49 protein-coding genes and 1 riboswitch (2 of these 50 only partly in view) are annotated in these 57,671 nt (G+C 44.6%); of the genes, 8 read left to right on the top strand and 41 right to left on the bottom strand.

Annotated features, from left to right (window positions below):
• The 13 genes in view from OH461_RS10440 to OH461_RS10385 are tightly spaced (at most 19 nt apart) and all read right to left on the bottom strand, a layout consistent with a single transcriptional unit that may run on beyond the window.
• Positions 1-441, bottom strand: the 5' end (the start) of a protein-coding gene (locus OH461_RS10440) for a TadE/TadG family type IV pilus assembly protein (RefSeq protein WP_270020549.1). The gene continues 831 nt to the left of window position 1, outside the view; the window shows 441 of its 1,272 coding nt (coding positions 1-441); the start codon lies at positions 439-441; the stop codon falls past the left edge of the window.
• A 3-nt stretch (positions 442-444) separates the two neighbouring features.
• Entirely contained in the window at positions 445-996 is a 552-nt protein-coding gene (gene tadF, locus OH461_RS10435) for a tight adherence pilus pseudopilin TadF (protein WP_270020548.1), read from the bottom strand.
• Positions 971-1,456 carry a TadE/TadG family type IV pilus assembly protein gene (locus OH461_RS10430; RefSeq protein WP_270020547.1) on the bottom strand — a complete coding sequence of 162 codons (486 nt, stop codon included), beginning with the start codon at positions 1,454-1,456 and terminating at the stop codon, positions 971-973. The genes tadF and OH461_RS10430 overlap by 26 nt, the downstream gene beginning before the upstream one ends.
• A gap of 10 nt (positions 1,457-1,466) precedes the next feature.
• A complete protein-coding gene (locus OH461_RS10425) occupies positions 1,467-2,267 on the bottom strand; it encodes a secretion protein (RefSeq protein WP_270020546.1) in 801 nt (266 codons plus the stop codon).
• Positions 2,268-2,279: 12 nt separating this feature from the next.
• Positions 2,280-3,185 carry a type II secretion system F family protein gene (locus tag OH461_RS10420; RefSeq protein ID WP_270020545.1) on the bottom strand — a complete coding sequence of 302 codons (906 nt, stop codon included), beginning with the start codon at positions 3,183-3,185 and terminating at the stop codon, positions 2,280-2,282.
• Positions 3,185-4,105: a type II secretion system F family protein gene (locus tag OH461_RS10415; protein WP_270020544.1), complete on the bottom strand. Its 921-nt coding sequence runs from the start codon at positions 4,103-4,105 to the stop codon at positions 3,185-3,187. The genes OH461_RS10420 and OH461_RS10415 overlap by 1 nt, the downstream gene beginning before the upstream one ends.
• Positions 4,102-5,385 carry a CpaF family protein gene (locus OH461_RS10410; RefSeq protein WP_260259743.1) on the bottom strand — a complete coding sequence of 428 codons (1,284 nt, stop codon included), beginning with the start codon at positions 5,383-5,385 and terminating at the stop codon, positions 4,102-4,104. Before OH461_RS10410 ends, OH461_RS10415 begins: the two co-directional genes overlap by 4 nt.
• Before the next feature lie 3 nt (positions 5,386-5,388).
• Positions 5,389-6,624 carry an AAA family ATPase gene (locus OH461_RS10405; protein ID WP_270020543.1) on the bottom strand — a complete coding sequence of 412 codons (1,236 nt, stop codon included), beginning with the start codon at positions 6,622-6,624 and terminating at the stop codon, positions 5,389-5,391.
• A gap of 15 nt (positions 6,625-6,639) precedes the next feature.
• Positions 6,640-7,158, bottom strand: coding sequence for a hypothetical protein (locus OH461_RS10400; protein WP_270020542.1), 519 nt, complete (start codon positions 7,156-7,158; stop codon positions 6,640-6,642).
• Positions 7,155-8,474: a type II and III secretion system protein family protein gene (locus tag OH461_RS10395; RefSeq protein WP_270020541.1), complete on the bottom strand. Its 1,320-nt coding sequence runs from the start codon at positions 8,472-8,474 to the stop codon at positions 7,155-7,157. The genes OH461_RS10400 and OH461_RS10395 overlap by 4 nt, the downstream gene beginning before the upstream one ends.
• Positions 8,475-8,493: 19 nt before the next feature.
• Positions 8,494-9,297, bottom strand: a complete 804-nt coding sequence (gene cpaB / locus OH461_RS10390; RefSeq protein ID WP_270020540.1) for a Flp pilus assembly protein CpaB — start codon at positions 9,295-9,297, stop codon at positions 8,494-8,496.
• A gap of 8 nt (positions 9,298-9,305) precedes the next feature.
• Positions 9,306-9,728 carry a prepilin peptidase gene (locus tag OH461_RS20120; RefSeq protein ID WP_443088454.1) on the bottom strand — a complete coding sequence of 141 codons (423 nt, stop codon included), beginning with the start codon at positions 9,726-9,728 and terminating at the stop codon, positions 9,306-9,308.
• 14 nt (positions 9,729-9,742) lie between these two features.
• Positions 9,743-9,943, bottom strand: coding sequence for a Flp family type IVb pilin (locus OH461_RS10385; protein ID WP_270020539.1), 201 nt, complete (start codon positions 9,941-9,943; stop codon positions 9,743-9,745).
• Positions 9,944-10,659: 716 nt separating this feature from the next.
• On the opposite strand from OH461_RS10385, the gene OH461_RS10380 reads away from it, so the two are divergent.
• Positions 10,660-12,345, top strand: a complete 1,686-nt coding sequence (locus tag OH461_RS10380) for an AMP-binding protein (RefSeq protein ID WP_270020538.1) — start codon at positions 10,660-10,662, stop codon at positions 12,343-12,345.
• Positions 12,346-12,681: 336 nt separating this feature from the next.
• The gene (locus OH461_RS10375) at positions 12,682-13,578 is read left to right on the top strand and encodes a LysR substrate-binding domain-containing protein (RefSeq protein ID WP_270020537.1); all 897 of its coding nucleotides are present in this window, start codon (positions 12,682-12,684) and stop codon (positions 13,576-13,578) included.
• 103 nt (positions 13,579-13,681) lie between these two features.
• On the opposite strand, the gene fusA is transcribed toward OH461_RS10375, so the two are convergent.
• Both fusA and radA read right to left on the bottom strand, forming a co-directional pair.
• On the bottom strand, positions 13,682-15,772 hold the full coding sequence (fusA, locus tag OH461_RS10370; RefSeq protein ID WP_270020536.1) for an elongation factor G: 2,091 nt from the start codon (positions 15,770-15,772) through the stop codon (positions 13,682-13,684).
• 313 nt (positions 15,773-16,085) lie between these two features.
• Entirely contained in the window at positions 16,086-17,465 is a 1,380-nt protein-coding gene (gene radA / locus OH461_RS10365) for a DNA repair protein RadA (protein ID WP_270020535.1), read from the bottom strand.
• A 134-nt stretch (positions 17,466-17,599) separates the two neighbouring features.
• Between radA and OH461_RS10360 the strand changes: the two genes are divergently transcribed.
• Positions 17,600-19,945, top strand: coding sequence for a PilZ domain-containing protein (locus OH461_RS10360; protein ID WP_270020534.1), 2,346 nt, complete (start codon positions 17,600-17,602; stop codon positions 19,943-19,945).
• 79 nt (positions 19,946-20,024) lie between these two features.
• On the opposite strand, the gene serB is transcribed toward OH461_RS10360, so the two are convergent.
• Positions 20,025-21,005 (bottom strand): phosphoserine phosphatase, encoded by a 981-nt coding sequence (gene serB / locus OH461_RS10355; RefSeq protein WP_270020533.1) that lies wholly within the window; start codon positions 21,003-21,005, stop codon positions 20,025-20,027.
• 130 nt (positions 21,006-21,135) lie between these two features.
• Between serB and OH461_RS10350 the strand changes: the two genes are divergently transcribed.
• Complete coding sequence (locus tag OH461_RS10350; RefSeq protein WP_270020532.1) at positions 21,136-21,744, top strand: YtjB family periplasmic protein; 609 nt, start codon at positions 21,136-21,138, stop codon at positions 21,742-21,744.
• An 85-nt stretch (positions 21,745-21,829) separates the two neighbouring features.
• Here the strand turns inward: OH461_RS10350 and deoD are convergent, their stop codons facing one another.
• The 8 genes from deoD to OH461_RS10310 all read right to left on the bottom strand — a co-directional run bounded on the left by deoD (position 21,830) and on the right by OH461_RS10310 (position 31,515).
• The gene (deoD, locus tag OH461_RS10345) at positions 21,830-22,549 is read right to left on the bottom strand and encodes a purine-nucleoside phosphorylase (RefSeq protein ID WP_270020531.1); all 720 of its coding nucleotides are present in this window, start codon (positions 22,547-22,549) and stop codon (positions 21,830-21,832) included.
• Positions 22,550-22,617: 68 nt separating this feature from the next.
• Complete coding sequence (locus OH461_RS10340; protein WP_270020530.1) at positions 22,618-23,838, bottom strand: phosphopentomutase; 1,221 nt, start codon at positions 23,836-23,838, stop codon at positions 22,618-22,620.
• Between the two features lie 65 nt (positions 23,839-23,903).
• Positions 23,904-25,232, bottom strand: coding sequence for a thymidine phosphorylase (gene deoA, locus OH461_RS10335; protein WP_270020529.1), 1,329 nt, complete (start codon positions 25,230-25,232; stop codon positions 23,904-23,906).
• Between the two features lie 151 nt (positions 25,233-25,383).
• On the bottom strand, positions 25,384-26,160 hold the full coding sequence (gene deoC / locus OH461_RS10330; RefSeq protein ID WP_270020528.1) for a deoxyribose-phosphate aldolase: 777 nt from the start codon (positions 26,158-26,160) through the stop codon (positions 25,384-25,386).
• A 536-nt stretch (positions 26,161-26,696) separates the two neighbouring features.
• A complete protein-coding gene (locus tag OH461_RS10325) occupies positions 26,697-27,980 on the bottom strand; it encodes a NupC/NupG family nucleoside CNT transporter (RefSeq protein ID WP_270020527.1) in 1,284 nt (427 codons plus the stop codon).
• Positions 27,981-28,185: 205 nt separating this feature from the next.
• Positions 28,186-28,959, bottom strand: a complete 774-nt coding sequence (locus OH461_RS10320) for a TatD family hydrolase (protein ID WP_270020526.1) — start codon at positions 28,957-28,959, stop codon at positions 28,186-28,188.
• 162 nt (positions 28,960-29,121) lie between these two features.
• Positions 29,122-29,895 carry a peroxide stress protein YaaA gene (gene yaaA / locus OH461_RS10315; RefSeq protein WP_270020525.1) on the bottom strand — a complete coding sequence of 258 codons (774 nt, stop codon included), beginning with the start codon at positions 29,893-29,895 and terminating at the stop codon, positions 29,122-29,124.
• Positions 29,896-29,997: 102 nt separating this feature from the next.
• Positions 29,998-31,515, bottom strand: a complete 1,518-nt coding sequence (locus OH461_RS10310) for an alanine/glycine:cation symporter family protein (protein ID WP_270020571.1) — start codon at positions 31,513-31,515, stop codon at positions 29,998-30,000.
• 693 nt (positions 31,516-32,208) lie between these two features.
• On the opposite strand from OH461_RS10310, the gene OH461_RS10305 reads away from it, so the two are divergent.
• Complete coding sequence (locus OH461_RS10305; RefSeq protein WP_260259768.1) at positions 32,209-32,391, top strand: DUF3545 family protein; 183 nt, start codon at positions 32,209-32,211, stop codon at positions 32,389-32,391.
• 49 nt (positions 32,392-32,440) lie between these two features.
• Here the strand turns inward: OH461_RS10305 and OH461_RS10300 are convergent, their stop codons facing one another.
• The 3 genes from OH461_RS10300 to nfo form a co-directional block, all read right to left on the bottom strand.
• The gene (locus tag OH461_RS10300; protein ID WP_270020524.1) at positions 32,441-32,995 is read right to left on the bottom strand and encodes a hemerythrin domain-containing protein; all 555 of its coding nucleotides are present in this window, start codon (positions 32,993-32,995) and stop codon (positions 32,441-32,443) included.
• Positions 32,996-33,165: 170 nt separating this feature from the next.
• Complete coding sequence (ung, locus tag OH461_RS10295) at positions 33,166-33,849, bottom strand: uracil-DNA glycosylase (RefSeq protein WP_270020523.1); 684 nt, start codon at positions 33,847-33,849, stop codon at positions 33,166-33,168.
• A 77-nt stretch (positions 33,850-33,926) separates the two neighbouring features.
• Positions 33,927-34,802 (bottom strand): deoxyribonuclease IV, encoded by an 876-nt coding sequence (nfo, locus tag OH461_RS10290; RefSeq protein WP_270020522.1) that lies wholly within the window; start codon positions 34,800-34,802, stop codon positions 33,927-33,929.
• A gap of 336 nt (positions 34,803-35,138) precedes the next feature.
• On the opposite strand from nfo, the gene grcA reads away from it, so the two are divergent.
• On the top strand, positions 35,139-35,516 hold the full coding sequence (gene grcA, locus OH461_RS10285; protein ID WP_270020521.1) for an autonomous glycyl radical cofactor GrcA: 378 nt from the start codon (positions 35,139-35,141) through the stop codon (positions 35,514-35,516).
• A 240-nt stretch (positions 35,517-35,756) separates the two neighbouring features.
• A riboswitch (cyclic di-GMP riboswitch) is annotated at positions 35,757-35,846 on the top strand.
• A 91-nt stretch (positions 35,847-35,937) separates the two neighbouring features.
• Entirely contained in the window at positions 35,938-37,398 is a 1,461-nt protein-coding gene (gene gbpA, locus OH461_RS10280; protein WP_270020520.1) for an N-acetylglucosamine-binding protein GbpA, read from the top strand.
• A 69-nt stretch (positions 37,399-37,467) separates the two neighbouring features.
• On the opposite strand, the gene OH461_RS10275 is transcribed toward gbpA, so the two are convergent.
• From OH461_RS10275 to secA, 6 genes are all read right to left on the bottom strand, one after another.
• The gene (locus OH461_RS10275; RefSeq protein ID WP_270020519.1) at positions 37,468-38,250 is read right to left on the bottom strand and encodes a TSUP family transporter; all 783 of its coding nucleotides are present in this window, start codon (positions 38,248-38,250) and stop codon (positions 37,468-37,470) included.
• 155 nt (positions 38,251-38,405) lie between these two features.
• Positions 38,406-41,636: a carbamoyl-phosphate synthase large subunit gene (gene carB / locus OH461_RS10270; RefSeq protein WP_270020518.1), complete on the bottom strand. Its 3,231-nt coding sequence runs from the start codon at positions 41,634-41,636 to the stop codon at positions 38,406-38,408.
• A gap of 16 nt (positions 41,637-41,652) precedes the next feature.
• Positions 41,653-42,792 carry a glutamine-hydrolyzing carbamoyl-phosphate synthase small subunit gene (gene carA, locus OH461_RS10265; RefSeq protein WP_270020517.1) on the bottom strand — a complete coding sequence of 380 codons (1,140 nt, stop codon included), beginning with the start codon at positions 42,790-42,792 and terminating at the stop codon, positions 41,653-41,655.
• A 480-nt stretch (positions 42,793-43,272) separates the two neighbouring features.
• Positions 43,273-44,082: a 4-hydroxy-tetrahydrodipicolinate reductase gene (dapB, locus tag OH461_RS10260; RefSeq protein ID WP_270020516.1), complete on the bottom strand. Its 810-nt coding sequence runs from the start codon at positions 44,080-44,082 to the stop codon at positions 43,273-43,275.
• 127 nt (positions 44,083-44,209) lie between these two features.
• Positions 44,210-44,608, bottom strand: coding sequence for an 8-oxo-dGTP diphosphatase MutT (gene mutT, locus OH461_RS10255; protein ID WP_270020515.1), 399 nt, complete (start codon positions 44,606-44,608; stop codon positions 44,210-44,212).
• Positions 44,609-44,785: 177 nt separating this feature from the next.
• Complete coding sequence (secA, locus tag OH461_RS10250) at positions 44,786-47,512, bottom strand: preprotein translocase subunit SecA (protein ID WP_270020514.1); 2,727 nt, start codon at positions 47,510-47,512, stop codon at positions 44,786-44,788.
• Between the two features lie 322 nt (positions 47,513-47,834).
• On the opposite strand from secA, the gene OH461_RS10245 reads away from it, so the two are divergent.
• The gene (locus OH461_RS10245) at positions 47,835-48,290 is read left to right on the top strand and encodes a DUF721 domain-containing protein (protein ID WP_270020513.1); all 456 of its coding nucleotides are present in this window, start codon (positions 47,835-47,837) and stop codon (positions 48,288-48,290) included.
• A 74-nt stretch (positions 48,291-48,364) separates the two neighbouring features.
• On the opposite strand, the gene lpxC is transcribed toward OH461_RS10245, so the two are convergent.
• The 8 genes from lpxC to murD all read right to left on the bottom strand — a co-directional run.
• Positions 48,365-49,282, bottom strand: a complete 918-nt coding sequence (gene lpxC, locus OH461_RS10240) for a UDP-3-O-acyl-N-acetylglucosamine deacetylase (RefSeq protein ID WP_270020512.1) — start codon at positions 49,280-49,282, stop codon at positions 48,365-48,367.
• A 97-nt stretch (positions 49,283-49,379) separates the two neighbouring features.
• On the bottom strand, positions 49,380-50,606 hold the full coding sequence (ftsZ, locus tag OH461_RS10235; RefSeq protein WP_270020511.1) for a cell division protein FtsZ: 1,227 nt from the start codon (positions 50,604-50,606) through the stop codon (positions 49,380-49,382).
• A 30-nt stretch (positions 50,607-50,636) separates the two neighbouring features.
• Positions 50,637-51,899 carry a cell division protein FtsA gene (ftsA, locus tag OH461_RS10230; RefSeq protein ID WP_270020510.1) on the bottom strand — a complete coding sequence of 421 codons (1,263 nt, stop codon included), beginning with the start codon at positions 51,897-51,899 and terminating at the stop codon, positions 50,637-50,639.
• Positions 51,892-52,674 carry a cell division protein FtsQ/DivIB gene (locus tag OH461_RS10225; protein WP_270020509.1) on the bottom strand — a complete coding sequence of 261 codons (783 nt, stop codon included), beginning with the start codon at positions 52,672-52,674 and terminating at the stop codon, positions 51,892-51,894. Before OH461_RS10225 ends, ftsA begins: the two co-directional genes overlap by 8 nt.
• 172 nt (positions 52,675-52,846) lie before the next feature.
• Positions 52,847-54,307, bottom strand: coding sequence for a UDP-N-acetylmuramate--L-alanine ligase (murC, locus tag OH461_RS10220; RefSeq protein ID WP_270020508.1), 1,461 nt, complete (start codon positions 54,305-54,307; stop codon positions 52,847-52,849).
• A gap of 11 nt (positions 54,308-54,318) precedes the next feature.
• The gene (gene murG, locus OH461_RS10215) at positions 54,319-55,380 is read right to left on the bottom strand and encodes an undecaprenyldiphospho-muramoylpentapeptide beta-N-acetylglucosaminyltransferase (protein ID WP_270020507.1); all 1,062 of its coding nucleotides are present in this window, start codon (positions 55,378-55,380) and stop codon (positions 54,319-54,321) included.
• On the bottom strand, positions 55,367-56,569 hold the full coding sequence (gene ftsW, locus OH461_RS10210; protein ID WP_270020506.1) for a cell division protein FtsW: 1,203 nt from the start codon (positions 56,567-56,569) through the stop codon (positions 55,367-55,369). Before ftsW ends, murG begins: the two co-directional genes overlap by 14 nt.
• A gap of 13 nt (positions 56,570-56,582) precedes the next feature.
• Positions 56,583-57,671, bottom strand: the 3' portion of a protein-coding gene (gene murD, locus OH461_RS10205) for a UDP-N-acetylmuramoyl-L-alanine--D-glutamate ligase (protein WP_270020570.1). It continues 234 nt past the right edge of the window; the window shows 1,089 of its 1,323 coding nt (coding positions 235-1,323); its start codon lies off the right edge, out of view — the gene reads right to left on this strand; the stop codon is at positions 56,583-56,585.

The raw sequence follows: 57,671 nt of genomic DNA, 5'->3' as shown, positions 1-57,671 counted from the left end.
GGATACCGTGTAGTTTTCATCAAAGGACTTTAAGTCACCAGAAAACCAAGTGTCGTGTGCCGTAGTGGCTGCAACTCGAAACTCAAAGAAACGTGGCTCACCTGCGGCAAGGCCGCTGACACAATCCGGGATTTGGTCACAACTCAGTTTCTGAATAGACAAACTGTCGACTGAGTTCATGTTAGACATGTATTGCGCAATATAAGCATTGGCTATCGCCTGATTGACCGCGCTACCGTTACCCGAACCATCATCAACGTTGTCATCGTTGTGAGCCGCGACGGCTAGACTAGCCACTTCGAGGCCATCTTCTAATCTCGCTTTATCTTGCATCATCCTTGCGCCATCCGTCGCCAAGCTGAACAAACCAAACAATCCGGGGATCATGATGGTAAACAAAATAGCAGCATGGCCTTTCTGTTTTGAGATAGGAGACTTCATAACTCACCTTCCTATGATGACAGAGCTAGATGAAACGATGTTAAAGCCATTATCCAAAAGGTCTTCAACAAGGTTATCGGTGAAGTAACATAACGTTACTCGGTATAGGGTGGTCTGACGCCCCCAAGAGGTTTCGACTGTCAGCCCGTTTTCAATATCACCTAGCGTTTCATCAAGATTGCAGTCTCGACCACCTCTATTCATCGTCCTCAACGCGTTAGGGGTTGAGTCTGCTGCATACGTTTGTTCTTCTATCACCATGCCAAAGCGTTCTAACTCATATTGACTGGTGGTCCGTTCTAATGACCGGCTAATGACCGTAAATACGATGTCAGCGTCAGCGCCAGTTGTTACGTAATCTTCTCCATATAGTTGGGTTCGCTCTTTTACTAGGCTGGCTGCGGAGTATGACAAACGGTCTAATTTACCCTTCATCGATAACTTCACTAGCACATCCCCAGTGAACATAATCAGCACACCAAGCAGTAATCCCACAATTGCAAATTCAATCGTGAATACGCCAGCCTGATTAGATTTCGAATTGATCTCTTTCATACTCTTGTACCACGATAACTTCCCGACCAAAGATGGTATCTTGATCGAAGAAGTAGCTAAAAATTCCGCTAAAGTCGTAACTGATATAGTAAATAGCGATTGCTGAATTGGCAGGTGTACCGCACTCAGTGGTTTGCGTTCCACCTGCAGGCTCGCAGATTGCGTTGACTTGATTAAGCGCATTCATATCAGGAACATAGCGAACCGACGCTTTAAATTTGCTTTTGTCGACTAATCCACTCCACAAACTGTCGCTCTCATCCAATCGATTATAAAAATGATCTATGTAATCTTGCGTGTCCTTTTTCGCCGTTCGCGATGCTTCTGCAACGGCAAGATCGTTGACTGCGGAGACATAAGACATAAAGCTTAATTCTGCCCAAGCCGCAACCATCAACCAAAATGCAAAGAAGCCGAGCGCTAATTCAACACTTACTACACCCTTTTGCTTTTTTTTCATCCTTGCCTCCTTAAGGGGTTAAACCCTTAACCTCAGTAGATGGTGTTGGAGAGGAGGCGAGCAACTCATCTGCCGGTGTCACAGACACCAACCTTAGACCAATGTAGAGCTCTTCAATTTCTTGAGCGGTATAGCGGGAAACAAACAGCGATTTGAAACGCTCAAAGTCACCCGACTTTGCATAAGCCAAGGCAAGATTGGAGACTATGGTGGCATCACGATTTCCCGATTGGTAGATAGGCTCCAATCGCGATATCGCAAGGCCATAGTCTTGTAACAGGAGGTCAATAACGGCGAGGTTATTCTTAATGGTGACATCATCGAAAAGGTGTTTTCGCGCTAGATAGAAGTATCGCCAGGCATTATTGATATCTCTCTGAGACGCATAAGCCATCCCCAACAGGTTTTCTACCTCTGGGTAATTTTCTCTAGCCTCTAACGCTTCCAAACCAGCAACGATGGTTTTATCCATGTTGCCTTTCGCAAATTCGATCTGTGCTTTTAAGTATAGTCCGTTGGGTGAAAACTGAGAATTTTTAGATAAGGTCTGATAGTAAAAATCCGCAGAGTCCAAATCATCACTGTCTAAATACGCCTCAACCAGTTTTACGCGTACACGCTCGTCTTCAGTCTGCTTTAAGTGTTCTTTGTAGTAACTGATCAGCTTTGATTGATCACCCGCCTGCGTCAACACCGTTTCTTTGGCTGAAAAGCTGGCGGATTGGGCTTGTTTGGCCACACTCGACGGCGTCGAACTACAACCAACAAGCGCACTAAACAAAAATGATAACAGTAAGATTTTTTGGACCATTGTTCACCTTCCTTATGAACCGGCCATCATTCTCATGACGCCTGGTGCTGTAATCAAAATAACGATCGGTAGCATGATGAGTAGTATCAGCGGCACTGACATCTTAGCTGACAACTTACCGATTTTTTCCTCTACGCCGAGCATTTGAATCTCGCGGATATCCATCGCTAACGTAGTCAGAACACTGTAAATTGATGAGCCGTATTGCAAACTTTGGCTCAAGGTCATGACAAAACTACGAATCTCAGCCGTTGGAACTCGGTCATACAACTCCTCTAATGATTGCTCTAAACCAACTAACTTTGCCCGCTCATTGGTTTTATTCAGCATGTAAGCAATATCACGATCAAAACCGACCATCTCTTTCGCTAAATAGCCCATAGAAGACTCGATGGTCATACCGGTTTGCACACACACACCCATTAAATCGAGCAGATAAGGCAAACGATCCGAGAGTTTGCGCTGCAGCGCTTTCCGACGCATCGCCAAATACCAATCAGGCCCAAGCAAGCAAAGCACCACCCAAAGCGAGGCATAGAGTAGTATCTTGGTCATCGGTAGTACGATTTGAATGCCGTAAAAAACAATCAAACCCGCCCCGACAACCAACGCACCATATTTCAATGGAAACAACCACTTAGAAAACTTGGCATCATAGAAACCCGCCGCAATTAGCTTTTGTTGAACGTCCGTTTCAGACATGGAAACAAAGCTACCAATCATCTTGTTTACGTACTCTAGAAAGCTCTGCGCACGCTGTTTTTTACTGTAATTTAATCCATATTTTGCAAAGCGATTTTGGCGAATCGCCCTTAAATACAAACTGTAAAACACCACACAAACGCCGAGTACCACAAACCAAGTGGCTAGAATAATTTGCCCTGTCACGGTTGAAAAAAAAGCGATAACGGCTTCCATCAGCGCACTCCTTTCATCAAGCCCCAAACGATGGCTATCCCGATGGCTTCACTGATCAACATGTAATAAAGAATCGGGCGCCCGTCTTCGTGAAACATGACGAACTCATAGTTATCGGGGCTGAGAGCCTGCATAATCAGTAAGAAAATAAACGGGATTGCCGCCACTATCTTGGCGGACATACGCGCTTCCGCAGTCAAGGCGAACTTTTTCTTTTCAATCGAACGAGCATCAAACATCAATCGATTAAGGCGAGTAATAACGTCTTTGAGCTGACCGCCTCGATGCATATTGGCGCGCAAGGTAATCACAAAAAATTGGAATGAAGGGTATGGAAAACGTCGGCAAGATTTACGTAACACATCGTCAGCGCTCTCACCAAGTTGCAAACGCTCTCCCATTAACTTGAACTCTGCACCGACATCACCATCAAGTGATTTACCCACATACATGATGGCATGCATGATACTTTCCCCCGACGACACCGCACTTGATAGCATATTGAGCGCATCAGGAAAAGACTCTTCAAACATTTTCTCTTCACGCTTTTGCAGCCATAAATAACCAAACGTCAGTCCTATCACTTCAACAATCGCGACAACGATGAAAACATTACCACGGATGAATCTATCGTTGATTTCAAGTGCAAGAAAACCGAATACTGCCATTGCCAAGAGAATTTTAAAGTAGGAGAAACGACCTAATTGTTTTTGAACATTCACCCACTTTTCGCTGATCATTTGTCCATAAGTTCTGTCGGATAGCGACTTCAAGTCTACCGCTTGGCCACTCTCGCTGGACATATTGCTCACCAGCACAGTACGGTTAAACTCTTCCAAGTAGGTGTGCTTTTTCTTAGGCTCTAACACCCATATCAATAGCACCAATACCCCAAAACCAATCAGGACGAAATAGATCATTGCTGCCTACCTATTTGAAATAGAGAATCTAACTGTGCTTCTAAACCAAAGAAGCGTGCTTTTTCGACCAAAACTGAGCGCTTCATCAAGCCAGCAGTCACATAGTTACCACGCACTTGCTCAGTATTGGCTTCACTTAACTCCGGTTGAAAGCGGAATATTTCTTCCAATACAACACTATTACCCTCGATACCTATCACTTCAGTAATACTCATGACTTTACGGCTACCATCATGTAAGCGACTGATTTGAATAATGATATCGATTGCACTCACAATGGTGCGTCGAATGGCATCCAGCGGTAAATTGTTGGTTGCCATCATCACCATCGCTTCTACCCTTGCGAGCGCATCTCTTGGCGTGTTGGCGTGAAGAGTCGACATCGATCCATCATGACCCGTATTCATTGCCTGCAGCATCTCAAAGGCTTCACCACCACGACACTCACCAACAATGATGCGGTCAGGGCGCATACGTAACGCATTGATCACTAGGTCTCGCTGATGCACTGCACCAGTATTTTCAATACCCGCGGTTCGGGTTTCTAGACGCACAACATGGGGCTGTAATAGTCGCAGCTCGGCCGCATCCTCGATGGTGACGATGCGCTCTTTCTCTGAGATGTATTGCGATAACGCATTGAGCATGGTGGTTTTACCTGAACCAGTACCACCAGAAATCAAAATATTTAGACGGCAACGGGAAGCGATCATCATCATCTGCGCCATTTCCGGGCTCATTGCGCCAAACTCAACCAACTTGTTTAAATCGATCGCTTGTTTTTTAAATTTACGAATCGAGATAGAAGTACCATCAATGGCAATAGGTGGAATAACAATGTTGACCCGGCTGCCATCAGGCAAACGGGCATCACACATGGGCTGAGATTCGTCAACGCGGCGACCAACACGCCCAGCGATGCGCTTGGCAATTTCGAGTAGCTGTTGGCCATCGACAAATGTTACATCCGCCGGCTCAACCAAGCCGTTACGCTCAATAAAGACATGCTCATGACCATTGATCATGATATCGGTGATGGATTCATCGTCCATCAAGGGCTGCAGTGGCCCTAAACCTTGCAGTTCATCAACTAAATTTTTAACAAAGTCATTGCGCAGTACGGTGGGTACAGGCAATTGCTCTTTATCAATCAGCATAGTTAATGCTTGAGCCAACTGTTCAGAGAGCTGCTGAGCGTTGAGGCGATTGATCACCTCAGGGTCGAGAGCATCAAATATTTTCCCGCGTAGATCTTTGTATATCTCTCTGGCACCTTGCATAGGTTAGCCTCCCCAGCCGAATGGGAATGGCGAACTATTTTTCATCTCTTCACCAAAAATAAGTGCTGCAAGATTTTCCATTGCCTTCGCAGGTTGTCCGCGATAATCCGTCACTCGCTTTTTATCCAAAATGTGTGCATCGAGCTTTTTCATGTAAGGCACGACGATATCAACTGGACGGCGCAAAAACTCTTCCACTTCCTCACGGCTGACTGTGGCGCACGAATCTGGCAGGGAGTAGTTCAACACCACAATGATCCGCACTGGTGAAGATTTGGTTTCGGCGAGCTCTTTGATCTCTTTATGCTGACGAGCAGCCTCACGCAAAGAGGAAATCGTTGGCGAAATAACCAAGATAATGCAATCGGAAATATCGACTAACTCTTTAGAAGAAAAGACCATTTCCGCAGTAGAAGAGAGATCTTCTAAGACAAAGTTAACCTCTTCCGACACAAACGCAGCCACATTTTTGGTGTAATCTTTGAGGTCAACATTTTCAATGTCTTGTGAGGTTAAAGAGAGAACCGACAAGTTTTTGTTCTGCTTTTTAAGCAGACTTTGCGACGACGAAAAATCCAAGTTCGATGCCAGAGAACCGGAGCGAATTTCACGCTTCTCAAATTTTTCAATCCCGAGCATGATGTCGAGGTTACCGCCTTGATAGCAGTTATCCACCACCACACATGAGGCATTGCGCTTGTCTGATAGCACTCGACTCATTTCAGCACACAGTAGCGTTGTCCCTACTCCGCCTTTGCAACCGACAAAACTCACCTGCTTTGCTCTGCGCTTTTTGCTTAACCCTCGGTTACCTAATCGGTTGTCATTCACGCTAAGGACGAAGTCGATTAACTCATTCTTATTAATCGGCCAGAACAAGTAGTAAATGCCAAGGGCTTTGAGCTTTCGAATAGTCGAAATACAGTCTTCACTACCAATCACCACCACAGAAGCACCGTTAGGCATTAAGTGGCTTAAACGTTCTGCATCTTGAGCAATATCCTGACTTTTATTCAGCTCTAAGATAATCACTTCAATTGACTCAGAGCGCGTATTCTCTGACACCTTTTCATCAGATAAGGTATTAAATTCCGGCTGCTCTAAGCCTTCAAATCGATACGCTTCACTGATCAGTTTTTTGCATTCGTCCGTTTGCACAAAAGCAATCGAGTTAATGTTACGAGCTTCACCCGCAGCACCATCCTCGCGGCTTTTTAAGATATCGACTAAATCAAACATCGCCGCTCCCTCTGTTTATTTTTCTAACTCTTGACCAAGCAACATTTTTTCTGGATGGACCATACTCTGCCAACGGGCATTTTCTGCGTAACATCCATCGTGATAACTGCCAAACTGACCAATTGTGGTGTAGTCACACAGCTCCGTAACCACTTTGTATTTCACCGTACTGACCGAGATATCAAAGTGACTCTCCTGCTTAGACTCAGATTGATTAATCACGATCATGTCGGCACTGATCCCATCCTTTTGCAGCTGTTTGCTCAGCTTATCGGCCATGCGTTTACCAGCCTTACTCGACCACTCAATGGCGATTTTTTCATTTGCAATTACATTCCATTGTTGCTCAACATATTCATAAAGCTGTTCCCAAGCATGGCGCTCCTTTTTGGGCTTAATGGTTAAATGGTACGTGTTGGTGATAGGCACAATATGCAGGTGTGCACCGTCCCGCTCTTGAATGGTTTCAGCACAACCCACCAGCGAACCTAATACCACCAAACAGGTTAAACATGGTTTAATTAGTGATTTCATTGCTTAAACCCTCCTGTCGACAACACCTCATTAACCTTGGTTTCTGCTGCCTTTGGATAGCCTTTACCAATTTTGAAAAAGCGCTCTAAGTTCGAGGTTCTTTGCATGGTTGGCAATTGAACTTGAGACGGGTGAATCGGCTGAACTAGATTGACCGTCGCCACAATGACGAGCTCTGTTTTGGTTCGCTCTGTTGCGGTATTTCTAAACAGAGCGCCCAGTACAGGGATGTCACCAATGTAAGGAATGCGACGCAATGTCTCTCGGTCTTCTGTGCTCAGTAACCCACCTAAAATGAAGCTTTGACCATCTCCCAGTTCAACGGTGGTTCTTGCTCTACGGGTTCTAAGCGCTGGTAAATCGTAGTTGTCATTCTCATATTGATTATCCAGTGCACTTACTTCTGGCATCATGGATAACTTGATTTTTTCATCGCTAAGCACTTTTGCCATCAACTCAAGACGAACACCATATTCTCGATATTCGACATCTGTTGAACCATCAATCACAGTCACCACTGGTATCTCACCACCTGCTAAGAAGCTTGCCGTCTCACCTGAAATTACGGATAGATTTGGCTCGGCCAACACTTGGCCGACGTTATCATCGCCTATCGCGGTAATCACAGAAACAATGTCACTAGCACTGAAGTTGGTAATCTGGTCAACGAAAACACCGGGCGAAGTCGTACCAATTTGAATACCGAACTCTTCGAGAAAACTGTGGGTAACTTCTGCAATAGTCAGTTTGACGTTTACTTGCTTAGTGGTGACCACATCAATATTGTTCACTAAGCCTTGGAAGCGGTAGCGGCGCATGAACTGCATCTCATACATTTGATCTCCGAGATCCCAATTCACATTGGTAATTTCAACGTCCTTACCTAGTAACTCACCCGCTAAACGATAAATCTGCTCGCGAATTTCGTCTGACGAAACAGTACCGCTAAGCACCGCCTGTTCACCTAAGTTGTATATGCTGACATCACTTTTAGGGTATCTCAGCTGTATCTGTTGCTGGATGTGCACCAAACTCTTATTGACCACTAACTTACGTGAAATCAGGGTATTGCCTTCCTTATCAAACACCATAAATGAGGCGTTACCGATTTTACGTCCAAAGAAAACCACTTTGTTTTTGTCGATTACTTGATAATCGGCAATCTCGGGATCAGAGATAAAAACAGAACCAATCTCTGACTGTGTTTCAATGGCTTGCGCGTCACCTTCGGAAAGGTTAACGATGCGGGCGGCGTGTACTGAAATGCTAATGGGGACTAGTAGAAGGCATAGCAGTATTAGATATCCTTTTCTCATGTCTCCTCCATTGTTCTTGTTATTTAACCGTTACCTCATCGGCACGGAACTCGACAATTGCTCGATAGTCAGGCAGTACATCACCTGAGTTAGCTTGAAGCTCTGACGCTTCCTGTAATCCAAGCGACTTATGCACTTCAAGCTGAGTAATATTCTTGGCGATAGCCAATTTGGCGACTTGACGTTGTGACAACTCCAAAATAAGAGTCACCGTCGTGGCGGTATCTTGGTCGCGTGTTTCTTCTTTGGTTTCTTTACTCACTTTAAGTACTTTAACTGCGATGAGTACTGGGGAAATTGAAACGGATTGATAACCTGAAACTGTTTCATCATTGGCTAAGTTTTGTTGCTCAGAAGAGAGTGCAACCACATCAACCATAGTGCCATGAGTAATAAGTCCACCAACAATGTCAGTATCACTAACTTTGATTGCATAAGGGACTCGATTCGGTGCTAAAACCGTGTCGATGTAACCCAGTTCATCGGGTGAAATCATCGTCGCTGGAGATAATGTTTCCCCCTCAGCCATATCCTGAATCGCCACACCACCAGCAGGAAGCATCAGGGGTTGAGCGGTATCGATGCCCATTTTCAAAGCTTGTTCTTCTGGTACACGCTTAACTTCAAGACTTGACTTGGAAATGAGTTCTCCCCGTTTAATGGGAGACTTAATCACATACACAGAGGCAAGTTCGATCTCTTGCTCTGGCGTATCCGGCGTTGCCACATTTTGATTGTTCTTGGCAAAATAGTTGCTCGACAATCCATATAAACCCGCACCAATACAAACTAATGCAATTGGAACAAGAATTTTCAATTTCATACTACCTCCTAAATAGAGGCTACTGAGGTAATAAAGCAGCTCAAAGCAATTGGAATTCCATAAGGTACCGAGTTGAATTTATTTTTATCACTAAACTTTTTTGATATTAAAAATGCAATCACAGTAACAAAACCAGCAAAACCAATATAAATCATGGTACTAAGATAATATTGACTATCAATCATGGGAAAAAATGCGAGCAGGAGTTTACTGTCTCCTGCTCCCCAGATCCCAACCTTCCACACCAACAAAGAAACTGGCACTAAAATAACAAAATTGAACCATTCAAATGAACTTTTTGTTACCACAATGGAATAAATTGAAAGCAATAATATTAACAAACACAGCCAATTAGGTATTATCCTATAGCGCCAGTCAAAATAACAAACTGATATACTCAATACGAATAGAAACCCAATTAAAAAAATCACTGTCTTATCTAAAACTAATCCAAGTTATCCGCAATTGTTTCAATACCATCTTCAAGTGCCGCTTGGAGTGGATTGTTGTTACCCGTAAATACAGCAGCTACGATCGCAGCAATAGCGACTCCTACCAAAGCATATTCAATTGCTGTTACGCCATCTCTATCTTTAAAAAATGAGCGCACAAACACTTGTAATTCAACATATTTACGTAAGATCATAACTCTCTCCTTTTAATACAACCTTATTTTCGATGTGATCTATTTCAATAGATTCATAGTAAAACTAGTCAGCATGTTCGTTTTTCGCAATATGAGTATGAAAATGAACTCCTAATTAAAAATAAAATTAAAATAGTAGTAACACTTTTATTAATAAAGAGTTACGTCAATAATTCGTCGTTTTTGGCGTCATTTTGTTGTATATATTATTTACATCTATATTTATAACTAAACGAGATATAAATATTTTTCTAAAATTAATTAACCCTTTAGTTGTAGTTCATACCACTAAATATCTCGATACTTGCTCCATTTTTTATTTTTAGACTTTCCCAAAACTAAGGTCCCCCTTGCATCACCTACTTATAGGTTTTGGCAATGATTCTTTTGCAGGTTTCAAAGTTTGATGAACACTACTGACGGAGGATACTTGTTCGTCCAATTATGCCTTGTGCGTTTAAAGCGCACTTGCTATCTCTGACCGTACTTTACTTTCCAGAACCCACCCTGTTTGAAACCACACAACGTGATTTCAAGGACTTCCCACTCTTGAGATTTTCATGCTAAGGTTAACATTACATTAACAATAATAATCACCTTCAAAGGGTTACTCGTGTGTACTGGTTAGTTTGAGCTCTCTACCAACCTTACTGCTTATCAAAGCTTGCTCTTGAGTATCTAGAAGGGAATCTTTGCCATTAACATGGAGTTAGACAATGATTCAGCCGAACGAGTTGAGTAACGCTAAATGCACTCAGCCTCCCGCCAATGAAATGATTTTGAAATGGGCAGAGGAACGCCCAAATGAAATCTATCTAAAACAGATCATTAATCGTGAGTTTGTTGAATACACCTACGCTGAGGTCGCCGATAAAGCTTTAAGCTTAGTGACGGCTTTGCGCGGTTTAGGCTTGCAACCGGGCGATAGAATCGCGCTGGTTTCAAAAAACTGTGCCGAATGGTTTATTTGTGATTTAGCCATGATGCTAGGTGATTACATTAGCGTGCCTATCTTCCCTACTGCTGGCGCTGATACCATTGAATACTGTGTCACCCACAGTGAAAGTAAAGCTATTATCGGTGGTAAGTTAGATGACCCAGCGGCCACTCAGGAAGTGATAGATAAACTCGAAGGGCTAGTGAGTATCTCACTGCCTTATGATACAGCACCAAGCTGTCAGCACCAGTTCACGCCATTAGTCGACCATTCAGAACCTAGCGAAGAACGCCCACAGCATTACGATGATAAACTGATGTCCATTGTCTACACCTCGGGTACTTCTGGCCTACCAAAAGGGGCTATGCTGACTTACGGCGCATTTGCTTGGTCGGTACAACAGCTGATTAATCACATCGGTATCGAGAAGCAAGATCGCTTATTCTCTTATCTGCCATTAGCGCACATTACTGAACGAGTCTATATCTTCGGTTCTTCAATTATGGGCGGCGTTCAAACTGCGTTCCCTGAATCCTTAGATACCTTTATTGAAGATGTGAAGATGCAGCGCCCGACGCTCTTCATCTCAGTGCCTCGTTTATGGACCTTATTCCAACAGCGAATTCAAGACAAACTGCCGCAGAAAAAACTCAACTTCTTGCTCAAAATTCCATTTGTTAATTCATTAATTAAGAAAAAGCTCGCCGATGGCCTAGGCCTAGATCAAGCAAGGGTGCTTGGTTGTGGTAGTGCGCCGGTCTCACCTGCGCTACTTGAGTGGTATCGCAGTGTAGGGCTAAACATCACCGAAGCATGGGGCATGACTGAGTCATTTGCTTACAGCACACTCAACTACCCATTCCGCGCTGACAAAATTGGCTCTGTGGGTAATGCAGGCCCGGGGATCGAGCTCAAGATAGCCGAAGATGACGAGATTTTGGTTCGTGGCCAAGGTCTATTTTCTGGCTACTACAAGAATGACATAGCCACGCAAGAATCGTTTAATTCCGACGGCTGGTTACATACTGGAGATGTTGGCTCGTTAGATGTGGACGGCTACCTAACTATTCAAGGACGCAAGAAAGACAACTTTAAAACCGCCAAAGGTAAGTTTGTTGCTCCTGTGCCAATCGAGAAAAAACTCTTTGAGTACAGCCGTGTCGAGATGATGTGTTTGATTGGCTTAGGCCTACCAGCACCTATCCTGTTGGTTGTTCCTCACGATTTCCCGAACTTTGATCGGGAGCGTTATGCAAGAACCACCAAAAAAGTCGTGGCGAAGATGAACGCGCAACTAGAATCACACGAGCAGATCAAAGGGGTGTTGATGATCAAAGATCCTTGGAGTATTGAGAACGGTATTCTCACTCCAACGTTAAAGATCAAGCGTCATATTCTTGAACAAAAATATCATGAGATAGGCCATAACTGGCCGAAAGATCAATTGGTCGTTTGGGAAGAATAAACACCCGTCATCAATCTGAAAGGAGCGCATTGCGCTCCTTTTTAATAACCACTTATTATAGATAATCCAAATGCGCCCGACGGTTTGAGACACTATTCAGCAAGCCAATATCTTGTTGCATGTGAGAGCTCAACGCACTTGATGAAGGGCTTCTCCTACTGGTATTTTGGCTAGCTAACGTCCACTTTTTACTCTTTTTCTTGAAGTTAAACTCTAAGTCTATATTCCACTTTAAACTGATCACCATGGTGCACCTCCTCCTCTTTCTCTGTATTATGGAAACTAGCTGTTCAAAAACCGAACAACCATTTCTAACAAGGAATATAACTAGAGCTTATGGATAAGCGATTAAGACACCTCGCCGGACTTCGTTACTTTGAAGCCGCTGCAAGACTCAAAAGCTACAGCAAAGCAGCCGATGAGTTGTTTGTTAGCCAAGCAGCCGTTAGCCAAACCCTTCGACGTCTCGAAGATGAACTGAACTGTAAATTGTTCGTCCGAAAAGGCCGTAATATGGAACTCACCCAACGTGGTGAAACGCTGCGTTGCCACGTATCCAAAGGCTTTAACCAAATAGTGAGTGGCCTCAATATCATTCAGAATGAACCGATTGAAGGGCTACTCAAGGTCAATGCCCCGCCGTCTTTCTCATCTCGTTGGTTAATGCCGAGGTTATGGAAGTTCTCGGTAGCCTACCCCGACATTCCGATTCGTATAATTACTAGTTGCCACTCTCTCGATTTGGAACATGGCGAAGTCGATGTCGCTATCTGGCAAGGGGAAAAGGAAGTGGATGAAAGTGTATTGCACAAAGAACTGTTAATGCATGAAGCCATCTACCCTTTTTGCTCGCCTGAATTAGCCAAGTCGATGCAGTTGGAACACCCACAGCAACTATTAGACTGCTGGTTAATTCATTACGATTCTTCAAGCTTTCAGTGGAGCCAATGGTTTGAATCACAGCACCTCTCTATGAACAAAAATGCGGTACAGTGGATGGAGGTCAGTACGTTTGACTTGGCCATGAGTGCTGTCATTGCTGGCCATGGTGTCTGCTTAGCTAGTGACTGTTTGGCCAGTGATTTTGTTGAGAGAGGCATGTTGGTTAAACCGTTCGATTTAGGCCTAACACCGGGGCTGCAATTTAATCTATTTACCGCAACAGAATCACCAAGAAGAGTGCGAATTCAGGCGTTTACAGACTGGCTAAAACAAGAGATGAAAGACTCTTAACCCCCTCATCGAAATCACCCTCCAACATCCACTAGTCGATTACACAGATACAAAAAAGCCCCGCATAAGCGAGGCTTTTATCTTAAAGATTTAACTTAAAGAATTACTTCTTCTCGTTACGCTCTTTAACTTCAGCGATAACTTGATCAGCTACGTTTGCTGGACATGGTGCGTAGTGTGAGAACTCCATAGAGAACTGACCACGACCAGAAGTCATTGTACGTAGAGAACCGATGTAACCGAACATTTCTGATAGAGGTACATCACCCTTGATACGTACGCCAGTAGTACCAGCTTGTTGGTCTTTGATCATACCACGACGACGGTTAAGGTCACCGATTACGTCACCAACGTGATCGTCTGGAGTGAACACGTCAACTTTCATAATTGGCTCAAGAAGTTGCGCGCCAGCTTTAGGCATAGACTGACGGAATGCGCCTTTAGCAGCAATTTCGTAAGCGATAGCTGAAGAGTCAACTGCGTGGAAACCACCGTCGAATAGTTCAACTTCTACGTCTAGAGTAGGGAAGCCAGCTAGAACACCAGTTTCCATCATGCCGCCAAAGCCTTTCTCAACTGCAGGCCAGAATTCTTTAGGTACGTTACCACCAACAACTGTTGAAGAGAACGTGAAGCCTGAGTTTGGCTCACCTGGTTTGATACGGTAGTCGATTTTCGCGAACTGACCAGAACCACCAGACTGTTTCTTGTGCGTGTAGCTATCTTCAACTGGTTGAGTGATAGTTTCACGGTAAGCTACCTGTGGAGCACCTACTTCTAGCTCAACGCCGTAAGTACGCTTAAGGATGTCTACCTTGATGTCTAGGTGAAGTTCACCCATACCTTTCAGGATAGTTTCACCTGAATCTTCATCAGTCTCAACTTGGAAAGATGGATCTTCTGCAACCATTTTACCGATCGCGATACCCATTTTCTCAGAACCGCCTTTATCTTTAGGCTTAACAGCGATAGAGATTACTGGTTCTGGGAAGATCATTGGCTCAAGAGTAACTTCGTTCTTAGGATCACATAGAGTGTGACCAGTTTGAACGTTCTTCATACCAACAACAGCGATGATGTCACCAGCTTGTGCTGAATCGATCTCGTTACGGTCGTTTGCGTGCATCTCAACCATACGGCCGATACGCTCAGTCTTACCAGTAGCTGAGTTAAGGATTGTGTCACCCTTCTTCATCTTACCAGCGTAGATACGGATGAACGTTAGTGCACCGAAGCGGTCGTCCATGATCTTGAACGCAAGCGCTTTTAGTGATTCATCAGCAGATACTGTTGCAACTTCACCAGTTGCTTCACCTGTATCTTTATCTGTGATTGGCTGTGGATCAACTTCTGTTGGAGACGGTAGGTAGTCTACTACTGCGTCAAGAACAAGTTGGATACCTTTGTTCTTGTATGCAGAACCACAGTAAGTTGGGAAGAATGCTAGATCACGAGTACCTTTACGGATACAACGCTTGATCTCTTCCATTGATGGTTCTTCACCTTCTTCTAGGTAAGCCATCATTAGGTCTTCGTCTTGCTCTAGAGCAGTTTCGATTAGCATCTCACGGTATTCAGCAGCTTTCTCTACTAGATCAGCTGGAATATCTTGGATTTCGTAGTTTTCTGGAAGACCAGTTTCGTCCCAAACGTAAGCTTTTTGGCTTAGTACGTCTACAACACCAGTGAAGTCATCTTCGATACCGATAGGTAGAGTCATCACTAGAGGAGTCGCACCTAGAACGTTTTGTACTTGGTCACAAACTTTGTAGAAGTCAGCGCCCATACGGTCTAGTTTGTTAACGAAGATTAGACGAGATACTTTTGATTCGTCAGCGTAACGCCAGTTAGTTTCAGACTGAGGTTCAACACCACCAGAACCACAGAATACACCGATACCACCATCAAGTACTTTTAGAGAACGGTAAACTTCGATTGTGAAGTCAACGTGTCCAGGAGTATCGATGATGTTTAGGCGGTGATCGTTCCAGAAACAAGTAGTAGCAGCAGACTGGATTGTAATACCACGCTCAGCTTCCTGCTCCATGAAGTCAGTAGTTGATTCGCCGTCGTGCGTGTCACCCATCTTGTGGATTTTACCAGTTAGCTTAAGGATACGCTCCGTAGAGGTAGTTTTACCCGCGTCTACGTGAGCAAAAATACCAATGTTTCTGTATTTTGATAAATCAGTCATTGTCTTACTCTGTTAATAAGGTATAAAGTGCGCGCAGAGTATATCACAATCTGTCAAGACTGATACCCTTGCGTGCTGTTGTATTTAAAAAATATGTTAGAGGTGAATATTCTTCAGTAATAGGATAGGTAATACCTAACGATATAAGCAAATTGTCCCGTTAAATTTCAACACCAACAGATTGGCCGACATTATACGGCAAAGGTTTCCGTTTGTTGACCTACGAACATCAAAACCGACGAAAAAAACACGAATCATAACCAGAACGTTTAAACCATCACAGTTTGGTTCGTGCTAATCCATCTTATATGAGTTACAACTCATCAAATGCTTCAATTGCTTCCGACAGTTTTTTCACGCCATGAATCTGCATTCCAGGGATACCACCTTTAGGCATATTCGCTGCCGGTACAATCGCCTTTTTGAAGCCATGTTTGAACGCTTCGTTTAATCGCTCTTGACCACTTGGTACCGGTCGAATTTCACCTGCTAGCCCCACTTCACCAAACACCACTACATCTTTTGGCAGTGGACGGTCTCTAAAGCTTGATAGTAGCGCCATTACTAAGGCTAAATCCGCACTGGTTTCGGTTACCTTGACGCCGCCCACCACATTCACAAACACATCTTGGTCAGCCATTTGTAGGCAACCATGCTTATGTAATACTGCTAATAATAGAGATAAACGGTTTTGCTCAAGACCGACAGCCACTCGGCGCGGATTCGCCAATTGAGAGTAATCCACCAGCGCTTGAATCTCGACTAACAGTGGGCGAGTACCTTCCCACACCACCATCACCGAACTACCTGAGGTTTCTTCTTCACCTCGGGATAAGAAAATCGCAGAAGGGTTACTGACCTCTTTTAGCCCCTGCCCCGTCATGGCAAATACGCCTAGCTCATTGACTGCACCAAAGCGGTTTTTGTGACTACGGAGCGTTCTAAAACGGCTATCAGTGCCACCATCAAGCAGTACCGAACAGTCGATAATGTGCTCAAGCACCTTTGGCCCTGCTAACGTGCCATCTTTAGTCACGTGACCAACAATAAACACAGCGACATTGTTTTGCTTCGCGTAACGAGTCAGCGCTGTCGCGGATTCACGTACCTGAGCAACACTACCCGGTGATGATTGCACGTCTGCTACGTGCATGACCTGAATCGAGTCGATAACCATAATTTTTGGTTGTTCTTTTTCTGCCACTTGGCAGATTCGGTCGACATTCGTTTCAGAAAGCATTTTAAGATGGTCTTTTGGCAGGCCAAGACGCGAAGCGCGCATCGCGACTTGTTGTAAAGATTCTTCACCTGTCACATATAACGTCGGCATTTGCGATGACAACAAACACATAGTCTGCAGTAGCAAAGTGGATTTACCCGCGCCCGGGTTACCACCAATTAATATCGCCGCGCCGGGTACAATGCCGCCCCCAAGTACGCGGTCGAGCTCTTTAAAGCCACTGGTAAACCTAGGTACTTCTTGCAAGTCGATTTCGGATAGCGTCTGAACGGCGCTGTCATTACCAGAACCGGCATAACCAGACAAGCGCTCATTGCGTGCTACTGTGGGCGACGCCGCAAGACGAACTTCTGAAATCGTATTCCATGCACCACATGCGTTACACTGCCCCTGCCAACGAGGGAAGTCAGCACCGCAGTCATTACAAACATAAGCGCGTTTTGCTTTAGCCATATAACCTCAGTGTTTTTTTGTGATATTGGCAACCTATTAAGTCACCTTATAGGCTTGATTCGCCGTAACATATCACTAAAGATCTATTAATCAAGGCCGATATCTAATTCACAAGGACACTCTTACAAAAAAACATGCAGCAGTCGGAAATTCTCTCTATCGCAGAACGACTCATCCCAGTCTATGGAACGGATGATTTTGAATACCTTCTCTCTCAAATGACAGATGGGCAGCCTCCTTCATCTCGAATTTTAGTCAAGATTGAGTTGAAACGGGTCATGACCCCTTGTTTCCGCTCTATTGATTTACGCGGCCGTGTCCAAGGAGAGTGTCGTGAGTATGAACTGGATGGCATTACTCATTGGCTTGATGACGTTGCATTTAATATCTATCACAAGAATGTGCGCAAATTTGGCGGTTATACAGAAGGCGTCTATGAAGCCTTATCCAATACGCGTAACAGCTTTAAGGTAATGAATCAGTTAGGAAAGCCTCAAGGCAGTGACCTAACCAACCCTTCCAGCACCGCCTTTAGCGCAGAACCTCTCGTGATGGGTTACGATCTAAAGCGCAAAGAAAACCGCCTCAAAATCGCCACGCAAATTGAAATATCATTATCTAACGATCAACTGGTGCATGGCGTTACAGTCGACATTTCCCCTTCTGGCGCTAAGTTTAAAGTCCCTTCTGCATTTGATTACAAACTCGGTGAAGCAATCGACGTCACCTTCGTTGAACTCGCCAAGTCGCTCTCTATTCTTAATATCGACAAGCCAATTCAGTTCCGCATTGTGGGTATCGACGAGTCTTATGAAAATGATGCAGTGCGTTTTTTAAGAACCGTCAACATTGGCGATAGTTCGGTACTGGAAGAAATCATTAGCAACCGCTTAGAAAGCGACTCACAAAAAGCGCGGCACGATAACCAAGATAAGGTAATTCGAACTCGAACTCGCGGTTACGAACATAACTACCTAAAACACTCTTGTAACTTGCCGCTATTTTTTAGCGGTAATGAACTCAAACTGGTATTGATGACTGAAAACAATCAACCAGTTTGGCAATACTGGAATGATGAACGCAACCAATTGACGCTTGGTAATCTATTTAGCAAAGAGCGAATGGAGTACCTCACTAAGCCCGGCATGCGCGGCTGCAGCAATGTGCTTTACTCGTTTAAGCACGATCACATGGGCAAAGAAATCTACTTTTCGATGATGATGCCTGAAGCAACTCGTGAGCAACGCCACTTGTTCTGGCATGTTGGGGCGAAAAAAAGCAGCTGGCGCGCCTTCCGCTTATCTGTCTTTGAACTGTCCGAGGATGAACGTGAGCAGCTCGACGAGCTTCCGCCAGAATCTCGTGAGTTGATTCCCGGCCTGACTCATTTTGGCATTTTGCAGGAAATATCTGACTCTAGTACAGGTAAAGATTATCTACTCAGCGAAAAACCGCGCTTACCTAGCAGCTCTTTGAACCGTTTCCGCCATAAACGCAATGCGCCTCATACTCCATTAAGTCTTTACTTTGATGCTCAAAGCCGTCGTAAAGAGCCAAGATATCAATTCCGCTCTCCTCTGATTGTTTCGGGGCAAGGTCAGCAAGCGTCAGGGGTAACACTCGACATTTCAAAACAAGGCCTCTATCTAGCCTTAACCTCACCGCTTGATGTCAAAGCAGATGACATGTGTGAAGTAAACTTTAGTGAGTTGCAACTGTACGATAAATCTCTGCCCCTCGATGCCGTGCCATATAGAGTGATCCGAATCAGCCCGGGTGGCAAGCGGGTACAAATGGTGATGGAGAACAACAGCAAAAACCGTAAGACCATGGCCTTTTTTGGCCGACTGATTGAGCACAACCAAGCCAAATTAGTCGCAAAGCCTGAGATGCTCCCAAGCCAAGAAATGCTCGAAGGGCTACACAACATTTTGCTGGATAAGATCGTTAGCACACCACTCTTTATTGAGAAAAAAGGCGTCAACCTAAAGCCTAAAGTGATTGGGGTCAACTACCCTCTCTTGCCGCACTTAACCATCTTTGCCAAGCTAGGACAAAACCACAAGTTTTCATTAGACCCAATATATAAAGGTAGAACTTCTACCTTATTGGCTGAGCCAATGAAACGAATTGAAGGGGTTAAACCGCAATTCCATGAGTTGTATGTCTCCACGCTGAAATTCGGCACACGGATTCAATCGCTGGAAACCAAACTAGCCTGTGATTTTGAATCCACGCAAGAACGAATTCAGTTCATCAAGAAAACATTAATGATGGGCGAGTTCTATGCGCTGCGTATCTGTGGTGCACCAGTATTTGACCCATTAACTCAATTACTCAGAAAAGACATTGAAGAGCTGAGCCATATCAGCCTGCATCAGGCGAGAACGCTAGAAAAAGAGATTTGTAATATTGTCGGTTACGGTGAAATTATCGATATTACGGAAGAAGTTCTCATTCGACTTGAGCTCACTCAGTAACTCAGCAATCACTAAAAAAGCGAGCTAAATAGCTCGCTTTATTTTTACACTCACAAGTACGTACCCGAAAGTAAGCACTCTAAGGCAATGGTTTAAAGCTGATCTTCTGCTGCTTAACCAAATAACCCGACAAGATACACATTACCCCGCCTAACCCCGAATAACGCACGGCGGTTTGAGCTTGTTGCTCAACTTTTGGTTTAGCATGATAAGCAATACCCAAACCTGCAGCATTCATCATCACCAAGTCATTCGCACCATCACCGACCGCGACGGTATTGTGCACTTCGATTTGATGCTGCTCAGCCAGTTGCAACAAAATTTCAGCTTTGGTTTCAGCAGACACAACCTCACCGAGCACTTTACCGGTTAACTTACCATCCACTATCTCTAACTGGTTAGACTGAGCAAAATCTAAGTTCATCATTTGCTTCAAGTGATCAGAGAAATAAGTAAAGCCGCCAGAAGCGATGGCTGTCTTCCAACCAAATTTTTGCAGCGTCGTAATCAATTGTGGTAGATCAGGCATTAGAGGCAATTGAGCGCGAACCTCGCTCAAAATTGACTCATCTGCACCTTCCAATTTACCGACACGTTGGCGAAGGCTTTGTTCAAAATCCAGTTCGCCTTGCATTGCACGCTCTGTGACTTCCGACACTTCTTCACCCACACCGGCCAATTTAGCAATTTCATCAATACATTCGATCTGGATAGCCGTCGAGTCCATATCAAACACAATTAGCCCCGGCTTAGTGACATCCGGTACATCTTGCAATCGCGCATAGTCTAGCTCTAATGCTTGCAGGATCTCTTCATGTTGCGGAGTAAGCTCACCCGCCATCAGAGCAACCTCATAGCCGCCTACTTTCCAAGTATCTAGGAGTGGCGTGAACTCACCGACAAAAAAATCGATATCATCGAAGTGACGTGGGCTCAGGTACTCACCAAATACGATCCATTGCGCTTTACTGCGGTGCAAGTTAGTCGATAGACGGGTTTCAGGTAAGCGGTTAAGTAGTGTGGTATGACGCTGAATTGAAAGTGTATTAAACATATCCATGTCTAGAATTCCTTTGATTATTGCTATCACGTTACCCTATTGCAATTTGGTTGCGCAAGTCTCAATATGCTTACCGTAGTCTAAAATGTCTTTTTATTCTCTATTTAAGAGAAACCACGGTAGGTAATATATGGACTCTTCACTGTTTTCATTCCGCATGGCGATGCGAATCCTAGCGATCTTACTGCTTATCGCTGGAGGCGCTATTATTGCGGTCAACAGCGTTAAGATCACCAAAGGTAATGAACAGATTCAAGCGAACCAGTTGGAAGTACTGACCAAAATGTTGGTCTCGCAGGCTTCACTGTCTGCCGGTGATATGATTGCAAACCAAGATCAAGAACGTTTACTCAAACTGACCAATCAGCTCTCAACTGACAACTTAGTGTTTGATGCCACTATTTATGACGCAGAAGGCATTCGTTTAGCTTCGAGCGAAAAAGCAAAATCTGTACGTGAAATTCTTGGTTTAGATACCCCTCTTGAAACGGCACGCATTGGCCGACAACAGCTTGTTGAGCCAGTAATGCATGACAACGCCATTGTCGGCTTTATTCGCCTGACCTTTGAGACTGGGCGTTTAACCGCTTTTTCCGATCACTACTATCGTAAAAGTGATCGTTACATGTATGGCATGGTAGGCATGAGTTTCATTGCCGGCCTATTGCTGGCGTTTGTGATTCGTCGTAAACCCAAAAGCAAAGGTGAAAACCTGCTGTTAAAAGAGATGGCTCAATAACCCACTCTACAAAACAAATAAAAAGCCCCGCTCGGTATCTTGCGGGGCTTTTGCTATCTAACGCTTTAGATACTTTAACTATTGGTTACTCTTCGTCACCAAGTAGCACTGAATCTAACGCGATAAGCATCATTTCATTAAAGGTGGTAGCACGCTCATCTGATGTCGTTTGCTCACCCGTTTTAATATGGTCAGAAACCGTACAGATACTTAACGCTTTCGCACCGTACTCAGCTGCAACGCCGTAAATACCTGCCGCTTCCATTTCAACACCGACGATGCCGTATTTGTCCATGACTTCGAACATTTCAGGATCTGGCGTGTAGAACAGCTCAGCAGAGAATAGGTTACCGACTTTCACGTCAATGCCGCGCGCTTTAGCCGCTTGTTCTGCAGCGCGAACCATTTTGTAATCCGCGATGGCTGCAAAGTCATGGCCTTTAAAGCGAATGCGGTTTACTTTTGAATCCGTACACGCGCCCATACCAATCACAACATCACGAACTTTAATGTCTTCGTTTACTGCGCCGCAGCTACCCACACGGATAACTTTTTTAACACCAAAATCTTTAATAAGTTCAGTCACGTAGATAGAGCACGACGGGATACCCATACCGTGACCCATTACTGAAATCTTACGACCTTTGTAAGTACCTGTGTAACCGAACATATTACGAACATCACACACCTGAACCACGTCATCCAGAAATGTTTCCGCAATGTATTTTGCACGTAGCGGATCGCCCGGCATTAGAACGACATCAGCGAAATCGCCCATTTCAGCATTAATATGTGGAGTTGCCATACCATTTTCCTTTCTAAAAGTTAGGCCGAAAAAAGGCGTCTAGTAAGACGCCTAATTAGAGTATTAATTTACAGGAAGCTTTCGCCGTATTCCATCGCTGATGTATCAAAATAATTTGCTAGCGATTGGCCAATATCAGCAAATGTATTGCGACGACCAAGCGAACCTGCCGGTACTTTATGACCGTAAACAAGCACTGGGATGTGCTCACGCGTATGGTCAGTACCTTGCCATGTTGGGTCACAACCATGGTCAGCGGTTAGAATTAGCACATCGTCTTCTTCCATTAACTCAAGCACTTCGTTGATACGACCATCGAAGTACTCAAGCGCAGCCGCATAGCCTGCAACATCACGGCGGTGGCCGTAAGCAGAATCAAAGTCGACAAAGTTAGTAAATACAATCGTGTTATCGCCAGCTGCTTTGATTTGCTCAAGCGTCGCTTCAAACAGAGCTGGAATACCTGTCGCTTTCACTTTCTTGCTGATACCGCAACCTGCGTAGATGTCAGAGATCTTACCGATAGAAACCACGTCACCCTGTTTCTCATCAACCAGTTTTTGCAACACAGTTGCCGCTGGCGGCTCAACAGACAGGTCGCGACGGTTACCCGTACGCTCAAACTGACCTTTACCTGCACCAACAAATGGACGCGCGATAACACGACCGATGTTGTAGTCTTCTAGCTCTTCACGTGCGATTTGGCATAGGTCTAATAGACGCTCTAAGCCAAATGTCTCTTCGTGACACGCAATCTGGAATACAGAGTCCGCTGAAGTATAGAAGATTGGCAAGCCGCTCTTCATGTGCTCTTCACCTAGGTTGTCTAGGATTTCAGTACCTGATGAATGGCAGTTACCAAGGAAACCATCAAGGCCTGCACGCTCAAGAATGCGATCTGTTAACTCTTTCGGGAAGCTGTTTTCTTTATCAGTGAAGTAGCCCCAATTAAATAGAACAGGAACACCAGCAATTTCCCAGTGACCAGACGGAGTATCTTTACCAGAAGAGAGTTCAGCCGCATGGCCATACGCGCCAATCACTTCAGAATCTGGGTTTAGACCTAAGGCAAACTGACCCGTAGACTCTTTGTGCGCCATCGCTAAACCCAGCTTAGTTAGGTTTGGTAACTTTAATGCACCACTACGTTGATCGTTATCAGCAAGGCCCTGATCACATTGCTCAGCGATATGGCCTAGGGTATCTGAACCTACATCACCAAACTTATCTGCATCAGCTGTTGCGCCAATACCAAATGAGTCTAGTACTAAAATAAATGCTCTTTTCATTGCTTCTTCCTTAGGCCCACTCTAAATACTGCTGTTATGGGTGAGCAGGCCTTTTATATAATGCGTTAAACGTCTTCTGCGCGGATTTGGCGGTATACGTTTGGCGTTGGCGTGTATTCACCACCGATAACAATCGCTGCTTTCAGCGCTTTCGCCGCTTCTTGCCATTGTTCTTCGCTACGTGCGTGAATCATCGCTAGAGGCTTGCTTGCATCTGCGGTTTCACCCAAACGGATGAACTGATCAAAACCAACTGCGTAATCGATGCTATCAGTTGCTACGCGACGACCACCGCCCATTGAAACAACAGCCATACCAATTGCGCGAGTATCCATTGCAGAAACTACGCCTTCTTGCTCGGCGTAAACAGGCTTGATAATTTCCGCTTTTTCTAGGTAGTTATCGTAGTTCGCCATGAAGTCAGCTGGGCCACCAAGACCAGCAACCATCTTACCGAAGCACTCAGCCGCTTTACCGTTATCAAGTACTTCCATCAGCTTCGCGTTCGCTTCTTCTGTGTCTTTAGCTAGCTTAGCTAGTACCAACATTTCAGCACACGACGCTAACGTCACTTCCAATAGACGCGGGTTACGGTATTCGCCAATTAGGAACTGAACAGCCTCGCGAACTTCAACTGCGTTACCAGCTGATGATGCCAATACTTGGTTCATATCAGTTAGGATCGCCGTTGTCTTAGTGCCTGCACCATTCGCTACCGCTACGATAGATTTTGCTAGTTCTTCTGATGCTTCGTAAGTTGGCATAAATGCACCAGAACCTACTTTCACATCCATCACTAGAGATTCAAGACCCGCTGCAAGTTTCTTAGAAAGAATAGACGCAGTGATCAATGAGATGTTGTCGACTGTCGCTGTGATATCACGAGTCGCGTATACGCGTTTATCAGCCGGTGCTAAATCGCCTGTTTGACCGATAATAGCCACACCTGCGTCTTTCGTTACTTGGCCAAACACTTCGTTAGTAGGAGTAATGTTGTAACCAGGAATCGCTTCTAGCTTATCTAGCGTACCGCCAGTATGACCAAGACCACGACCTGAGATCATAGGAACAAAACCGCCACATGCCGCCACCATAGGGCCAAGCATTAATGAGGTTACATCACCGACACCACCCGTTGAGTGTTTGTCGACAATAGGGCCACCAAAATTCATGTGGCTCCAATCAATAACCATACCTGAATCACGCATTGCACAAGTCAGTGCGATACGCTCAGGCATCGTCATTTCATTAAAAAAGATAGTCATTGCGAAGGCAGCAATTTGGCCTTCAGAAACAGTGTTGTTTGCAACACCTTGAATGAAAAAGTTGATTTCTTCTGCGCTCAGCACTTCGCCGTCGCGTTTTTTACGAATGATTTCTTGAGGTAAGTACATTAGATCCTCCCATGCTAAAGCTAGCAATGGTTGTAAGGTAAAGAGGTAATGGGGAGCAGCGAATAACTGCTCCACCAAACAGACTTTGTTGTTAGTTTTACTCTAAATATTTGGCGTAGCGGCTAGGCCACAAGCCAAATATAACGAGTAATTAGTAAGCTGTTGGATCAGCTGTTTCGTCTGTCACTTCTAATGTATTAAGAAGGTTCGTCAGCAGGCTTGATGCACCGAAGCGGTAGTGACGAGCATCAACCCAGTTGTCACCTAAGATTTCATCAGCCATTGCTAGGTATGCTGCTGCGTCTTCTGCAGTGCGCACACCACCAGCTGGTTTGAAACCTACAGTTTCTGCAACGCCCATATCACGAATCACTTCTAGCATCATTCGTGCGTATTCTGGAGTTGCGTTTACTGGCACTTTACCAGTTGAAGTTTTAATGAAGTCCGCACCTGCTTCAATACAGATTTGAGATGCTTTCTTGATTAGCGCTTCTTCTTTTAGTTCACCTGTTTCGATAATCACTTTCAGTAGGATATCGCCACACGCTTCTTTACATTGCTTAACCAATTCGAAGCCAACTTTCTCATCACCTGCCATTAGAGCACGGTATGGGAATACTACGTCTACTTCGTCTGCGCCGTAAGCAACAGCCGCTTTAGTTTCAGCAACTGCGATCTCGATGTCATCGTTACCGTGTGGGAAGTTTGTTACTGTCGCGATACGAACGTCAGGTGTACCTTGCTCACGAAGTGTCTTCTTAGCAATAGGAATAAAGCGAGGGTAAATACAAATTGCAGCTGTGTTGCCTACTGCTGATTTCGCGTCATGACATAGTGAGATCACTTTTGCATCAGTGTCATCGTCATTTAGCGTTGTAAGATCCATTAGTTTTAGTGCACGTAGCGCTGCTGCTTTTAAATCGCTCATTTCTATCTCCGATCAATATTCAAAAATGTGGCTGCGACTCTCTCCAATAGTATAGGTTGAGAATCCAGCTATTAATGAACGGACTTGGTTCCTTGAAGACTCGAAGGCAAACAGCGAATTTGCCCCCAATTGCTATCCTTGTCACCGCACAGTACCAGTTTGGCCTATGGCACAACAATCTATGATTGCGGTGTCTTTAATATCACATCACAAACGAAAAGGCTTGTGAGATGTGCTCTTAGCGGCAAATCATTTGCTCACTAGGAGTGAAGTATTCATTAAGTGATTAAGAACTCGCCTCAATCACAATCCTATGATTACTACATTATAGAGATTCACCGCAAAACTGTAGTGCCTCGTAAAGCGCAAACGGTTTGTATCTCAAAAAACTTTGGTTGGCATTTATTCAATGATGACGGATTTCCAATCACGTCTTAGCCATTATTGCCCACCAAAAACGAAAAATGCCCCGCAGCAATTTCTTGCTACAGGGCATAAGGTAATACGGCGTCTATAAATTAAATACCAGCTTTAATTTAAAATGCTGCAAGGCTTAGGCAGAAGCCAGCAATTGTCGCAGCCATTAGGTTAGACAATGTACCAGCAAGTACTGCTTTAATACCCATGCGAGCGATGTCGCTGCGGCGGTTTGGAGCAAGGCTACCTAGACCACCTAGTAGAATCGCGATAGAAGAAAGGTTTGCGAAACCACATAGAGCGAACGAGATGATTGCTGTTGTCTTGTCAGACATTACTTTGCCTGTTTCAGCAACAACTTGAGCTGTTTCACCTAGGTAAGGTGTGAAGTTCAAGTATGCAACGAATTCGTTGATTACTAGTTTCTGACCGATGAATGAACCCGCAACGATTGCTTCGTCCCATGGAACACCGATTAGGAATGCTAGTGGAGAGAACGCGTAACCTAGGATTAGCTCTAGAGTTAGTTCAGGCATACCGAACCAACCACCGATGCCACCTAGCATACCGTTGATAAGAGCGATTAGACCTACGAATGCGATTAGCATTGCACCAACGTTTAGTGCTAGTTGTAGACCAGATGCTGCGCCGCCTGCTGCTGCGTCAATAACGTTAGCAGGTTTGTCGTCGCCACCGTCGATCGCTTCGTCGAAATCTTCATGAGGCTGTTCTGTCTCTGGGTGAAGAATTTTAGCGAATAGTAGACCACCCGGAGCTGCCATGAATGATGCTGCTACAAGGTACTCTAGAGGTACACCCATAGATGCGTAACCCGCTAGTACACCACCAGCTACTGACGCAAGACCACCACACATTACTGCGAATAGTTCAGACTGAGTCATCTTAGGAACAAACGGACGAACAACTAGAGGTGCTTCTGTTTGACCTACGAAGATGTTCGCAGCTGCAGACATTGATTCCGCACGAGAAGTACCCAGTGCTTTTTGTAGCGCGCCACCAAGGATCTTGATAACCCACTGCATTACACCAATGTAGTAAAGTACAGAGATAAGTGCAGAGAAGAAGATCAGTGTAGGAAGAACGCGGAAAGCGAAGATGAAACCACCGCCACCGAACACTTCGAACATCTTGTCAGAAACAAGACCACCGAATAGGAAAGATGAACCATCGTTACCGTAGTTGATAACGTTAGATACACCTTGTGAGAAACCGTTCAATAGATCACGGCCCCAAGGTACGTAAAGTACAAATGCACCTAATACGAATTGGATAGCGAATGCGCCACCCACAGTTCTCAAGTTGATAGCTTTGCGGTTCGATGAAAATGCGAATGCGATAGCAAGCAGCACAATCATACCGACTAGGCTCATAAACAGGCTCATAGTTTATGACTTCCTTATAAGTTATTTGTTGGCGTGTTACAAAATGGAGCTCAAAAAGCGGGGGCAATTATACTCATCCCACCTATGTTAAAGTAATGCGCCCCTCACACTTTCTTATAAGATTCAGTTGGCATTCACCCATTAATGTGATGATTATCACTAATTTTAATCACCACAATCATAATCGATACAACATACTTCGATTTCATTCACAAATATTCAGCGCCAAATTGCCATTTCGCCAAACGATCTCCGCAATCGTTTGCGCATCGTTATTCTGCAATTGAGCCAAAATATCCAAAATCAGAGGCAAACGTTTAGGGTGGTTAATTTGGCCTTGATATCCCATTAAAGGCATATCTGGAGCGTCAGTTTCGAGAACTAAACTATCAAGAGGAAGCTGGGCTACCGCTTGGCGAGTTTTATTGGCTCTTGGGTAGGTAATAACACCTCCAACACCAATATAAAATCCCAAATCAACAAACTGTTTGGCTTGCTGATAACTGCCAGAAAATCCATGCAAGATCCCCCCAGTTTGATGCCGCTGCTGCTTTAACAACTGTAACAATCTATTGTGCGTTTTTCGTGCATGGAGCACTAAAGGTAAGCGATGCTGATTAGCGAGCTTTATCTGCTCAATCAATAAGGTTTCTTGTAATTCGATTCCGACATCAACCATCCCATCTAAGCCGCACTCCCCCACAGCCACGCAATTAGGTGGTTTGGTCGCAAGCAAAGTATCGAGCTGCTCTAACTGAGAAACCGCTTGAGCATCCAAAAAATAAGGGTGGAAGCCTAACGCAATATAGACTTGTGGATTATCACGGGCTAATTGCTGCAATAACGGCCAATTGCTTAAGCCAATCGCAGGGATAAGGAAGCGCTCAACTCCAGCTTGATTCGCTGCCGCAAGTTGATTGGGAAAATCATCCTGAAAAGGGGGGAAGTCAAAGTGACAATGTGTATCGAACAGACGCATTAACAATCACCTAGTTAATCCGTTTTAGATTCAGCATCGTGACTGGGGTCTTTACGATAAGGCACGCAGCTGCGCTTTTGATCGGGTGTCAGTCCCATCGAACGACACCACGCATCATACTTTGCAATCCAGCGCTTTACTGCCTGCCACATACCTAAACCTCTATTGCTCTTCTCGCTTGAATACCAACTCAGTTGGTGAAGACTCTTCTTCAACGAAGTAATAACCCGCCACATCAAACTTAGTCAGATCCGCCACGCTTTCGATACGATTTTCAATAATGTAGCGTGCCATCATGCCACGAGCTTTCTTTGCGTAGAAACTGATCACCTTATAGGTGCCATTTTTACAATCTTTAAAGACTGGCGTAATCACCTGTGCGTCAAGGTTTTTAGGTTTTACCGCTTTGAAGTACTCGTTTGATGCCAAGTTAATCAGAACATTGTCGCCTTGTTCACTGATCGCCTGATTGAGCTTATCGGTAATAACATTGCCCCAAAACTGGTACAGGTTAGTGCCTTTGTCGTTGGCAAGCTTTGTCCCCATCTCTAATCGATAAGGCTGCATCAAATCTAATGGCTTTAATAAACCGTATAAGCCTGACAACATGCGTAAATGCTGCTGAGCATAGTCAAAATCATCCTCAGATAAGCTTGCGGCATCTAAACCAGTATAAACATCACCTTTAAAGGCCAAAATCGCTTGGCGCGCATTCTCTACAGTGAAAGTCTCACTCCACTCTTGAAAACGACCAACATTCAGGTCAGCGATTTTATCGCTCACTTTCATTAAGCTTGCGACATCGGCTGGCGTTAGCTTGCGGCATACTTCAATAAGCTGTTTAGAATATTCAACTAACTCTGGCTGAGTGAACTTCTCCGTCGCAAGAGGCGATTCATAATCGAGCGTCTTGGCTGGTGATACGACAATTAACATGACTTTACTCTATTGGTTATCTGTTTTTATTCAGTTTAGGGTACAAAAAAAGCCATGCATTGTCTGCATGGCTTTTCAAATCGTATTAATAGCTATCAGCGATTAACTCTTGTTGTTTTGATCCCAGATACCATCTTCAAGCTGAGACTTCAGCTCTGGGTAATCATTTGAATCAAACGTAGGGACTTTACCCGCATCTAACTGCTGGTTGTAGTCTTTCGCTAGCTTAATCACGATGCCAGATAGCAATAGAATCGCTATCAAGTTAACAATCGCCATTAGACCCATAGATACGTCTGCTAGTGCCCAAACAACAGGAAGAGACGCGACTGCACCAAACACAACCATACCTAGTACGAATATACGGAATAGGCCAAGACCTGCTTTATGGTTATGCTCTAGGAAAATCAGGTTTGTTTCTGCGTAAGAGTAGTTTGCAATGATTGAGGTAAAGGCGAAGAAGAAAATCGCTACCGCAACAAAGATACCACCCCAGCCACCAACTTGTGAGCTTAGTGCTGCTTGAGTCAGTTCAATACCGGTTACTTCACCGTGTGGTACATATTCACCAGACATTAGAATGATAGCAACAGTCGCTGAACAGATAACGATAGTATCCATAAATACGCCTAGCATCTGCACGTAACCTTGTGATGCAGGGTGTGGTGGGTACGGTGTCGCTGATGCTGCTGCGTTTGGCGCAGAACCCATACCCGCTTCGTTCGAGAACAAACCACGCTTAATACCGTTAATCATCGCTTGTGCGATAGCGTAACCTAGACCACCTGATGCTGCTTCTTGCAGGCCAAATGCACTCTTAACGATCAGCGAGATAACCGCTGGTAGTTTCTCGATGTTTGCAAACATAACAAACAGAGCAAGCGCAAGGTAAGCCAGTGCCATTAGCGGAACGATAAGCTCAGCCACTTTCGCAATACGTTTGATACCACCGAAGATAACAACCGCTGCAAGCATCATCACGCCACAGCCAATCATCAACGATTCTTTGATGATAACAATGTTACCTGAATCCGTGCTGTCCATTAGTGACATTAAGAATGCAGGAACGGAAATTTGAATTTCTGTTTTTGGTAGCTCGAATGCCGAAATAACCGCATTAGCGATTGAGTTCGCCTGTACCGCGTTGAAGACAAGACCGAAAGCAATGATTAGGAACACTGAGAACAGTACACCCATCCAACGCATACCTAGGCCTTTTTCCATGTAGTATGCTGGACCACCACGGTAGTTACCGTCGTCGTCTTTTGTTTTGTACAGCTGCGCTAGCGTACTTTCTGCAAACGACGTTGCCATACCTAGCATGGCGATTAGCCACATCCAGAAGATAGCGCCTGGGCCACCAGCAGTTAGTGCAACAGCAACGCCGGCCATGTTACCTGTGCCGACACGAGCAGCAAGACTAGTACAAAGTGCTTGGAAAGAAGAGATACCAGCAGTGTCAGCTTTACGGCTGTTCTTCAATACTGAGAACATGTGGCCGAAGTGGCGGAACTGAATAAAACCAAGTCGGAAAGTAAAGTACACGCCTACACCGACTAAAAGATAAACAAGAACAGAACCCCATAGTAATCCGTTCATTAAATTGATTAAGTCTGTCATAACATCCTCGTAGTGAGTTTCACCAATCACTGCATCCATGCCATCCATCTAGCTGCTCGACTAAGTGTCAAGATTGCTTAGTGTTTAGGTTTTATTTTTCGCAGCTCAGATATGTAAATTTCGCTTCATGCTTCCATTTTACGTATCAGCGTATTTTTTGACGGGCGGATAATGCAGTGAAGAATAGCAAAAATCAATATGCATTCAATTGCTTTTGATTGTTATTTTTCACTATAAAATCACCATCGATTAACACAAACCATCACACATCAAACACAAATAAAGCACATTAACATCAAATATTAACAACAAGCGCGATCTTGGTTCAAATTAAAAAACAGCATCCTATAAAATCAGGGCAATTCCTTATTCCTACTGGTTTTATCTCTAAAAATAGCCACTCATTTATGCGTCCTCTCAATGCAATTATCCAGCTTCACCCTATGACAGGGGATACTCACTATTGTTTATGCAATTTGGAACAGCCGATTAACATCAAAAATAGTCAAAATTAATCGATTAAGTGATGACAAACGGTTATTTTTTATACAACACATCATTCATAAACAGTGTGGTTATGCACAAAATACAATGAAAAATTCATCAAATCGCAACAAATGAGAAATCAATCATAGATAGCCTTGCTGCTCAGTGGTATTTAATCTTCAAACAACAAAGTAAACGAGGTTGCTTATGGAAGGCTTAAACTTTGAAGAGTTCTTGGATATGGACTTACCGCGCGGACGCGCATCTCGCTCTAAGCCAGTCAAACGTAAATGGCGTGAAATCGAAGCGATAAAAGATCGCCGCCGACTAGAAAAAGAGCTAAGAGATATGGACATCGGCTTAGACAACTTTGATGATTTAGATTTCTAAAAAAAGAGGCTTAACGCCTCTTTTTTAATTTCTAATCGTCAATACTAAGCTACACACACTCTAACTCAGTTTGACGTACTCGTTCAGCCAGTTGCGAGTATCGTTCAGCGATCGTTTCGCCAAATACAGGATCATCTTCATTACTTCCTGTATAAAGTTGCTCGACCGCTTGCCAATCTTGTACAGAGAAACGTTGGTGGATCATCGGTAAAATGCTCTTCTCTTCTAACTCCAAGTGTTGGCGCTGAGAATTCATAAACTGCTCTAACTGTTCAAGAAATATATGATGTGGCACAACCGCATCTTGCAAGATCATATCGACAATATTAAGGAAGGCATGAGTTTTACACTCGAGCAGTTTGTGCTCAAACTCTAAGTTTTCCATCTCTTGTTTATTGCCATAATGCTCAAGGTAATAGTGGTAAAGAATATCCTCTTTCGGATGATGTTCTTTCTCTGCATGCTCAGACAGATAGTCAACTATCTCTTTGATTAAGCTATAGTTAACGGACTTCTCTTGCTTAAGCAACTCAACTTTGCTTGCCAATATAGATAGCAGGCGAACAATATAACCATGTTCACGCTTGATTTGTTCAAGCATCATAGTGCTTCTCCTTAAACACACAATCTTTGTAAGTGTATAGCAAGATGGGTACTTAGGTTTGAATACCCTTCAAAGAATCGGATAAAGATATTTATATCAATGCCATTAAGTCTCTCACAAACCAAAAGAGGCACAAAAAGTGCCTCTTATATATAGTGAGAGCATTATCACTAGACTAAAAATGGCAAGCGCCAATCAATTGGAGTGAGATCTTGTTCAGCCAGTATTTGATTGGTTTTCGAGAAGTGTTGGCAACCGAAAAAGCCTCTACGAGCAGAGAGGGGGGATGGATGCGGTGCTTCTAACACGAAGTGTTTTTCACGATCGATAAACTGACCTTTCTTCTGAGCATGTGCGCCCCAAAGCAGGAAAACGACCCCAGAACGGTGCTGGTTAATTTCAGCAATCATTTTATCGGTAAATTTTTCCCAACCGGTTGTTTTTGCGTGAGAATGAGCTTGCCCTTGCTCTACGGTCAATACCGTGTTTAACAACAATACGCCCTGCTCTGCCCACGATCGAAGATAGCCATGTGACGGAATATCAAAACCATCGACATCTTGGGCAAGCTCTTTATACATATTAACTAATGAAGGCGGCGTCTTTACTCCGGGCAGAACAGAGAAACATAAACCATGCGCTTGATTCGGCCCGTGATAAGGATCTTGACCTAGAATGACAACCTTAACTTGATCAAACTCAGTGGCATTAAAGGCATTAAATACATCCTGCTCTGGAGGGTAAATCTCTTTACCCTGCTCACGCTGCTCAGCCACATACGCGAGAGTTTGTTGCATGTACTCTTGTTGTTTCTCGTTATCGATAATGGACTGCCAAGTCAAAGATTCGGCCATGAGTCATTCCTCTATATTAAGGGCAATATTCTGTCGTGACACATTGTCGCAAAAACTGCCCTCTATATATAGGCAAGTTAGTTTTCTAGTGATTGAATATGAGCGTTACGAATGAACTCGATCTCTTGCGGCCATAACTCAGGTTCGATCGTCTCTAATATAAGAGGGATACCATCAAAGCGCGCATCTTGAGCGATGTATTCAAAACACCCCCAACCAATCTCTCCTTTACCCAATGCATGGTGACGGTCGACTTTACCACCAAGCTCAATTTTCGAGTCATTGATGTGCATCGCTTTGAGGTATTTCATACCAACGACGCGATCAAACTCGGCAAAGGTTTCTTCACATGCTTCAAATGTTCGTAAGTCATAACCGGCGACAAAGGTGTGGCAAGTATCAATACACACGCCTACCCGAGATTTGTCTTCTACATGCTCAATGATCTCGGCAATATGCTCAAAGCGCCAACCAAGGTTTGTCCCTTGCCCTGCTGTATTTTCGATCACGGCAATCACATTCGGCACTGCTTGATGCGCTAAATTAATTGATTCTGCGATTTTTGCTAAGCACTCTTGCTCAGTAATCTTTTTAAGATGGCTGCCGGGGTGAAAATTAAGCAGCGTCAAACCCAATTGGTTACAACGCTCCATCTCGTCGATAAATGCAGCTCGCGATTTCTCTAACTTCTCTTGTTCAGGTGCACCTAAGTTAATCAGGTACGAGTCATGAGGTAAAATATGGTCTGCACTGAAACCAAGCATCTTACAGTTGGCTTTAAACGCACTGATGGTTTTCTCTTCTAATGGCTTTGCTACCCACTGTCGCTGATTTTTTGTAAACAACGCAAAAGCATTGGCGCCAATTTCCCTCGCTCTCATCGGCGCTTGATCAACACCACCAGCAGCTGAAACATGAGCGCCAATATACTTATTTCCGACATTTTTTTTCATTGTTCTTTAATCACTTTGTTCTTTCAGTATTGCTACCATATTACAAGCATTTAGCTCTTCAAGATGGCTATAAAAACATCATTTTGTAGTAAAATTACAACAAAACAACACATTTAACTATTTTTTATATATTAAAATAAATTGTAATCACCATGTTTTAAAAGGTTTTATTGATTTAACTCAACAAAATCCCCATCACAAAAATGAGGTTTTTGGTTGTTTTTTGACTTAAATCAATATTATAATCATGGATATTAGCTATATAATACTCAGCTCAACAAAATATTGAAAATTAACACCAATAACACCACAGAAAATGTGGCTTAGGAGATAGTGATGATCCAAGGTATTCAGATTACTAAAGCAGCTAACGACGATCTACTTAACTCAATCTGGCTTCTAGACGGCGAGAAGAACGAAGCACGTTGTGTTGCTGCGACTTCTGGTTACGAAGCAGACCAAGTTGTTGCAATCAACGAACTAGGTGAGTACGAAAGCCGTGAAGTAGCAATCGAAACAGCACCTCGCATTGAAGGTGGTCAACACCTAAACGTGAACGTTCTAAAACGTGAAACTCTAGAAGACGCAGTTGCACACCCAGAGAACTACCCTCAGCTAACTATCCGTGTATCTGGTTACGCTGTACGTTTCAACTCTCTAACTCCAGAGCAACAACGCGACGTTATCGCTCGTACTTTTACAGAGTCTCTATAATTTCCTTGCCCTTGGGCAGCAAATTACTCTTTCTAAAAAGCAGGCCATGTGCCTGCTTTTTTATTGCTTGTCACCTCAAGGTATTAGCAAATTCTATTATTTACCCAGCAAATACATAACTAGAGTTATAACTCGTAACAATCATTTGTTAAGCCAATGTCAGACTGAGAGTTTTATTCCACATCTCAATCAAACTCATATCTGCTTAACTGCAAACTAAGCTAAATTCCGCCTGCTCAATCACACTTTCGGCAAACCATTTGAAAAAATGGGACGCAAAGCCACCGATCTAACGATGTACTTAGCATCCATGATAGCGGAGCTGCCATTCAACTTATCGAATGAAATGATACCTGCCGAGGTGTGGCAATAATTTTGTCAGTCTCGTACCGGAAAAACCGGGCAATAAAAGGAATACGTGATGAGAACTCAACCAAGCAAAACGCTTTTGGCTCTTACACTCGCTTCTATCAGTAGCGGTGTAATGGCACATGGCTATGTGTCTGAATATCAGGATGGTATCGCCGCAGGGCGCGCTGCACTATGTAAATTCCCAACCTCTGATACCAATGAAAAGAACCGTAACTGTGGCGCAATACAATATGAGCCACAAAGCGTAGAAGGCCCAGATGGTTTCCCAGAAACAGGCCCTGTTGATGGCAAAATCGCCAGTGCTCAAACCGCACTTGCTGCTGCATTAGATGAACAAACCTCTGATCGTTGGGTCAAGCGACCAATACAATCTGGCAGCCAAACTTTCGAATGGACGTTTACCGCTAATCACGTGACCAAAGATTGGAAATACTACATTACCAAAGCAGATTGGAACCCAAATACCCTGCTTAGCCGCAACTCGTTCGATTTAACCCCTTTCTGTGTAGTTGATAGCAATATGGTTCAACCACCAAAACGAGTTAGCCACCAATGTCAGGTGCCTGAGCGTGAAGGTTACCAAGTGATTCTGGCGGTTTGGGATGTGGGTGATACTGCGGCCTCTTTCTACAACGTCATAGATGTTCAGTTTGATGGCCAAGGCCCGGTTCTGCCAGACTGGAATCAAGTCGGTCAAATATCACCAACCATGGATTTAAACATTGGTGATACCGTTTACACTCGTGTATTCGATCAATCAGGTGAAAACCTCAGCTACCGCACTGAACTGACGATCGATTCAACGGAACTGACTCAAGCTCAAAACTGGTCTCATGCTCTGGCGAGTAAAATCAACCAGCAACAAACTCTTATTCAAGCGGGTCAGTTCAGCGATGGTCAATTTACACCTGTATACGGTACTAACCCTCTACACGTAAAAGCTGACAGCAGTCTAAAGCGTATTGAGATAGGTTATAACATCGATATTCCAGCTCCGGACTATTCATTGACCGTAGATGGCCTACAAGCGGAATATATCATTAGTGACCAACCTACCGAGCTCTCTTTAACGTTAGCCGCCGCTGGTGATCAACAAGCAGAACTTACCGTGTACAACCACGGCCGAGAGCCTCTAGCAAGTTGGTCGGGGGAACTGCTAGATGGTCAATACTTGCCGTTAAGCCTAACGCTAAGTAAATCAGAGCAAGGCCACCATATGCTGGTAAGCCGAATTAAAGACAAGTCAGGTAACTTGATCGATCAGCAAAGCTACGATTTTCACTTAGTTAAACAGCAGACTCCGCCTCCATCAGATGATTACGATTTTGTTTTCCCTGATGGTCTAGACAGCTATAGCGAAGGCACTAAGGTACTCGCCACAGATGGTTCAGTATACCAATGTAAAGCTTTCCCTTACTCAGGCTACTGTGTGCAATGGAGCGAAAGTGCTAATCAGTTTGAGCCTGGAGTTGGCTCCCATTGGTCAATGGCGTGGGATAAACTCAACTAATTGCCTCCACTTGATGAACTAAAAAAGCGGAACTTAGGTTCCGCTTTTTCAACCCCAACACTTATCGCTCTAACTTAACCAAATCATTATCGACGCTTGGTGCTGTTCCCAAAGTAGTTTACTTGCCATCAACATAGACATCACGATAACGAGAGGCTTAATCCATTTCTGTCCCTTGGTGACCACCACTTTCGCGCCTAGCTGCGCACCAATAAAGCCACCAACCGCCATGACTAAACCAACCTCCCAGACCGGTAAGCCTGCAAAAATAAAGAAAATAAGTGCGGAGATATTTGAAGTAAAATTTAAGATCTTCGTTCTAGCCGTTGCATCGACCAGCGAAAACTGACCTATTGCCACAAAGCAAACGGTAAAAATCGAACCGGTACCGGGGCCAAAGAAACCATCGTAAAAACCGACACCACCACCGACACACAAAGCAAAAGCACCTTGAGACAACTTAGCTACTCCTTGCCGAGATTGGGTCGATGGCGCAAGTAGAAAATACCCTGAAATCGCGATTAATAGCAGCGGGATCAAACTCGTGAGCACACTGGCATCAATATACTGAACCGCTTCTGCGCCAATAGCTGAGCCAATAAAGGTACACACAATCGCCAAACGCATCTCTTTTAAGCTGACGATACCATTACGAACAAAGTACCAACTGGCAGAAAAACTGCCAAATGAGCTTTGCAGCTTATTCGTCGCCAACGCTTGCGTAGGGCTCATTCCTGAAGCGAGCAATGCAGGTAAGGTCAACAACCCACCACCACCAGCCATTGCGTCAATAAAGCCGGCCGCCGTTGCGACAAAAAAGAGCATCAGCAGTAATTCTAACGTGACTTCCATGTGTTATCTCTTTGTCTATTATGGCTTCAGTATGCCACGAAAGCGTGCTACAGATGATTGAAATATTAATGCTTTTAGACAACACACCAATTAGTAACGCGCAACAAAAAGCCCGCTCATCTGAGCGGGCTTTGATTTTTGATAAAACGCTTAGCTTATGCTTCGTTTTGCTTCACTTTCGCGTGCAACTCTTGCACTGAAGTGACCGATGCACATGCATCAGCAGTGTGAGACATACAAGTTGCGAACGCTGCGTTTAGCGTTGTGGTGTAGTTCACTTTCTCTGCCAGTGCGCCGCGACGCAGAACTTTCGAATCCTCAATCGCTTGGCGGCCAGCAGCCGTATTCACGATGTAGGTGTATTCGTTGTTCTTGATGCGGTCAAGAATGTGTGGACGACCTTCGTGTACCTTGTTCACTAGACGAGGGTTGATGCCCGCTTCACCTAGAATAACTGCTGTACCGTGCGTCGCATCTAGCTGGTAACCAAGCTTAGTGAGCTTAGACGCAAGGTCAACAACACGCTGTTTATCACCTTCACGTACAGACAGTAGCGCTCGGCCACCTTCTGGGTAAACCTTGCCACAACCTAGTTCTGCTTTCGCGTAAGCTTCAGCGAATGTTGCACCAACACCCATAACCTCACCTGTTGAGCGCATTTCTGGGCCTAACAGTGGGTCAACACCTGGGAACTTGTTGAACGGTAGAACCACTTCTTTCACTGAGTAGTAAGGAGGAATAATCTCTTTAGTGAAGCCTTGTGACTCTAGAGATTGACCTGCCATTACACGCGCAGCAATTTTCGCTAGTGGTGCGCCTGTTGCTTTTGATACGAATGGCACCGTACGTGCAGCACGTGGGTTAACTTCAATTAGGTAAACCTTGTTGTCTTTAACCGCGAACTGCGTATTCATAAGACCACGAACACCCAGTTCGAATGCTAGCTTCTCAACTTGCTCACGCATCACATCTTGGATTTCTTGGCTTAGCGTGTAAGCAGGTAGAGAACATGCTGAGTCACCTGAGTGAACACCCGCTTGCTCGATGTGCTCCATGATACCACCGATGACTACTCGCTCACCGTCGCAGATTGCATCGATGTCCACTTCAACAGCGTCATCTAGGAAGCTATCTAGAAGTACTGGAGACTCGTTCGATACGCTGACTGCTTCGTTGAAGTAGCGACGTAAATCTTGCTCGTCGTATACGATTTCCATCGCACGACCACCCAATACATAAGATGGGCGAACAACCAGTGGGAAGCCGATTTCACGAGATTTCTCAACCGCTTGCTCAAGAGTCGTTACTGTCGCGTTTTCAGGCTGTAGAAGACCTAGACGGTCAACAGCTACTTGGAAACGCTCACGGTCTTCTGCACGGTCAATTGCATCTGGGCTAGTACCGATGATAGGCACGCCAGCAGCTTCAAGTGCGCGAGCCAGTTTAAGTGGTGTTTGACCACCATACTGAACGATAACGCCTTTTGGCTTCTCAACGCGTACGATTGAAAGTACGTCTTCCAGAGTTACTGGTTCAAAGTACAGACGGTCTGATGTGTCGTAGTCAGTAGAAACAGTCTCAGGGTTACAGTTAACCATGATAGTTTCAAAGCCATCTTCACGCAGTGCTAGTGAAGCGTGTACACAACAGTAGTCAAATTCGATACCTTGGCCGATACGGTTTGGACCGCCGCCAAGAACCATGATCTTGTCTTTGTCTGTTGGCTGCGCTTCACACTCTTCATCGTAAGATGAGTACATGTAAGCCGTATCAGAAGAGAACTCAGCCGCACACGTATCAACACGCTTGTAAACAGGGTGAATGTCGTACTGGTCACGTAGACGACGGATTTCGCTTTCAGACACACCTAGGATTGTTGATAGGCGAGCATCAGAGAAACCTTTACGCTTCATCTTGCGTAGAACATCTTGTGAAAGGCCAGCGAAACCGCCCGCTTTTACTTCGTTTTCTAGGTTAACTAGCTCTTCAATTTGAACTAGGAACCAACGGTCGATTTGCGTTAGGTTAAATACGCCATCGACTGACATACCCGCACGGAATGCGTCTGCGATGTACCAAATACGCTCTGCGCCAGCTTCTTTAAGCTCATGACGAATCTTAGTTAGAGCATCTGGTGCATCTAGGTCAACCATCTCATCAAAGCCATTCACACCAACTTCTAGGCCGCGAAGTGCTTTTTGTAGAGATTCTTGTTGGTTACGACCAATCGCCATAACCTCACCAACTGACTTCATCTGTGTGGTTAGACGGTCGTTAGCGCCAGCAAACTTCTCGAAGTTAAAACGAGGAATCTTAGTTACTACGTAGTCGATGGTTGGTTCGAACGATGCTGGAGTCGCACCGCCTGTAATGTCATTTTGTAGCTCATCTAGAGTGAAGCCAACTGCCAGTTTCGCTGCAATCTTCGCGATTGGGAAACCTGTTGCTTTAGAGGCTAGAGCAGAAGAGCGAGATACACGCGGGTTCATCTCGATGATAACCATACGGCCATCTTTCGGATTGATACCAAACTGTACGTTTGAACCACCTGTTTCAACACCGATTTCACGCAGTACCGCTAGCGAAGCATTACGCATCAGCTGGTATTCTTTGTCTGTTAGCGTTTGAGCAGGTGCAACTGTGATTGAGTCACCGGTGTGGATACCCATTGGGTCAAAGTTTTCAATCGCACATACGATGATACAGTTGTCCGCTTTGTCGCGAACCACTTCCATCTCGTACTCTTTCCAACCGATAAGTGATTCATCGATAAGAAGTTCGTTGGTAGGCGAAAGGTCTAGACCGCGGCGACAAATCTCTTCAAACTCTTCTTTGTTATAAGCGATACCACCACCGGTACCACCCATAGTAAATGAAGGGCGAATGATACATGGGAAGCCAACCATATCGAGAACTTTGTAAGCCTCTTCCATTGTCTTCGCAGTGTCTGCACGTGGACACTCAAGGCCGATAGACTTCATCGCTTTATCGAAGCGAGAACGGTCTTCTGCTTTATCGATAGCGTCTGCTGTCGCACCAATCATCTCAACGCCGAACTCTTCAAGTACGCCGTGCTTCTCTAGATCAAGTGCACAGTTAAGCGCTGTTTGGCCACCCATTGTCGGTAGTACCGCATCTGGGCGCTCTTTTTCAATGATCTTACGAACAACTTCCCACTGGATTGGCTCGATGTAAGTTGCATCAGCCATGTCTGGGTCAGTCATAATAGTCGCAGGGTTTGAGTTCACTAGGATAACTCGGTAACCCTCTTCACGCAGTGCTTTACATGCTTGTGCACCAGAGTAGTCAAACTCACATGCCTGACCGATAACAATCGGACCAGCACCAAGAATTAGAATACTTTGAATGTCAGTACGTTTTGGCATTATCTACTACTCCGAATTAAGCGCTGTGTTGTTTAATTAGTTCGATAAAGTGGTCAAATAGCGGTGCCGCGTCGTGTGGACCTGGGCTTGCTTCTGGGTGACCTTGGAAACTGAATGCTGGCTTATCTGTACGGTGGATACCTTGTAGAGAGCCATCAAACAGTGATACGTGAGTTGCACGTAGATTTTCTGGTAGCGTCTTCTCATCCGCAGCAAAACCGTGGTTTTGTGAAGTAATCATTACTACGTTGCGGTCTAGGTCTTTTACAGGGTGGTTTGCACCGTGGTGACCAAACTTCATTTTCACCGTTTGAGCGCCAGATGCTAGAGCCAGAATTTGGTGACCTAGACAGATACCAAAGATTGGTAGACCTTTTTCAAGGAATACTTTGGTCGCTTCAATTGCGTAAGTACACGGTTCTGGGTCACCAGGGCCGTTTGATAGGAACACGCCATCAGGGTTAAGTGCTAGCACTTCTTCTGCTGAAGTTTCAGCAGGAACAACGGTTAGGCGGCAGCCTCGGTCAACAAGCATTCGCAAGATGTTGCGTTTTGCACCGAAGTCGTAGGCAACGACGTGATATGGCAATTCGCTGTCTGCTTTCGCTTCAGGAAGTCCACCCTCAAGCGTCCACGAACCTTGTTTCCATTGATACGTCTCTTTTGTTGTAACTTCTTTCGCAAGATCCATACCTTTCAAGCCAGGGAATTCTTTTGCTTTAGCCAGAGCTAACGCTTCGTCTAAGTTGTTGCCAGCAACGATACAACCGTTTTGTGCGCCTTTCTCACGCAAAATACGAGTTAGTTTACGAGTATCGATGTCTGCAATGCCGACGATGTTTTGCGACTTGAGGTAATCAGAAAGGGATTGTTCATTACGGAAGTTAGAAGCGATAAGAGGGAGATCGCGAATCACAAGGCCTTGTGCATGAATTGAAGAAGATTCTTCGTCTTCGGAAGTGGTTCCGGTATTGCCAATGTGAGGATAAGTAAGAGTAACGATTTGCTGTGAATAGGAAGGATCAGTAAGGATTTCTTGGTACCCCGTCATCGAGGTATTGAAAACGACTTCACCAACGGATGAACCATCTGCGCCAATGGACACACCGCGGAACACTGTCCCATCTTCTAGGACTAACAGTGCTAATTTACTCAAGACAACCTCCAGAATAAAAATGCATAAATAATAATTTAATTTGCAACTTTGCCTTCCATTTCGCCATAAAAAAGCGTTTTTGGTATATTTAGACAAATTGGCGGTATTTTAATGAGGCTTGTGACGAGTGTCAATAAACATTGAGAAATAAATTGAATTTATAGAGAGTAAGACAAAAAAGAACAGTAAAGATGCCAAAAACACAACTTTATGAAGTTTAAAAGTACGATTTAAGGCTAATTTAATTAAATCCAACCAATATCGACTTCCATCTCATGCCATTTTTTTGAACAACAAAAAGCAAACGTTCAGCAACCAGAGAAAACCACAACTTTTAAGGCACTAAAAACAAAAACAACAAAAACACCCCATAAACAACAACAAAAAACATCTAAACTTGCGCATAAGTACGGGATTATTATCTAGGCAATATTCGATAGATACAAAAAGCGCCAGCCTTGGCTGACGCATAAATATGTATTAGAGGTCGTTTAATCCGAGTACATCGGTCATGGTATAAAACCCTGGGTCTTTACTGTCTAACCACACGGCGGCTTTAACAGCACCATTGGCAAAGGTCATTCGATCAGTCGCTTTGTGGGTTATCTCAACACGTTCACCAATGTCAGCAAACATTGCGGTGTGCTCACCTACGATGTCGCCTGCACGAATGGTCGCAAAGCCGATTTCATCTTTAGTACGTTCACCGGTAATGCCCTCACGAGCGTAAACTGCTACATCATTTAGTTCGTTGCCCATTGCACCTGCAATTGCTTCGCCCATACCAATTGCTGTTCCTGATGGCGCATCCACTTTATGGCGATGGTGCGCTTCAACAATCTCGATATCGCAATAGTCACCCATCACTTTCGCTGCCTTCTCTAGCAACTTAAATACTAGGTTAACGCCAACAGAGTAGTTTGGAGCCATTACCACAGGAACGTGCTGGGCTATCTCATCAATTTGTGCTCGTTCTTGATCAGTAAATCCGGTCGTACCTATCACAATGCTTTTGCCGTGAGCTTTACACAGTTCAAGATTAGCTAACGTACTTGCAGGGGCAGTAAAATCGATGATGACATCAAAGTTGTCGATTTCCTTGGCTAAGTCGTCACTTAAAAACACATCAAACTTGCCTTCTCCACATAGCTCACCGACGTCGACACCAATCAATGAAGATTCTGGTCGCTCAGATCCTGCGCCAACTTGTGAATCAGAATTTAGATAGGTCGCTTTGACTAGGTTTCGGCCCATTCGGCCTGCCGCTCCTGCGATTGCAATTCTTACCATTGCGCGATTTCTCCGTTATTTACTGTCGTAAGTGAATGATCTTCACTCAGCCAAAAAGATCTTATGCCTCTAAGTTACCAATAAACCGTTGTAGTGGCTAGCATTTTGAGACATAGATCAACATTATTTACGTAAATAGTTGGATCACACGTTCTAGAATTGGCACGTTCGCTTCTGGAAATTGATAACCAGAAAGCTGCTCAATCTTCACCCACTCGCCTTGCTGACCTTCACGGCCATAAGGCTTACCTTCAAATGCCGTCACCGAGATAAAATCAAATTTAAGTGATTTGTCTGGATAGTCATATTCCAAATGTTCAAACAGCGACTGCTCAGTGACAGTAATCCCAATCTCTTCATTAAGTTCACGAGTCATTGCTTGTTCAATGGTTTCATCCGCTTCCACTTTGCCACCCGGAAACTCCCAAAAGCCGCCTTTATGTTTGTCATCTGGTCGCTTAGTAATAAAAATCTCTGACTTATCTTGATTAAAGATAATTGCCGCAACGATATGAATACGTTTCATCGCTCTCTCTTCCCTATCGCTTTTGTATAGTTAAAAAAAGAGCCGCTTAAGCGACTCTTCATATTCTCATTTTCTTTATGAGGCTAAGTTGTAATGGTTGAGAACAAGGAGGCAACGCGGAATTTACTAGTGTAAATGAGCATTGCCAACACAGTTATCAGCCTTTACAACGACGCATCAGTCGATTTTGCCGTGACACTGCTTATACTTCTTACCACTACCACATGGGCAAGGCTCATTACGGCCAACTTTACGCTCTTCACGTACTACCGTTTGTGGACCTTGTGGTTGCTCTTCACCATCTGCTAACTGATTTTCTGCTGATGCGTGTTGTGCTTGAGCACGGCGAGCCGCTTCTTCTGCTTGCGCACGACGCTGAGCTTCCATGCGTTCAACTTCTTCTTGCTGTTGAACGCGTACACGTGAAAGTAGCATGATCACATCAGATTTCAGCGCTTCTAGTAGACCTTCGAATAGTTCAAACGACTCACGTTTGTACTCTTGTTTCGGGTTCTTCTGAGCGTAGCCACGTAGATGGATACCTTGACGTAGGTGATCCATTGCTGCTAGGTGCTCTTTCCAAAGCGTATCTAGCGTTTGTAGCATTACCGATTTCTCGAAGTTACGTAGAACCTGTTCGCCTACGATCTCTTCTTTCTCTTTGTAAACGGCTACCGCTGTTTCAAGGATCTTCTCACGCAGTGCTTCTTCGTACAGCTTGTCATCTTCTTCAAGCCATTGCTTCACTGGCGCATCTAAGTCGAAATCGTTTTTCAGACGATCTTGCAGACCTTCTACATCCCACATCTCTTCTAGAGATTGTGGTGGAATGTATTCATCAACCAATGCGTTGATCACGTCTGCACGGTTTTGCTCGATCATTTCACTGATGTCTTCAGCAACCATCAGTTCATCGCGCAATTCGTAAACCACTTTACGTTGGTCATTGGCAACGTCATCGTACTCAAGAAGCTGTTTACGAATATCGAAGTTACGACCTTCCACTTTACGTTGCGCTTTTTCAATTGAACGAGACAGCATTTTCGATTCGATAGCTTCACCTTCATCCATACCACTTTGGATAATGCTTGCCATGCGATCTGAAGTGAAGATACGTAGTAGAGAGTCTTCCATTGATAGGTAGAAACGAGAAGAACCTGCATCACCTTGACGACCAGAACGACCACGTAGCTGGTTATCGATACGACGAGATTCGTGACGCTCTGTACCGATAATGTGCAGACCGCCCGCTTCTAGTACTTGGTCATGAATCACTTTCCATTCTGCTTTAATCTGGTCGATTTGAGCTTGAGATGGGTTATCCAGTTTTTCAACCTGAGCTTGCCAGCTACCACCTAACACGATATCGGTACCACGACCTGCCATGTTAGTTGCAATAGTAACCGCACCCGGCGTACCCGCTTCCGCAACAATTTCCGCTTCTTTTTCGTGGAATTTGGCGTTAAGTACGTTGTGCTTAATCTTGGCTTTCTTCAGTGCGTTTGATAGCAGTTCAGATTTTTCAATCGATACTGTACCTACCAGTGAAGGCTGACCTTTCGCTACACGCTCTTTGATATCTTCAATGATTGCGTCAAATTTTTCAGCTTCAGTACGGTAGACAACGTCCGCCATATCATCACGAATCATAGGTTTGTTGGTTGGGATAACCACCGTTTCTAGACCGTAAATAGATTGGAATTCGAATGCTTCTGTATCTGCTGTACCTGTCATGCCAGACAGTTTTTCATAAAGACGGAAGAAGTTCTGGAAAGTAATCGATGCCAGTGTTTGGTTTTCGTTTTGGATCTTAACGCCTTCTTTCGCTTCAACCGCTTGGTGAAGACCTTCAGACCAACGACGACCCGGCATTGTACGGCCAGTATGCTCATCAACGATGACAACTTCACCTTCTTCATTAACGATGTAATCAACGTTAATTTCAAACAGAACGTGAGCACGAAGCGCTGCGTTTACGTGGTGCAGTAGGCTAATGTTCGTTGGAGAGTAAAGTGTGTCACCCTCTTCCATTAGGCCATTCTTAACCATCAGTTCTTCAACAAACTCTTGGCCTGTTTCAGTTAGGTAGACTTGCTTAGATTTCTCATCAACTGTGTAGTGACCGTCACCGCGGTACTCTTCAGAGTCTTCTTGTTCTTGCTTCTCTAGATGAGGAATCAACGTATTGATACGAACATAAAGCTCTGAACTATCTTCTGCAGGACCAGAGATAATAAGTGGCGTACGCGCTTCATCGATTAAGATTGAGTCAACTTCATCGACTACAGCAAAGAAACGAGCGCGTTGAACGCGGTCTTCTTCACGGAAGGCCATGTTGTCACGTAGATAATCGAAGCCAAATTCGTTGTTCGTGCCGTATAGAATGTCTGCTTGGTAAGCTTCTTTCTTAGCTTGAGGAGGCATGTTTGGTACGTTGACACCAACAGTCATACCTAGGAATTCGAATAGTGGGCGGTTGGTTTCCGCATCACGAGAAGCAAGGTAGTCGTTCACTGTTACGATGTGAACACCTTTACCTGGAAGTGCGTTTAGATATGCAGGCAACGTTGCTGTTAGCGTTTTACCTTCACCAGTACGCATCTCTGCGATTTGGCCTGCGTTTAGAACCATACCACCAATAAGCTGAACATCGAAATGACGCATGCCGTACACACGTTTTGATGCTTCGCGAACAGTTGCAAATGCTTCTGGTAGGAGTTTGTCTAGTGTTTCACCCTGCTCTAGGCGCTGACGGAATTCCACCGTTTTCGCTTTCAGTTCTTCATCTGAAAGTGCTTCAAACGTTGGTTCGTAATTATTAATTTCTTTTACAATTTTTCTAAGGCGACGCAAAGTACGATCGTTGCGACTGCCAATTACCTTTGTCAGTAGCTTAGTTATCATTTTGTATGAATCTCTCTATCATTCGATCGGGCACGATCAATTCTTAATGCCTTCAGTCTCTATCAGTTTTGAACTAAGAATACTGAGATAAATCATTTATCCCAAGATATTGTGGTGAGAACTTAGATTTTCAAGGCTGTAGCTAGTTTAAGTGGCAAATAGTTTAAGGAATTTTATCACTAACGACCAATCTATAAGTGATTTGTTTGAAGCACTTGTGATTTTTTGTCATTGATTGGCGTAAGTTTATCCGTATTTGCCTCTATCACTTAGTAACGGCATTGACTAAAATAGGGCTAAGCATTCAATACTAGGCACAATTATGAGAGATCATCGCCCCACTTTGGGCAACGATATCATCGCCGAATCCCATTTTTCTAAGCTGCAGCAACACGCTCAAGAAATCATGACGATCAATAAGATCTTGAAAGAGATCTTACCTAAGTCAGCGGTCAACCATTGCCGCGCGGCAAACGTTCGTGATGGTCAATTAGTACTCGAAGTCGCCAGTGCTGCGATCAAAATGACGCTCAATTATGATCGATTGAATATTCTCAACCAACTAAGATCCAACGGATTTGCAGGGCTGATTGCTATCGACGTACAGATCAATCCTGAGTTGTATAAAGTAAACACCAACCCTCGACAAGCCGAAGCTAAAAAGCGCGACCCTATTTCAGAGACGGCAGCGGATTATTTAAAGATGATTGCGTCAGGTGCATCACCAAAAGTGAAAGCGCGTTTGGAAAGCCTAGCGAAACTGGCGAATAAAGAATAGTTTTTCAGTAGCAGCAAAATTCAGACATAAAAAAACCAGACGTTAAGTCTGGTTTTTTTGATTCTATTCGATACTTAAGCCATCACGAGACTGGGATCGGCAAACGCCACCGGAGACGTCTCTTCTTCTTCGAAAGTAACCCATTCCCACGCTTCTTGATCAGCAAGTACTGCACGAAGAAGTTGGTTATTTAGTCCATGGCCAGATTTGTATGCTCGGAATTCACCGATGATTGGGTGACCACACATGTACAAGTCACCAATCGCATCGAGTACTTTATGAGTTACGAATTCATTATCAAAACGAAGGCCTTCTTCGTTAAGAATTCGGTAATCATCCAGTACGATTGCACAGTCAAAGCTACCACCTAAACATAGGTTTTGAGATTGAAGATACTCGATGTCGCGCATGAAGCCAAAGGTACGAGCACGAGAGATCTCTTTTACAAAACCTTGCGAAGAGAAATCAAACAGCATGCGTTGCTCATCTGATTCGATCGCTGGGTGACTGAAGTCAATTTCAAAGTCCATACGGAAACCGTTAAATGGTACAAATTCTGCCCATTTATCTTCGTCTTCAAAACGAACTGGTTTCTTAATACGGATAAAACGTTTCGCTGCGTTTTGCTCTTCGATACCTGCTTGTTGTAGCAAGTAAACGAATGGGCTTGCACTGCCATCCATGATTGGAATTTCAGGTGCGTCGACTTCAACGATTACGTTGTCGATACCCATACCTGCTAGCGCCGCATTAAGGTGCTCAACAGTTGAAATTCTCACGCCTTGGTCGTTAATCAATGCAGTACAAAGCATTGTATCGCGAACTGATTCAGGATCCGCCGGAAAATCGACAGGTGGATTAAGGTCGGTACGACGATAAATAACACCTGTATTTGCGGCAGCTGGGCGAAGAGTCAAAGTTACTTTACGACCAGAGTGTAAGCCTACACCCGTCGTTTTCACTATTTCTTTCAGAGTACGTTGTCTGATCATCTACTTGCCTCAGTATTAGTGCTACAAATCACGGTCCGATGAGTTCATCGGCCGCGAATCGTACCACATTTTAGAACCATGTCAAATTTTGACGCAATTAGTCAGCTTGACGACGTAGAAACGCTGGAATATCTAAGTACCCATCTTTTTCTACTTTTGGCGCCGCACTTTGGCTACTGCCTGCTGTACTCGCTGACGAAGAAGTTGCCGGCTGAGAAGCCACTTGGGGTTTCTCTTGCAATGTTTGTGCCGGTTTCTCTTCTACTTTCACCGCTGCTGGTTGCTGTGCTGCCGGTTGTGACTGAGGTTGTGCCACAGGTGCAACTTTTGCTTTACCGCCTGCTACTAGCGTAATGTCAGGTTTCTTCTCATTGCCGATGCCAGTTGCAACTACTGTTACACGGATTTCATCAGCCATGTCTGGGTCTAGAGAAGTACCGATAACTACTGTTGCGTTATCCGAAGCGAAGGCTTTCACTGTGTTACCTACCGTTTCGAATTCATCTAGACGCATGTCCATGCCCGCTGTGATGTTTACAAGCACACCGCGCGCACCTGCTAGGTCGATGTCTTCTAGAAGTGGGCTAGAGATAGCCATCTCTGCCGCTTCTTCAGCTCGGTCTTCACCTTTAGCAACACCGCTGCCCATCATAGCGTGACCCATCTCCGACATTACTGTGCGTACGTCTGCAAAGTCGACGTTGATCATGCCAGGGCGAGTGATTAGCTCTGCAATACCTTGAACTGCGTTCTTAAGTACATCGTTCGCACTTGCAAAGGCTTCTAACAAAGTGATGCCGCGACCTAGTACTTTCAGTAGCTTCTCGTTCGGGATAGTGATCAGAGAGTCAACGTGTTTAGATAACTCTTCAATACCTTGCTCCGCAAACGCTAGACGCTTTTTACCTTCAAAGCTAAATGGCTTAGTTACAACAGCTACAGTAAGAATACCTAGCTCTTTAGCCACTTCAGCAATTACAGGGGCAGCACCAGTACCAGTACCGCCACCCATACCCGCTGCGATAAATACCATATCGGCACCAGCGAGTTCTTCTTTAATTCTATCTCGATCTTCGAGAGCAGCGTCACGTCCTACTTGAGGATTTGCACCTGCACCTAGACCTTTTGTCATATCACCGCCAATTTGGATGACGCTGTTGACGCTTGTCTTACGCAGTGCTTGCGCATCAGTATTGATACTGATGAATTCCACACCTTCAATGGATTCGCGTACCATGTGCTCAACGGCATTACCGCCGCCGCCACCAACACCAACGACCTTAATTACTGCGTCGTCAGACATTTCCATCATCGGTTCAAACATGTGTTATCTCCGTTTTTCCTGCTGCTCAGGTTAAAACTCTTTTTGTATCCAATTACGAAAGCGACTAAATAGCGACGTTACTGGTTGGCGCTTTGGCTCGCTGTACTCAGTGTCGTCATTAATTTGACTGTCTCTTGCGTAATGAAGTAAACCAACTGCCGTAGAATGATACGGCTCTTTTACGTAATCTGTTAAGCCGCTTACCTCTAAAGGTTTGCCAACTCTAACTTGGTTGCGGAATACACGCTCCGCACACTCTACCAAACCTTCAATTTGCGATGCGCCACCTGTTAGTACCACACCGGCTGCTAGATGATGCTTGATGCCCTCTTCACGCAGCTTTTCTTGAACGGTATCGATAGTTTGGTTAACAAGACCCATTAATTCAGTATATCGCGGCTCAATCACTTCAGACAAAGTTTGTCTTTGTAAACTTCTTGATGGACGCCCGCCCACACTTGGGACATTAACCGTGTCATCCTTGCTGACCAGCTCGCTAAGAGCACAGCCATATTTTACTTTTATCTCTTCAGCATCGTTTACCGGAGTACCAAATGCAAAAGCAATATCACTGGTTACGGCATTTCCCGCATAAGCAAATACTTCTGTATGACGAAGTGCACCACCAGTCCAGATAGAAACATCCATCGTGCCGGCACCAATATCGACTACACAAACACCGAGCTCACGTTCATCTTCTGTGATGACGGCGTTGCTTGCTGCTAAGCCAGAATAAACCAAATGTTCGACCGTTAAGCCACAACGCTCAACCGCCTTAATAATGTTTCGTGCCATATCACTATGACAAGAAATTAGGTGTACGCTTACTTCCATGCGAACACCTGATAGACCGAGAGGGTTTTTAATGCCCTCTTGGTAATCGATCGTAAATTCTTGAGGAATCACATGCAAAATACGCTGTTCTTCACCAATTTTAATCGACTTGGCAGTATGAATCGCACGATCCATATCTTCTTGAGAGACCTCTTCGTCCGAAATGGTTCCCATGCCTTTTTCTATACGGCTCGCAATATGGCGACCCGATAAGGAAATAAATACATTGCGAATTTGGCATTCAGCCATCAATTCTGCTTGGTCAACGGCACGTTGAACAGACTTCACTACCGATTCAAAATCGTTAACGCCGCCTTTATCCATGCCTCGAGACGGGCTAGTGCCTGCACCGATAATATTGATTTGACCATCAGGCAATACCTCACCTACCAGAGCAGATACGGTTGCAGTGCCTATATCAAGACCAACAATAATGTTGTCATCAGCGGTCTTAGTCATCTGTAGTCTCTTGTTCTAACTCTTGTTCAGGGAACCAACCAACGGCGGCTCCCGTATCATACCTGAGGTCAATGTAGCTGACTTTTTGAGCCTCGCTACCCAAATTATTGTAAAGAGAGATGAATCGCTCAATGCGTTCTTCTAATGACTCTTTGCCTAATTCTAAGCGGATACCATTGTCGAGGATAATTTGCCACGCTCGACGTTCATTCAGCACTAGTGAGGTTATCGTTAATCCTAAAGATTGAAATTGAGAACTCACTTTTCGCCAAACTTGAAGAACTTCTTCACTTGTCCCTTCTGGGCCATACAGTTTGACATGCTCACCTTTTAACTTACCGATATCACCATTAAATACATGACCGCTTTCATTTAGCATGGCATTGCCATTCCAAATTGCTATCGCGTGATGCTCGGTAAGAAAAACTTTTATGGTATCTGGCCACTGCTTACGAATAGCAGCATTGGAAACCCAAGGGATCGACTCAATCTTATCTTGTAGGACATCCACATCTTGTGACATGAATGTGCCGACATACTCTAACTGGGAGAATGCTCGTTGCACATCGAGTGCAGAGACATACTCCAGATCACCTTGTAGCACCAGTTTAGACAAGGGAAGACGTTGGTCATCCCACATCCAAGAGACGGTAGAGTAAAGTACATAACCAATTAGGACAATCACCACCATAAGAAAACTAGCGCCAACAGCGTGTTTCTTGATTTGTGGGATTTCGAAAAAAGAACGGCCTTCGTTAAAGCTACTTATAATCAAAGTCCGTTGTCCTTGCCATTAGCTCGCAATGTTTATCCCTATCTCTTGGTATAGAGGCCAAAACTCTTACTTTAACCCTCGGATTATACTGGGGTGATTCAAAGTATCAAACCTTGAAAGTAAGAAAACTATGCTTTAAACGTAAGAAATGCGCTAAATCTTCAAAAACTGATTATTCCGCTGACATCTTCTCTATATTCAATTCAAAGCTCGCAAGCTGCTTGGCCACCTTCCCTACGTCACCCGCACCTTGGGTTAAAACGAGGTCACCATCTTGCAAAACGTTCGCCAATACTGACGGTAAGCTTTGTGTATCAGGCACGAAGATCGGATCAATTTTACCGCGGCTGCGAATGGTACGACAAAGCGAGCGTCCATCTGCCCCTGCAATTGGCTTTTCGCCTGCGGCATACACATCAAGCATGATCAGCACATCGACTTGCTCAAGTACATTGGCAAAATCATCATAAAGATCACGAGTTCGGCTATAACGATGCGGCTGGAAGATCATGACTAAACGTTTTTCTTCCCAACCACTTCGTGCAGCTTGAATCGTAACATCTACTTCTGTTGGGTGATGACCATAGTCATCCACCAGCATTGCTTTACCATTGCCGGTTTCAAATTCACCAAGATGATCGAAACGACGACCTGTACCTTGAGTTCCTGCCATTGCGCTGAGAATCGCTTCATCAGAAATATCATCTTCCGTCGCAACGGCGATAGCCGCAGAGGCATTCAATGCATTATGACGACCTGGAATGTTCAGAGTAATTTCAAGGTCTGCACGGCCTTGACGAACCACAGTAAACTTACCTTGTTGGCCTTCTTGGCGGTAGTTCTCAATACGTACATCAGCATCTTCAGAGAAACCATAAGTAATCACTTGGCGGCTTACACGAGGAATTAACTCGCGAACCACTGGATCATCAATGCACAAAATCGCTTGGCCGTAGAATGGCAAATTGTGCAAGAAATCGATAAAGGTTTGTTTTAGCGTTTCGAAATCACCGCCGTAAGTGTCCATATGATCGGCTTCGATATTCGTTACGATGCTAACCATAGGTTGAAGGTGTAAGAACGAAGCGTCACTCTCATCCGCTTCTGCAATGAGAATTCGGCTTGAACCTAGACGTGCGTTAGTACCGGCACTTTTAACTAAACCACCGTTTACAAACGTTGGATCTAGGCCTGCTTCAGAATAGATTTGCGTCACAAGTGCTGTTGTGGTGGTTTTTCCGTGTGTACCCGCCACTGCAATGCCATGACGGAAGCGCATTAGCTCAGCCAACATCTCCGCACGACGAACCACAGGAATACGCGCTTCACGAGCTGCGATGATTTCTGGGTTTTCTTCATTGATGGCGGTTGATACCACAACCACGCTCGCTTGAGCTACGTTTTCAGCTTGGTGACCGATAAAGACCGTCGCGCCTTTTTCCGTTAAACGCTCTGTCACAGGATTTTCTGCAATGTCAGAGCCAGTAATTTGATAGCCTTCGTTTAGCAGAACCTCCGCAATTCCGCTCATGCCTGCACCACCAATACCGATGAAGTGAATGCATTTAACGCGGCGCATCTCAGGCACCATGGCACGAATTTGTGCTAAATCTTGAGTGTGTTGAATAGTCATTGTGTATCTCGTTATTTGGTTAGCGCAACGATCGCTTCTGCGACTACTTTATCTGCGTCTAACTTGGCAGCACTTCTCGCGTTATTAGCCATTGCCAGTAATTGTGCTCGATCCAATGTTCGGATCTGCTCTACTAGCTTTTCGACTGTTAGCTCTGGCTGTTCAATCATTTTTGCTGCGCCACACTCAACCAAATGGTCAGCATTAAGCGCTTGCTGTCTGTCTTTGTGCATAAATGGGATAAATATTGCCCCAACACCAGCGGCTGAGACTTCCGATACGGTTAAGGCACCGGAGCGGCAAACCAATAAGTCTGCCCATTGGTAGGCTTGAGCTACATCGTCGATGAATTCTACTGTCTCTGCCTGTGCAACATGTTGATCTTGATAGGCGTTTTCAACTTCTTGTTGGCTATTTTTACCCGCTTGATGACGAATTTCATAACCCTCACCGAGTTGAGCCATCACCTTTGGCATAGTTTGATTAAGAATTCTTGCCCCTTGGCTACCGCCCATCACCAAGATTCGAATAGGCCCTTGGCGCGTTGCTAAACGAGCATCCGGCGTATCAATAGCGACCACATCTTCACGGACTGGGTTTCCGACTACCTGAGCCGTTGGGAAAGCCCCCGGAAATGCTTGAAACACTTTCTTAGCGATTTTAGATAGCCACTGGTTGGTCAACCCTGCAACCGCATTTTGCTCATGCAAAACCACAGGGATACCCAATAACCACGCCGCGATACCACCGGGGCCGCTGACATAACCGCCCATACCAAGCACAGCGTCTGGCTGCCACGCTTTCATGTGAGCACGAGCTTGCTTGATAGCATTAAGAATTTGAAAAGGTGCTTTAAGAAGACGGGCGATACCTTGACCGCGCAGACCTTTTACTTTGATAAAGTCGATTTCAATACCATGTTTTGGCACTAAATCGGCTTCCATGCGATCCGCTGTACCTAACCAACGAATCTCCCAACCTTGCTGCTGAAGTTGTTTCGCAACGGCTAAACCGGGGAATACATGTCCACCAGTACCACCCGCCATTACCATTAATCTTTTATTCTTTTTCATCGACTACTTTTTCTATTTCAGCTTGTTGTTGCGTAGATTTAAGACGGCATTCGTGATCAATTCTTAATAGAATCGAAACGGCAACTGACATGACGATTAAACTCGAACCACCATAACTAATTAGAGGCAGGGTTAAACCTTTTGTCGGCACGATGCCCGCGGCAGCGCCCACATTTACCAAGGTTTGAAAGGCAAACCAAATACCAATGCCAAAAGCGAGATAACCGCCAAAGAATTCATCACTTTCAAACGCGCGTCGGCCAATAAATACCGCTTTCAGCACCAAGCTAAAAATCAGCATTAACACCAGAACAACACCAATAAACCCGAGTTCTTCAGCCAGTACGGCAAACACAAAGTCAGTGTGCGCTTCCGGTAAATAAGCCAGTTTTTGAATGGAGTTACCTAGCCCCTGACCAAACCAGTCACCGCGGCCAAATGCCATTAAAGACTGAGTAAGCTGATAGCCACTACCGAATGGGTTTTCCCATGGGTCTAAGAATGAGGTCACACGCTTAATACGATATGGCTCAGCGAGGATCAACCCGATCACCGCACCAATACCGACCACAACCAACGCGAGAAATTGTGACAACTTCGCTCCAGCAATAAACAACATGCCGAACAAAGTCACCAACATTACAATCACAGTACCCAAGTCTGGTTGAAACAGCAGCAATACCGCTAACGTACCAAACACTAAGATGGGCTTAAAGAAGCCCCCGAAAAAGGTCGCCCTTACTTCATCTTGTTTTCGCACCAGATAACCGGACATAAAAATAAACAAGGAGAGCTTAGCGACCTCGGCCGGCTGTAAGTTAAACAGACCAAGAGGAATCCAACGTGAAGCGCCGTTTACCGATTTACCCGCGACCAAAACAACAAACAACAAGAATATGGATAGGCCTAGCAACCACATACTGTATTGCGACCAGCGTTTCAGCGGAATCTGTAAAATCACCGCGGCAGTAGATAAAGCTAACAGCAAAAACACCGCATGACGGAACATAAAGTGGAATGGCTGACCTGTCAGTCGAGAACTGATTGGGAATGACGCTGAGGTTACCATCACCAGCCCCGTCAACATCAGGCCGAGCGAAATCCACACCAACTGCCTATCAAAGAGGGCTTGTGGCGCTGAGTGAGTAAACCATGTTTTGACGTTTGAAATCGTACCTTGCAGCGACATTATTGAGCGTATTTTACTGTGCGTATTTCTGAGCTAGCTGGATAAATGCATCCCCTCTAGCCATAAAGTTACTGTATTGGTCAAAGCTCGCACACGCAGGAGAGAGCATAACCATATCACCATGCTCAAGCTGTGGCGCTAACCAAGCCATAATCTCGTCCATTGTATCGAACTGTTTTGCAGACGAGTGCAAAGCCACAAATTTATCGCCATCTGCACCAAAACAACACAACTGAACATTTAAACTGTTAAGTGCCGGGGCTAATTCTGAAAAATCGGCGCCTTTTCCGTTACCACCAACCAGTAAATAGAGTTTACCCGCTAGCGATAAACCAGACAGTGCAGCAAGCGTACTCGCTACATTCGTTGCCTTTGAATCATTGACCCACTTGATGCCATGATTATCGGCAACCACTTGGCACCTATGTGTCAGACCGCTGTAAGACTTCATCGCATCAAGGCCAGATTTTACATCTACCCCGGCTTCAATCAGCAATGCAATCACGACTAAGGCATTCGCCACGTTATGGCGGCCAACTAAACTCAACTCTGCCACTGGCATGATAGCTTGGCCTTGGTAACTTAACCACTCAGAGCCTGCTTCAATTACAACTGATGCGTCGGCTTGGTTTTCCAAAGCAAACGTCACGATGTTAGCTGCATCATTATCTGGATAAGTGGCTTTATCGTCCGCATTCACCACACATACTTTTGCATGTTCAAAAATACGCAGTTTAGCTTGGCGGTAGTCTGCCATGCCTTGGTAGCGATCCATGTGGTCTTCTGACAAGTTCAGAAAGGTCGCAGCAACAGGTGCAAGGCTAGAAGTGGTTTCAAGTTGGAAACTGGAAAGCTCAAGAACATACAGATCCGCGGGTTGCTCAAATAAATCTAAAGCCGGCACACCAATATTGCCGCCAACACCAACATTAATACCTGCCGCTTTTGCCACGACACCCGTTAGGTCCGTCACGGTACTTTTGCCATTTGAGCCAGTAATGGCAATCACTGGCTTATCGACATGCCATGCAAACAGCTCAATATCACCCACAACTGGAATACCCGCTGCAAGCACTTGCTGAATCTCTGGAGTAGCTAAAGC

Source organism: Vibrio sp. LaRot3 (assembly GCF_027587025.1).
Classification (GTDB): Bacteria; Pseudomonadota; Gammaproteobacteria; order Enterobacterales; family Vibrionaceae; genus Vibrio.
This window is presented reverse-complemented; position numbering and strand designations above follow the sequence as displayed.

Bases quoted from the DNA above. Each gene is read 5' to 3' on its own strand.
- tadF (WP_270020548.1), bottom strand. From the start codon at position 996: ATGAAAGAGATCAATTCGAAATCTAATCAGGCTGGCGTATTCACGATT.
- OH461_RS10430 (WP_270020547.1), bottom strand. From the start codon at position 1,456: ATGAAAAAAAAGCAAAAGGGTGTAGTAAGTGTTGAATTAGCGCTCGGC.
- OH461_RS10425 (WP_270020546.1), bottom strand. From the start codon at position 2,267: ATGGTCCAAAAAATCTTACTGTTATCATTTTTGTTTAGTGCGCTTGTT.
- OH461_RS10420 (WP_270020545.1), bottom strand. From the start codon at position 3,185: ATGGAAGCCGTTATCGCTTTTTTTTCAACCGTGACAGGGCAAATTATT.
- OH461_RS10415 (WP_270020544.1), bottom strand. From the start codon at position 4,105: ATGATCTATTTCGTCCTGATTGGTTTTGGGGTATTGGTGCTATTGATA.
- OH461_RS10410 (WP_260259743.1), bottom strand. From the start codon at position 5,385: ATGCAAGGTGCCAGAGAGATATACAAAGATCTACGCGGGAAAATATTT.
- OH461_RS10405 (WP_270020543.1), bottom strand. From the start codon at position 6,624: ATGTTTGATTTAGTCGATATCTTAAAAAGCCGCGAGGATGGTGCTGCG.
- OH461_RS10400 (WP_270020542.1), bottom strand. From the start codon at position 7,158: ATGAAATCACTAATTAAACCATGTTTAACCTGTTTGGTGGTATTAGGT.
- OH461_RS10395 (WP_270020541.1), bottom strand. From the start codon at position 8,474: ATGAGAAAAGGATATCTAATACTGCTATGCCTTCTACTAGTCCCCATT.
- cpaB (WP_270020540.1), bottom strand. From the start codon at position 9,297: ATGAAATTGAAAATTCTTGTTCCAATTGCATTAGTTTGTATTGGTGCG.
- OH461_RS10385 (WP_270020539.1), bottom strand. From the start codon at position 9,943: ATGATCTTACGTAAATATGTTGAATTACAAGTGTTTGTGCGCTCATTT.
- OH461_RS10380 (WP_270020538.1), top strand. From the start codon at position 10,660: ATGATTCAGCCGAACGAGTTGAGTAACGCTAAATGCACTCAGCCTCCC.
- OH461_RS10375 (WP_270020537.1), top strand. From the start codon at position 12,682: ATGGATAAGCGATTAAGACACCTCGCCGGACTTCGTTACTTTGAAGCC.
- fusA (WP_270020536.1), bottom strand. From the start codon at position 15,772: ATGACTGATTTATCAAAATACAGAAACATTGGTATTTTTGCTCACGTA.
- radA (WP_270020535.1), bottom strand. From the start codon at position 17,465: ATGGCTAAAGCAAAACGCGCTTATGTTTGTAATGACTGCGGTGCTGAC.
- OH461_RS10360 (WP_270020534.1), top strand. From the start codon at position 17,600: ATGCAGCAGTCGGAAATTCTCTCTATCGCAGAACGACTCATCCCAGTC.
- serB (WP_270020533.1), bottom strand. From the start codon at position 21,005: ATGGATATGTTTAATACACTTTCAATTCAGCGTCATACCACACTACTT.
- OH461_RS10350 (WP_270020532.1), top strand. From the start codon at position 21,136: ATGGACTCTTCACTGTTTTCATTCCGCATGGCGATGCGAATCCTAGCG.
- deoD (WP_270020531.1), bottom strand. From the start codon at position 22,549: ATGGCAACTCCACATATTAATGCTGAAATGGGCGATTTCGCTGATGTC.
- OH461_RS10340 (WP_270020530.1), bottom strand. From the start codon at position 23,838: ATGAAAAGAGCATTTATTTTAGTACTAGACTCATTTGGTATTGGCGCA.
- deoA (WP_270020529.1), bottom strand. From the start codon at position 25,232: ATGTACTTACCTCAAGAAATCATTCGTAAAAAACGCGACGGCGAAGTG.
- deoC (WP_270020528.1), bottom strand. From the start codon at position 26,160: ATGAGCGATTTAAAAGCAGCAGCGCTACGTGCACTAAAACTAATGGAT.
- OH461_RS10325 (WP_270020527.1), bottom strand. From the start codon at position 27,980: ATGAGCCTGTTTATGAGCCTAGTCGGTATGATTGTGCTGCTTGCTATC.
- OH461_RS10320 (WP_270020526.1), bottom strand. From the start codon at position 28,959: ATGCGTCTGTTCGATACACATTGTCACTTTGACTTCCCCCCTTTTCAG.
- yaaA (WP_270020525.1), bottom strand. From the start codon at position 29,895: ATGTTAATTGTCGTATCACCAGCCAAGACGCTCGATTATGAATCGCCT.
- OH461_RS10310 (WP_270020571.1), bottom strand. From the start codon at position 31,515: ATGACAGACTTAATCAATTTAATGAACGGATTACTATGGGGTTCTGTT.
- OH461_RS10305 (WP_260259768.1), top strand. From the start codon at position 32,209: ATGGAAGGCTTAAACTTTGAAGAGTTCTTGGATATGGACTTACCGCGC.
- OH461_RS10300 (WP_270020524.1), bottom strand. From the start codon at position 32,995: ATGATGCTTGAACAAATCAAGCGTGAACATGGTTATATTGTTCGCCTG.
- ung (WP_270020523.1), bottom strand. From the start codon at position 33,849: ATGGCCGAATCTTTGACTTGGCAGTCCATTATCGATAACGAGAAACAA.
- nfo (WP_270020522.1), bottom strand. From the start codon at position 34,802: ATGAAAAAAAATGTCGGAAATAAGTATATTGGCGCTCATGTTTCAGCT.
- grcA (WP_270020521.1), top strand. From the start codon at position 35,139: ATGATCCAAGGTATTCAGATTACTAAAGCAGCTAACGACGATCTACTT.
- gbpA (WP_270020520.1), top strand. From the start codon at position 35,938: ATGAGAACTCAACCAAGCAAAACGCTTTTGGCTCTTACACTCGCTTCT.
- OH461_RS10275 (WP_270020519.1), bottom strand. From the start codon at position 38,250: ATGGAAGTCACGTTAGAATTACTGCTGATGCTCTTTTTTGTCGCAACG.
- carB (WP_270020518.1), bottom strand. From the start codon at position 41,636: ATGCCAAAACGTACTGACATTCAAAGTATTCTAATTCTTGGTGCTGGT.
- dapB (WP_270020516.1), bottom strand. From the start codon at position 44,082: ATGGTAAGAATTGCAATCGCAGGAGCGGCAGGCCGAATGGGCCGAAAC.
- mutT (WP_270020515.1), bottom strand. From the start codon at position 44,608: ATGAAACGTATTCATATCGTTGCGGCAATTATCTTTAATCAAGATAAG.
- secA (WP_270020514.1), bottom strand. From the start codon at position 47,512: ATGATAACTAAGCTACTGACAAAGGTAATTGGCAGTCGCAACGATCGT.
- OH461_RS10245 (WP_270020513.1), top strand. From the start codon at position 47,835: ATGAGAGATCATCGCCCCACTTTGGGCAACGATATCATCGCCGAATCC.
- lpxC (WP_270020512.1), bottom strand. From the start codon at position 49,282: ATGATCAGACAACGTACTCTGAAAGAAATAGTGAAAACGACGGGTGTA.
- ftsZ (WP_270020511.1), bottom strand. From the start codon at position 50,606: ATGTTTGAACCGATGATGGAAATGTCTGACGACGCAGTAATTAAGGTC.
- ftsA (WP_270020510.1), bottom strand. From the start codon at position 51,899: ATGACTAAGACCGCTGATGACAACATTATTGTTGGTCTTGATATAGGC.
- murC (WP_270020508.1), bottom strand. From the start codon at position 54,307: ATGACTATTCAACACACTCAAGATTTAGCACAAATTCGTGCCATGGTG.
- murG (WP_270020507.1), bottom strand. From the start codon at position 55,380: ATGAAAAAGAATAAAAGATTAATGGTAATGGCGGGTGGTACTGGTGGA.
- ftsW (WP_270020506.1), bottom strand. From the start codon at position 56,569: ATGTCGCTGCAAGGTACGATTTCAAACGTCAAAACATGGTTTACTCAC.